Raw genomic sequence first — 55919 nt, forward strand, 5'->3', positions numbered from 1 at the left:
TCCGCGCAGATGCTGGCCGCGGCCGGGGAGCTGAAGTTCGAGCTCGCCGCGCGCCTGCGCGACGAGGTGCAGGACCTGAAGAAGGAGCTGCGTGCCATGGAGCGGGCCGGACACGCCTGACTCGATCGTGCAGAGCGCCCATGGCGGAGGAGGCCACATGGTGGACGCGTCGGTGGCTGAATTGGCCGACCGGATCCGCGCGCTGCTCGGCGGTGCGGATGACGTCGAGGAGCGCGCGATGTTCGGCAGTCGCGCCTTCCTCAGCGAAGGGCGGATCCTGGTGGGCGCGCGCAAGGGTGGGGTGCTGCTGGTGCGCGTCGGCGCGGAGCGCGGCGCGGTGCTGCTGACCGGGCAAGGAGTCGCTCGCGCGGTCATGGGCGCCCGCACCATGAGCGAGAACTGGCTCGACGTGGCGCCCGAGGCGATCGCCGACGACAGGGCGCTCATGGAATGGATAGATCTCGCGCGGGAGGACGCCGGTGCCGCGTGAGGCGGTTTCGGGCGGCGCCGGTGCGGGGTGATGCGCTTGTGGGAGGATGCCGGCGCGGCATGATGCGCTCGCTCGGGACGCGGGGGCGCGGGATCGCGACGCGATTCCGAGGTGACCTCGCCGGGCGGGCTCAGGGACAGTGCACGAGCGGCTTCGGGCCGCTGCGGTCGATCTCGTGCGCCGTCATCGGGGCGCCGCACAGCGGGCAGCCGCGCTGCGCGCGTTCCGCGGCTGACGGCGGCGGTGTCGCCTCGTAGGGGCCGACCGAGGCCGGGCCGGCGAAGCGGATCAGGTTGGTGTTGATCCATGCATAGAGGCCGCCCGCCTCACGGATGCGCTGCCGGAGCGGCGGTCGTTCCACGGGATTGTTCGTCATGATTATTAGTGTACTAATGATTAGGGCGGTTGGTAACATGTCGGGGTGATCGATCCCACCCCCGACGACCTGCTCCGCTTGGACAACCAGTTGTGCTTCGCCCTCGTGACGGCCGCGCGCAACGTGGTCGGTGTCTACCGGCCGATCCTCGAGCCCCTCGGTCTCACGCATCCCCAGTACCTGGCGATGCTGGCGCTGTGGGAGCAGTCTCCGCGGTCGCTGGGGGAACTGGCGACGGCCCTCGCCATGGATCCGGCGACGGCCTCGCCCCTCGTGAAGCGGCTCGAGTCCGACGGGCTGATAGAGCGTCAGCGCAGTGCCGCCGACGAACGCCGACTCGACATCGCTCTCACGTCGCGCGGCGCGGCACTGCGAACGCAAGCGTTGGACGTTCCCCGGCAGGTGATGGCGCGGCTCGGCATGACGGTGCCCGAAGTGGAAGCCGTGCGCGACGCGCTGAACCGGTTCGCCGGCGCTGTCGATCTCTGACGCTGTCTCTGCGCGGCCGGGCCCGCGACGGACGGTTCTCGGTGATCGCGGTGGCGGGTGTCAGCACGTAGGGTGAGGGAATGGTCCGCGACGACCGGCGCCTTCGCACCCTTCCGCTTTCGGGAATGTTCGCCGGTGTGGTGTTTCTGGCCGCGCTGCTCATGGCCATCTCGTCCCTGCAGGGAGTTCCGCAGTTCGGCGACATCGCCTTCGAGCATCGGATCCCGGCGCCGACCCCCGGGCCCGGCACTCAGACGCCCGGCGCCGGGGGAGCGGAGCTTCCCGACAGCCCGATCCTGGGCGTCGTCCTCGTCGTGATCGAACTCGTGGTCGCTCTCGGCTTCCTGCTGCTGCTCGCCTGGCTGTTCTGGCGCATGGCTCGTGCCCTCTGGGCCGGGCGCCCACTGAGCCGCGAGACCGGCAGCGCGGTCGAGGTCGGTGAGATCTCGGGGGGCGGAGAAGAGCCGGTGGATGCGGGGGCGATCCGCACGGCGGCGGCGGACGCGCAGGAGGAGATCGACGGGCACCGTGACCCCGGTGATGCGATCGTCGCTGCCTGGGTGCGCCTCGAGGAGGCATCGGCTCGCGCCGGGCGGGCCCGAGTGCCGTCCGAGACGCCGGGGGAGTTCACGCTGCGGATCCTGCGCCGGCGGCCGGGACTGGACGGCGAGCTGGAGACCCTGCTCGGACTCTACGAATCCGTGCGCTTCGGCGGCGCGCGGGCCGATGAGACCGGGCGCGCCACCGCGCGTCGGTGCCTCGCGACCATCGAGGAGGCCTGGCGGTGAAGCGGTGGATCGTGCTGGTCGTGCTGTGGATCGTCATCGGCGTTCCCGTCGCGTTGCTGCTCAGCTTCCTCGGCGTCCCGCTCCCGTTCGGGATCGCATGGATCCTCGCCTTCGCCGCCGCGCTCCTGATCGCGCAGCAGAGCTTCCTCGATGAGTCCGGTCCGTGGCCTCCGCCACCACCCGAACAGTTCCAGCGCGGGTCCGATGTCTCTCGCCTCGCCTGGGCCGTGGACGCCCGCACCGGCGTCGTGGGGATCTCGCTGCGCCGTCGCGTCACCGCGCTTGCCGACCGGCGTCTGCGCGAGCACGGGCTGACCGCGCAGGACGCGGACGCCGACGCGGTCGACACGATCCTCGGACCGGGCTCGCACGCCGTGCTCGTGGCCGCCGAGATGCGCCGTCCCGATCTCGAACGGCTCCTGCGCGCACTGGAGCAACCGACCGTCCCCTCGACCCGACCCCTGTCCGCCACGACGACCACGGAGTGAGCATGAGCATCGATCCGACCAGAGACGGCGATGCCGCCGCCATCACCGATGCGGCGGCGCGAGTACTCGCGGGCGTGCGCACCGCGGTCGTCGGCATGGACGAGCCGCTGACGCTGGCTCTGGCCACGATCCTCGCCGGTGGTCATGTGCTGTTCGAGGACGTCCCAGGTCTGGGCAAGACGCTCGCCGCCCGCAGCCTCGCGGCGGCGCTCGGGTTGGAGTTCCGACGGCTGCAATGCACGCCGGACATGCTCCCGGGCGACGTCACCGGATCCTTCGTGTACGCCCCGGACTCGGGGGAGTTCCGATTCCGCCCCGGTCCGATCTTCACCGGCCTGCTGCTCGCGGACGAGATCAACCGCACCACGCCGAAGACCCAGTCCGCGATGCTCGAGGCGATGGCGGAGCGTCAGGTGACGGTCGAGGGACGGCGGTACCCCCTGCCCGACCCGTTCCATGTGATCGCGACATCGAACCCGATCGAATACGAGGGCACGTACGCGTTGCCCGAAGCGCAGCTGGACCGGTTCATGGTGCGGCTCGCGGTGGGGTACCCGGAGCCCGAGAACGAGGCGGGCATCGTCGAACAGCGCATCCGTCGGCAGCGGGAGCACACGGAGGTGGACGCCGTGATCGACGCCGTGGAGCTGCTCGCGCTCCAGGCGGCAGTCGAACGGATCCACGTCGAGGACGACCTGATCCGCTATGCCGTGCACCTTGCCCGTGCCACCCGTACTGCGCAGAACGTCGCGGTCGGGGCCTCGCCGCGTGGATCGCAGGCGCTGATCCTGCTCGCACGGGCCGTCGCGGCCATCGAAGGACGGGGCTACGTGCGCCCCGACGACGTCAAGCGCATCGCGGTCCCGGTGCTCGCGCACCGGCTGACCCTCACACCTCAGGCGTGGGCGCAGGGCGTGGATCCGGCGGGCGTCGTCGCCGCGGTCGTCAACGCGACCCCCGTGCCGCCGACGGTGGCGGAAGCGGGTGCGATCCGCACATGACTGAGAGCCACTCGACGCTGCGCGCGTGGTTGGACTGGCAGCGCACGCCCATCCTGGCTGCGGCGTTCGCCGGGGCGGTTCTCCTCGCGGGCGCGGGCCTGGTGTTCGGCCGTCCCGACGTGATCGCCGCAGGGCTCCCGCTCGCGCTCGCCGGGGTGTGGGCGCTGGCGCGACCGCCTCGATCGACGTCGATGGAGATCGAGTTGAGCGTGGACGCGGCGGCGGACCGGGAATCCGTGCAGGGCCGGATCGAGGTCGTGACGGACGCGGAGTGGATCCAACTCGCCGTCGATCAGGGCGGCGAGCGCACGGGCGAGGTCGAGACGTGCCAGGGGGAGGCGGCGCGCACCCGCACCCGGACGCTGCATTCCGGTCCGTCCGAGGCGCTCGCCGTCTCAGCCCGGGCGCTGCAGCACGACGGCGCCTGGGCGAGCGCGCCGACGGCGCGTCTCTCTGCCATGTGGGCGGCAGCGCCGCGGACGCGGCGGGTCGCCGAGCTCCCGCTCTCATCGCGTCTGATCGGTCTGCACGGCGCCCACGACGGGCAGCGCGGAGGCACCGGTGGCGACTTCCGCGATATTCATCCGTACGCGCCGGGCGATGAGCTGCGCCGCGTGGACTGGCGTGCGACGGCGCGAATGGCCCGGCGTCCCGGCGAACTGCTGGTGCGGCGCACGAACGCGTTGAGCGACAGTGCCGTGGTCATCGCGCTGGACACCGCGGACGACCTGGGTGCGGTGGTGGCGACCTGGGGCAGCGGCGCGACCGCGCACAGCGGCCCCACATCGATGGACTTCGGGCGGGAAGCCGCGCTGTCAGTCGCGACAGCGGCGATCGGGGCCGGTGACCGCGTCGCATTCCATGCGCTCTCACCGGGCGGCCGTTCGCTGCGCAGCGGATCCGGCGCCCGGCATCTGGAACGGCTGCGCGGCGTGATCGCCGGCACCGGCGTGGACGGCGACGGCACTCGGTACCGGCGCACACCGCCGGTGCCGCCGGGGTCCATCGTGTTCGTGCTCTCGACGTTCTTCGACGGGGTCGCGGCGGATCTCGCGCTGCGCTGGAGCGCGGGAGGACAGGCTGTCGTGGCGATCGACGTACTGCCGGCGCCGCGGACGCAGCGGCTGACCCCGGCGCAGAACCTCGCGATGCGCACCCTGCTGCTCGAACGTGCCGGCGTGCTCGAGGATCTCCGCGGCGCCGGAGTCGAGGTGATCTCCTGGGATGCGGGCGATCCGATGGCGGCCCTCCGGATCGCGGCCCGCACCGCGCGACGCGATCGCGGACGCGGAGCGCGGAGATGAGGGGTCCGCATGAGCTGATCGCGCCGGGTTCGCTACCGGCACCGGTGCTGCGCATCGGCACAGCGGCGATCATCACCGGCGGCGTTCTGCTGCTGAACCCGTATCCGCTGTGGTGGTGGGTGGCGGGAGGCGCATCGCTGCTCTCGGTGATCGTCCCACGATCGATGGGGTCCTGGATCGGCATCGCGTGCATGGCTGTGGGCATGATCCTGACCGAGCCGTCGGCCGGCCGCACGGCCCTGGCGGTCCTGCTGATCCATGCCGCGCACGTCCTCGCCGCCTGGGCGTGGGCCGTGCCGTGGCGCTCCCGCATCCGTCCCGCCGTGCTGCTGCCCGGCGTGCGCCGTCTGCTTCTGATCCAGGCGATCGCGCAATCGGCCGCGACGCTCATGCTGCTCGCCGTGCCGCCGTTGCACGGACCCGGATTCGCCTGGCTGGCGCCGCTCGGCGCCGCCGTTCTCACCGGGGTGAGCGCCGCTGTTCTGCGGGTCTCGTGGGGGCCCGATCCCGCGCCGAAGACGCCTTCCAGCTCCCCGCCCGACGCTGATCGGATGCGCTGAGGGGCCTTCCGGATCCAATGTCGGCGGCCGCTCCTAGACTTGACGGGTGCCGATCGTACCCGTAACCAGCCCCGGAAGACTCAGCGTCCGAGGCGCTCGTGTCCACAACCTCCGCAACGTCGACCTCGAGATCCCGCGCGACTCGCTGGTGGTCTTCACCGGTCTTTCCGGATCCGGGAAGTCGAGCCTGGCGTTCGACACGATCTTCGCCGAAGGGCAGCGCCGTTACGTCGAGTCCCTCAGCGCGTACGCCCGCCAGTTCCTCGGACAGGTCGACCGGCCCGACGTCGACTTCATCGAGGGGCTGAGCCCGGCGGTGTCGATCGACCAGAAGTCGACGAACCGCAACCCGCGCTCCACGGTCGGCACGATCACCGAGATCTACGACTACATGCGCCTGCTCTGGGCGCGCATCGGCGTCCCGCACTGCCCCCAATGCGGTGAGCGGATCCAGCGGCAGACGGTGCAGCAGATCGCGGATCAGCTGATGGAGTTGCCCGAGCGCACCCGGTATCAGATCGTCGCACCCGTGGTGAGCCAGAAGAAGGGCGAGTTCGTCGACCTGTTCCGCGAGCTCGGGGCCAAGGGCTATGCGCGCGCGATCGTCGATGGCGAGCTCGTGCAGCTGGCCGAGCCCCCCGTGCTGAAGAAGAGCTACAAGCACGACATCGGCGTGGTCGTGGACCGCCTCGTGGCGGCTCCCGACATCCTCGGCCGGGTCACCGACTCGGTGGAGACCGCGCTGGGTCTCGCGGGCGGTGTCGTCCAGGTGAACTTCGTGGACGAGGAGGGCGACGACGCCTGGCAGTCGTTCTCGGAGAAGCTGGCGTGCCCCAACGGGCACCCGATCACGCTCACCGAGATCGAGCCGCGCACCTTCTCCTTCAACGCGCCGTTCGGCGCATGCCCCGCCTGCTCCGGTCTCGGCACCCGGATGTCGGTGGATCCCGAGCTCATGCTCGGCGACGAGACCCTGTCGATCCGCGAGGGCGCGATCATCCCCTGGACGACGCAGGGCAAGGGCCTGTTCCAGTACTACGAGCGCTTGCTCGAAGGCCTCGCGGTCGACCTCGACTTCTCTCTCGACACGCCCTGGCACAAGCTGCACTCCGATGTGAAGGAGGCGGTGCTGCACGGTGAGAACTACAAGGTCACCGTGAAGTGGAAGAACCGGTACGGCCGTGAGATGCGCTACTCCTCCGGCTTCGAGGGCGTGGTGCCCTACATCGAGCGGCAGTACCAGCAGGCGGAGAGCGACACCCAGCGCAGCCGCTGGGGCGAGTACCTGCGCGAGGTGCCCTGCCCCGTCTGCAACGGCGACCGGCTCAAGCCGGAGGTCCTGGCCGTGCGGGTGCACGGGCACTCGATCGCCGAGGTGTCGCACAAGAGCCTCGCCGAGGCGCAGCAGTTCATGCAGCGCCTCGAGCTGAGCCCGCGCGAGGCGAAGATCGCCGCGCAGGTGCTGCGCGAGATCCGGCTTCGACTCGACTTCCTGCTGCAGGTCGGCCTGTCCTACCTGAACCTGAGCCGTTCGGCCGGGTCCCTCTCCGGCGGCGAGGCTCAGCGCATCCGCCTCGCGACCCAGATCGGATCCGGGCTGACCGGCGTGCTCTACGTGCTCGACGAGCCGTCGATCGGTCTGCACCAGCGCGACAACCGGCGGCTCATCGAGACGCTGCTGACGCTCCGCGACCTCGGCAACACCCTCATCGTGGTCGAGCACGACGAGGAGACGATCGAGGCGGCGGACTGGGTGGTGGACATCGGCCCGGGCGCCGGTGTGAACGGCGGCCTGGTCGTGCATTCCGGTCCCTACGAGGCGCTGCTGCGTGAGAAGGCCTCGATGACGAGCGACTACCTGGCGGGACGTCGTGAGATCGTCACGCCGAAGAAGCGCCGTCGGATCGATCGCAAGCGCATGCTCAGCGTGGTCGGGGCGAAGGAGAACAACCTCCGCAACGTGACGGCGGACTTCCCCCTCGGGGTGCTCACGGCTGTCACCGGCGTGAGCGGATCCGGCAAGTCCTCGCTTGTCAACGACATCCTGTATCGAGTGCTCGCATCGCGGCTCAACGGGGCGCGCACGGTGCCCGGCAAGCACGTCAGGGTCACCGGCCTCGACAACCTGGACAAGGTCGTGCACGTCGACCAGGCCCCGATCGGACGCACCCCGCGCTCGAACCCGGCCACCTACACGGGCGTGTTCGACCGGATCCGCACGCTGTTCAGCGAGACGCCCGAGGCGAAGGTGCGCGGCTACCAGCCGGGCCGGTTCAGCTTCAACGTCAAGGGCGGGCGCTGCGAGGCGTGCTCGGGCGACGGCACGATCAAGATCGAGATGAACTTCCTGCCCGACGTGTACGTGGACTGCGAGGTCTGTCACGGCAAGCGGTACAACCGCGACACTCTGGCCGTGCACTACAAGGGCAAGAACATCGCCGAGGTGCTCGAGATGCCGATCGAGGAGGCCGCCGAGTTCTTCGAGCCGATCCAGGCGATCCACCGCTACATGAAGACGCTCGTCGATGTCGGGCTCGGCTACGTGCGGCTGGGCCAGTCGGCCACGACCCTGTCCGGCGGCGAGGCGCAGCGCGTCAAGCTCGCCACCGAGCTCCAGCGTCGCAGCAACGGCCGCTCGATCTACGTGCTCGACGAGCCCACCACGGGCCTGCACTTCGAGGACGTGCGCAAGCTCCTCGAAGTGCTGAACGGACTCGTGGACAAGGGCAACACGGTCATCGTGATCGAGCACAACCTGGACGTCATCAAGTCGGCGGACTGGGTGATCGACCTCGGTCCCGAAGGCGGATCCGGCGGCGGTCAGATCATCGCGACCGGTACGCCGGAGCAGGTGGCGCGCAACGCCGACAGCCACACCGGCGTGTTCCTCGCCGAGGTCCTCGGCACGGCACCGGCCGGAGCGCGCCCCGGCGCGCAGCGCGTGCTCGAGCGCAAGGCGGGTTGATGGCCGAAGAACTCCCGTACAAGCCGAGGCAGGGGGAGATCCCGACCGATCCCGGGGTGTACCGCTTCCGCGACGCGCAGGGCAGGGTGCTCTACGTCGGCAAGGCGAAGAACCTGCGGCAGCGGCTGTCGAACTACTTCGCGCCGCTGCGCACCCTGCACGAGCGCACGCGGCGCATGGTCACCACGGCCGCGTCGGTGGAGTGGACCGTGGTGCCGACCGACGTCGACTCCCTGCAGCTCGAGTACATGTGGATCAAGGAGTTCGATCCGCCGTTCAACGTGCGCTACAAGGACGACAAGTCCTACCCGTTCATGGCGATCACGCTCGCCGACGAGGCGCCGCGCGTGATCGTCACCCGCAACCGGCGGATCCCCGGCGCGAAGTACTTCGGGCCGTATCCGAAGGTCTGGGCGGTGCACGACACCATCGATCTGATGATCAAGGTGTTCCCGATCCGCACCTGCAGCGACGCCAGTTATCGCAAGGCGATGCAGACCGGGCGACCATGCTTCCCGGGCCAGATCGGCAAGTGCGGCGGGCCGTGCTCCATGAAGGTCACGATCGCCGAGCACCGGGCGATGGTCGACGACTTCATCGCCTTCATGGAGGGCGGCGACGAGCGCTTCACCCGCGACCTGACGCGGCGGATGCACGAGGCGTCGGCGGCGATGGACTACGAGAGCGCCGCGAAGTATCGCGATCAGCTCTCCTCGATCGAGGCGGTGCTGGGTCGCAGCGCCTTGGTGCTGCCGCAGGACGAGGATGCCGACCTGTTCGGCATCGCCGAGGACGAGCTGTCCGCCGCGATCCAGCACTTCGTGATCCGCGGCGGGCGTGTGCGCGGTGTCCGTGCGTCCACGCTCGACAAGGAGATCGACATCTCGGGCGCGGAGCTCGTGGACCAGATCCTGCAGCGCGTGTATGGCGAGGCGAGCGGCGAGCAGGTGCCACGGCGTGTGCTCGTGCCGTCGCTGCCGGACGACACCGTCGAGCTCGAGGAGTGGCTCCGGGAGCGGCGCGGCAAGAAGGTGGAGATCGCCGTCGCGCAGCGCGGGCAGCGTGCGGAGCTGATGCGCAACGCCACTCTCAACGCGCAACAGGCGCTCATCCGCCACAAGACCCGGCGCTCCAGCGACTACACGACGCGCACCCAGGCGCTCACCGACCTGCAGGACGCGCTCGGCCTCGACGAGGCGCCTTTGCGGATCGAGTGCTACGACATCTCGCATCTGAGCGGCACGAACGTGGTGGCGTCGATGGTCGTGTTCGAGGACGGCCTTCCGCGCAAGGACCAGTACCGCTCGTTCAACATCGCCGAGACCACGGACGACACCGACTCGATGTACCAGGTTCTCACGCGCCGGCTCGCGCACATCGACGCACCCGAGGAGACCGCGGAGACCGCGGCTTTCGACGAGAACGGCGAAGAACTCGTCGTCACCGAACGCCGCAAGCCGCGGTTCGCCTACCCGCCGCAGTTGCTCATCGTCGACGGCGGCAAGCCCCAGGTCGAGGCGGCGGCGCGGGCGCTCCGCGATGCCGGCCGCAGCGACATCGGCCTGTGCGGCATCGCCAAGCGCCTCGAGGAGCTGTGGCTGCCGGGGGAGGACTATCCCGTGATCCTGCCGCGGACGAGCGAGGCCCTCTACCTCGTGCAGCGCCTGCGCGACGAAGCGCACCGCTTCGCGATCACCCATCAGCGCAAGCGTCGCCGGCGCGACATCGCCTCGATCCTCGCCGAGGTCCCGGGGCTCGGTGCGGCACGGATCAAGACGCTCCTTCGCCACTTCGGATCCGTCGCCGCATTGCGCCGCGCGGATGCCGCCGAGATCCAGGAGGTGCAGGGGATCGGGCCGACCCTCGCCGAGGCGATCCGCGTGCATCTTGCCGGGTCGGCCGCAGTGTCAGGATCCCGAGAGGGAGTCGAATCCGTCCTGGTCGGCGCTGGATCCGATTCCGATGCCGCTCAGACTCCGCCTTCTGGCTAGGCTGGACACGAGCGAGGAGGAGAGCAGATGAGCGCCGACCAGGGTGAGTTCCTGATCGTCACCGGAATGTCGGGCGCCGGGCGCTCGACGGTCGCGAACGCTCTCGAGGACCTCGGCTGGTACGTGGTCGACAACCTCCCGCCGCAGATGCTCCGTCCCCTGCTCGATCTCGCCAACCTCGGCGGTGCGGCTCTGCCGAAGGTTGCTGCGGTCGTGGACGTGCGCGGGCGCGATCTCTTCGACGGCTTCCCCGGAGTGGCTCGCGCGCTGCGCGAGCACGGATCCGTGCAGGTGGTGTTCCTCGACGCCTCCGATGACGTGCTGGTGCGCCGCTTCGAGTCGGTCCGGCGTCCGCACCCGCTGCAGGGCGACGGGACGCTGCTCGATGGCATCCGCACCGAGCGGACCAGGGTCGCCCCTCTGCGCGAAGCCGCCGACATCATCATCGACACCTCGAGCCTGAACGTGCATCAGCTGGCCACCAAGGTCAACGAGGTGTTCGCCGAGGAGGGCGCCGCGCGCCACAAGCTGACCGTCATGAGCTTCGGCTTCAAGTACGGGCTGCCTTCGGATGCGGACCTCGTGGCCGACATGCGCTTCCTGCCCAACCCGTTCTGGATCGACGAGCTGCGCGGCTCCACGGGTCTGGATTCCGAGGTGCGCGACTACGTGCTCACCCGTGACGGCGCGCAGGAGTTCCTCGACGCCTACACGGCCGCGCTGCGCCCGGTGCTGGAGGGGTATCAGCGCGAGAACAAGAGCCATTCGATGGTCGCCATCGGCTGCACGGGCGGCAAGCACCGTTCGGTCGCGATGGTCGAGGAGCTCGCCGCGCGTCTGGGGCAGATCCCAGGGGTCGCGGTGACCGTCCGGCACCGCGATCTCGGGCGAGAGTGAGGCGGACCCGGCCGGTGATGAGCGCCGCGGCCGGGTAAACTGATCCCTTGTGCCGAGATCCGGCGCCGCCCGTGAGAAGGAGACCCGTGGCACTCACCACCGACGTCAAGGCCGAGCTCGTCAGCATCCGGAACGCACCCCCTTCGGTGCGCGTCGCGGAGGTGACGGCGGTGCTGAGGTTCGCCGGGGGGCTGCACCAGATCGCCAACCGCATCGCGGTCGAGGCGGAGGTGGATGCGGAGCTGCTCGCACGGCGTGTCGCCCGTGACCTTGCCGAGCTTTTCGGCGTCCGTCCCGAGATCGCCCCGATCCAGGGCGCTTCCAGCCACGACGGCGCCAAATACGCCGTGCGGGTGATCGCCGCGGGCGAGACCCTCGCCCGGCAGACGGGGCTGCTCGACCAGCGCCGCCGTCCGGTGCGCGGCCTGCCCAACCGCCTCACCACCGGATCGCGCGAGGAACTCGCCGGCCTGTGGCGAGGGGCCTTCCTCGCAGCAGGGTCGCTCAGCGAGCCCGGGCGCTCGGCCGTGCTCGAGGTCGCGTGCCCGTCGTCCGAGGCGGCGATGGCCCTCGTCGGCGCCGCACACCGGATCGGCATCGCCGCGAAGGCGCGAGAGGTACGCGGCATGCCGCGCGTCGTCATCCGCGAACCTGAGGGCATCCGCGCCGTGCTCGCCTTGATGGGCGCGTCCAAGACCGCCGCCGCGTGGGAGGAGATGCGTCAGCGCCGCGAGGTGCGCGCCGGCGTCAACCGGCTGGTGAACTTCGACGACGCGAATCTGCGCCGTTCCGCCCAGGCCGCGGTCGCCGCCTGCGCCCGCGTCGAGCGCGCGCTCGAGATCCTCGGCGACGACGTGCCGGAGCACCTCCAGACGGCAGGTGCGCTGCGCCTCGCGCACCGCGACGCCAGCCTCGACGAGCTCGGCCACCACGCCGATCCGCCCCTCACGAAGGACGCCGTCGCGGGCCGCATCCGCCGCCTTCTCGCGATGGCCGACAAGCGCGCTCAGACCGAGGGGATCCCGGGCACCGAAGCCGCCGTGCCCGCCGGTTTCGACGTCTGACACGTCGTATCGAGGGCCTGCGTTCCGGTCTGTGGAAACACGCCCGGACGCAGGCCCTCGTCGTCGTCACATCCGGAAGGATCCGGACAATCCGCGCGTTGCCGTCATTAGGATGAAAGACGTCCGCCCCGTGCGCACCACCGCGTTTCGGGGGACCGGCAAGCGCCGCGAGCGCGGCGCGGATTGGATGACATCGACATGGCGATCTACACGCTGCCCGACCTTCCGTACGATTTCGCGGCCCTCGAGCCGCACATCAGCGGCAAGATCATGGAGCTGCACCATGACAAGCACCACGCTGCCTACGTCGCCGGAGCGAACGCGGCGCTCGAGTCCCTCGCCGAGGCCCGCGAGAGCGGCAACCTGGCGAACGTGAACAAGCTTGAGAAGGACCTCGCGTTCAACCTCGGCGGACACGTCAACCACTCGATCTTCTGGACCAACCTGTCGCCGAACGGCGGCGGTCAGCCTGAGGGCGAGCTCAAGGCCGCCATCGACGAGTTCTTCGGATCCTTCGAGAAGTTCCAGGCGCACTTCACCGCCGCGGCCATGGGCATCCAGGGCTCCGGCTGGGCCGTGCTGAGCTGGGACCCGATCGGCGCCCGCCTGATCATCCAGCAGCTGTTCGACCAGCAGGGCAACACCGCGCAGGGCACGGTGCCGCTGTTCCAGCTGGACATGTGGGAGCACGCGTTCTACCTGGACTACCTGAACGTCAAGGCCGACTACGTCAAGGCCGCGTGGAACATCGCGAACTGGGAGAACGTCGCCCAGCGCCTCGCTGCCGCGCGCGAGAAGACCAACGGACTGCTGGTACTGTCGTAAAAGATGGGCGTCCTGATGGGCGAAAAACCCATCAGGACGCCGTTGTCCGCGCAATCCGCAAGAATCACGCACTTCCTTGAGTAAGAACCAGGAGACTTTCGTGTCTGTCAAGATCGGTATCAACGGCTTCGGCCGAATCGGACGCAACTACTTCCGCGCAGCCCTCGAGCAGGGCGCCGACCTCGAGATCGTCGCGGTCAACGACCTCACCGACAACAAGACCCTCGCGCACCTGCTGAAGTACGACTCCGTGGGCGGCGTGCTCAAGGCGGACGTGAGCTACGACGACGAGAGCATCACCGTCGACGGGCACCACATCAAGGCGTTCGCGGAGCGCGACCCCGCGAACCTGCCGTGGGGTGAGCTGGGCGTCGACATCGTCATCGAGTCGACCGGGTTCTTCACCAAGGCCGAGCTCGCGAAGAAGCACATCGAGGCCGGCGCCAAGAAGGTGCTGATCTCCGCTCCCGCGACCGGCGACGACGCGACCATCGTGATGGGCGTCAACGAGGAGACCTACAACCCGGAGACGGACCACATCATCTCCAACGCCTCCTGCACCACCAACTGCCTCGCGCCGCTGGCCAAGGTGTTCAACGACGAGTTCGGCATCGTCCGCGGCTTCATGATGACCGCGCACGCCTACACCGCCGACCAGAACCTGCAGGACGGCCCGCATAGCGACCTGCGCCGCGCCCGCGCCGCCGCGATCAACATCGTCCCGGCCTCGACCGGTGCGGCCAAGGCCATCGGCCTCGTGCTGCCGGAGCTGAACGGCAAGCTCAGCGGTTCCTCGTACCGTGTGCCCGTCCCCACCGGCTCGATCGTCGACCTGACGCTCATCACGGACCGCGAGGACCTGACGGCTGACGAGGTCAACGCCGCGTACGCGAAGGCCGCCGCCGAGGGTCGCCTCAACGGCTACCTGCAGTACAACGAGGACCAGATCGTCTCGAGCGACATCCAGGGCAACCCCTTCTCGTCGATCTTCGACTCGACGCTCACCAACGTCTCCGGCAACCTGGTCAAGGTCTCCAGCTGGTACGACAACGAGTGGGGCTACTCGAACCGTCTGGTCGACCTCACCGAGTACGTGGCCGAGCGGCTCTAAGCTCATATCCATGACTCTGCGCACCCTCGAATCCCTGAAGGAATCGGTCGGTTCGCTCGACGGAACGCGCGTCATCGTCCGTTGTGACCTCAACGTCCCTCTGCGGGACGGGGTCATCACGGACGATGGCCGTGTTCGAGCGTCGGTGCCGACTCTCAAAGCCCTCATCGACCAGGGGGCGCGCGTGATCGTATGCTCCCACCTCGGTCGTCCCGAGGGCGCCCCGGACCCCCAGTACAGCCTGGCGCCCGTCGCGGCGCGCCTGGGCGAGCTGCTCGGGCAGCCGGTCGCATTCGCGGCCGACACGGTCGGCGCCGCCGCGCAGGACGCCGTCGCGGCGCTCCAGCCCGGTGGCGTGGTCGTGCTCGAGAACCTCCGCTTCAACCCGGGCGAGACCTCGAAGGACGACGCCGAGCGCCGCGCCTTCGCGGAGCAGCTCGCGGCCCTCGGCGATGCGCTCGTCTCCGACGGGTTCGGAGTCGTACACCGCAAGCAGGCGAGCGTCTACGACCTCGCGCAGATTCTGCCGTCCGCGGCCGGTCTGCTCATCGAAGCCGAGCTGACGGTCCTCGACCGCCTCACCGAGAACCCCGAGCGCCCTTACACGGTCGTGCTCGGCGGGTCCAAGGTCTCCGACAAGCTCGGCGTGATCTCGCACCTGCTGCCGCGGGTCGACCGCCTCCTGGTCGGCGGCGGAATGCTGTTCACCTTCCTCGCGGCACAGGGCCACGCGGTCGCCTCCAGCCTTCTGGAGAAGGACCAGCTCGAAACGGTGCGCGGCTACATCTCCGAAGCAGCCGAGCGCGGCGTGGAGCTCGTGCTCCCCACCGACGTGGTCGTCGCGGCATCGTTCTCCGCGGATGCCGCTCACGAGGTCGCCGCCGCCGATGCCATCGAGGCGACGTCCTTCGGGGCCTCGGGCATCGGACTCGACATCGGGCCGGACAGTGCCGCCCGCTTCGCGGATGCGATCCGCGGATCCAAGACCGTCTTCTGGAACGGGCCCATGGGCGTGTTCGAGTTCCCGGCCTTCGCCGCCGGCACCAGAGCCGTCGCGGAGGCGCTGACCGAGACCGACGGCCTGAGCGTGGTCGGTGGCGGCGATTCCGCCGCAGCCGTGCGTCAGCTCGGTTTCGCGGATGATCAGTTCGGTCACATCTCGACGGGCGGCGGCGCGAGCCTCGAGTTCCTCGAGGGCAAGAAGCTTCCCGGACTGGAGGTCCTCGGATGGGCATGAACAGCAGAACCCCGCTGATCGCGGGCAACTGGAAGATGAACCTCGATCACCTGCAGGCGGTCGCATTCGTGCAGAAGCTGCACTGGACGCTCAAGGACGCCAAGCACGAAGACGGCACGGTCGAGGTGGCGGTCTTCCCGCCGTTCACCGACCTGCGCAGCGTGCAGACGCTGATCGACGCTGACAAGATCCCCTTCGCCTTCGGCGCGCAGGATCTGTCGCAGCACGATTCGGGGGCGTACACCGGCGAGATCTCCGGTGCGTTCCTGGCCAAGCTCGATGCGAGCTACGTCATCATCGGCCACTCGGAGCGACGCGAGTACCACGCGGAGAGCGATGAGATCGTGGCGGCCAAGACCAAGGCCGCACTCAAGCACGGTCTGGTTCCAGTGATCTGCGTCGGTGAGACGGCGGAGGACCTGGAGAAATTCGGCGCGAGCGCCGTGCCCGCAGGTCAGCTCGAGGCGGCGTTGCGGGGACTCGACGCGAAGGCGGACATCGTCGTCGCGTACGAGCCCGTCTGGGCCATCGGCTCGGGTCAGGCCGCGACTCCGCAGCAGGCGCAGGATGTCTGCGCGGTCCTGCGTGGAGTCATCGCGAAGGTCCTCGGCGACGAGGCGGCCGCGCGGACTCGCATCCTCTACGGCGGCTCGGTGAAGTCGGCGAACATCGCCGGGTTCATGCGCGAGCCCGACGTGGACGGCGCACTGGTCGGTGGAGCGAGCCTGGTCGTCGACGAGTTCGCTGCGATCGTCCGCTATCAGAAGCACGTCGGGGTGTGACACGCGTCTCCGCCCCGAGCGGCGGAGACGTCTCGACGTATAATTGACCGTTACCCGGGATCCCGCGCGCCCGTGCGGGCCCGAGCGAAAGGCCGATCCGTGGATATTCTCCAGTTCATCCTGCAGGTACTGCTGGGCATCACCAGCGTCCTGCTGACCCTTCTGATCCTGCTCCACAAGGGGCGCGGCGGAGGCCTCTCCGACATGTTCGGCGGCGGCATGTCGTCCGCGGTCGGATCCAGCGGTCTCGCCGAGCGGAACCTCAACCGCTTCACGGTCGTTCTCGCTCTGGTCTGGTTCGTGGCGGTCGTCGGACTCGGCCTCATCACGAAGTTCGAGGCCATCTGATGGCGACCGGCGGCAACGCGATCCGCGGGACGAGGGTCGGATCGGGCCCCATGGGGGAGCAGGACCACGGCTATCACGCCGACCGCATCGCGATCTCGTACTGGGACGGGCTCGGCAACGAGACCGTGCGGTACTTCGCGGCGGGCCTGCCCGAGGAGGAGATCCCGGACATCATCGATCACCCGCACTCCGGACTTCCCGCCGGGCGGGACAAGGAGAACCCGCCGGAGATCGCGAAGGCGGAGCCCTACAAGACGCACCTCGCGTACGTGAAGGAACGCCGAACCGACGAGGAGGCCGAGCAGCTTCTCGGCGACGCCCTCGCACAGCTGCGCGAGCGGCGCGGTCAGTCCTGACTTCGTCGCGCACCGTCGCACCCGAGAGCCCCTGCTTCGGCAGGGGCTCTCGTCGTGTCCGGGCGACTTCGGACGGTGCGGACGACGAGGCGCGCCGGGTTCACCGGCAGCCGGCTGCGGTCTGGATCAGTGAATCGGGGGGAGAGCCGTAGGCGGAGGTGCCGTTGGCGTCGGACGTGAAGCCCATGCTGATCGCCCACGCGGTGGCCCAGGCCTCCGCCGTCTGATCGTTCGTCGTGTCGTACATCGTGCGGCAGCGGATCGTGATGGCGTGCCCGACCTCGTGGGCGACGATCGCGTGGGCGGCGTCGCTCGGCCATTCCTGGGCGATCGAGTTCGACAGCCGGATGGTCGCGTATCCGCCTCTGTCGTACCACCAGGCGGTCTCCCCGGAGAGGTAACCGTTGGATTCCCCCAGGCCGTTGATGAGGTCGGCCCATTCGAAGTCCAAGAGGAGGCCCGGGGCGAGAGACCGGGCGAACGCCTCCAGGTCGAGGCGGGACTGCTCGAGCGGCCCGGATTCGCTGGCGAGCGTGGCGGCGTGCGACTCCTGCAGCTTCTGCACGGCTTGAGCGAGGGCTGTGTAGTCCGCGGACACCCGGGGCTGGAACGGCGACGCGCGCTGCCTGACCTGGTCGACGGCGTAGCGGAGGTCGAGCACGGCGTCGTTGTCGGCGGGCACGTTCGCGGCCTCCGCGGCTGCAGCGCGACCCGCCGCCGCCGTGAGCGCGGTCGATGCCGTGGTGCGGGTTGCTTCGGTGGCGGTCCGCAGCGGCCCCTCGGCGGCGCTGAGCTTCTTCGCCCGGTCGCGGGCGCTCGCATCGAGCCTCTCGAGTCGTGCGGTGTCGGTGTTGACCTCCCAGAACCAGAACTTCCGTGTGCCCGCACGAGGGCGACTGCCGGGGATCAGCGCTGAGGCGGCCCTGGACTGCTCGGTGGACTGATGGGTGACGTCGGTGAGTATTGTGCGGTCCTCGGCGGTGAGCAGCCCGCCGTCCGCAACGGCGAGGACGGCGGTCGCCGCGTCGGTCACGCTGCGCGAACCTGAGAGGGCGGACTGGACCTGGCGCGTGACCTCGTCCTGATCGTCGAGTGCCTTGCTCAGCGAGGTGCTCTCGTGGTCGAAGCTCTGCCATGCCGTGAGCTCGAGGGCGGCCAACGCGCCCAGCATCAGCACGGCGACCGCGGGAGGCAGCACCCAGGCCAGGACGCGGCGCCGCCGGCGACGACGGGCGTCGGGGTCGGTGGGAGCGGTCTGCGTCGCGTCGGTGTCGTCTGTGCCCGTCTCGGGGTCGGAGGCGCTCGTGCCCAGCGGCGAGGCGCCGTCGAGGTACGGCGGGACCGCGCCGATCAGGGATGGAGCATCATCGACGTGCGACGGGGCGTCGTCGCCGCGCGGAGGGCGGGGCTCTTCCATCACGGTCCTGTCGTTCGGGGCCGAGGGGCCAGGCGATGCGGCGTGCGGCGGCTCGATGTCGTCGCAGGTGCGGACATCCTCTCATGCAGATCGGCCAAGCCGGGCCCGCTCGGACGCATGCGGTCGAGGCTGCTCGGCGCCGCGACCTCAGAGGAAGGCGACGAAGCTCGCCGGCACCGACACATTGTCAGGCAGGCCGGCGAACGACGGCGCGACTTGATCGGGCCTGTAGCCCGCGATCCCGCATCCGACCGGGGTGAGCAGGAAACGCAGGGCAGGGTGAGCGGTCGCGTATGCGACGAACCCCTGTGCTTCTGCGGCGAGGACCTCGAGCCCGCTCATGGTGTCGATGGCATAGGTCTGGCCGTGATGACCGTGCCCTTCACCCCACGCCGCGCCGAACCGCTCGTACGCGATCAGGGCGGCGCCGCCGCCATGAAGGCCCTCGGCGTTCGAGCCGAAGACGAACACCTGGTCCGGCTGGAGTGCCGTGATGCGCGCGGGGGTGATCTCCATGCCCGCTCCCTTCGACGCAGCGAACTCTACGCCGCGAACGGGAGAAGATGAGCCTGCCGTCGCGGATCGAGCGCATCCCGGCGATCGTCGGATCGGGATCCGCCTGAGATCCCTTGCAGGAGTAGGGAGAAGTGGAGGGGCTGACGAGAATCGAACTCGCATCATCTGTTTGGAAGACAGAGGCTTTACCACTAAGCTACAGCCCCGGATCCCTCGACGAGCGAGGGAACCGGCCCGCGCAACAACACCGCGGACTCCCACGAGCATACCTGACCGGCGGGGGTGCTCTGGTCCGTTAGACTCGTGGAGGCCGTTCCCGCGCGCGCGGGTCCTAACCGGGGCGTAGCTCAGCTTGGTAGAGCGCCCGCTTTGGGAGCGGGAGGTCGCAGGTTCAAATCCTGTCGCCCCGACGTTCACACACGTCGCACTCGCGTGGATCTCCGCGCGGGACATTCACAAGGAGACACACCAGCATGGCGAACAGCACCGTCGAGAAGCTTGCCCCGACCCGGGTCAAGCTGCACATCACGGTCACCCCCGAGGACCTCAAGCCCAGCATCGCGCACGCGTACGAGCACATTGCTCAGGACGTGCAGATCCCCGGCTTCCGCAAGGGCAAGGTGCCCGCGCCGATCATCGACCAGCGCGTCGGTCGTGGCGCGGTCATCGAGCACGCCGTCAACGAGGGCCTGGACACCTTCTTCCGCGAGGCGTCGCTCGAGCACAACCTCCGTATCGTCGGCCGCCCCTCGGCCGAGGTCATCGAGTGGCCGAACGAGAAGGACTTCTCCGGCGACCTCAAGGTCGAGGTCGAGGTCGATGTCCGTCCCGAGATCGAGGTCCCCTCGCTCGACGGCATCACCGTGACCGTCGACGCCGTCGAGGCCGATGACGCCGCCCTGGATGCAGAGCTCGACCGCCTGCGCGCCCGCTTCGGCACCCTGGTGCCGGTCGACCGTCCCGCGAAGGCCGGCGACTTCGTCGAGCTCGACCTCGTCGCCGCGATCGACGGCGCCGAGATCGACCGCGCGGAGGGCGTCTCCTACGAGGTCGGTTCCGGCGAGCTGCTCGAGGGCATCGACGACGCGATCGACTCCCTCACCGCCGGTGAGGACACCACGTTCCGCTCGAAGCTCGTCGGCGGCGACCACGCCGGCGAGGAGGCCGAGGTCTCCGTCGCGGTCAAGGCCGTCAAGGAGCGTGAGCTGCCCGAGGCTGACGACGACTTCGCGCAGATCGCGAGCGAGTTCGACACGATCGCCGAGCTGCGCGACAGCCTGCGCGAGTCGGTCGAGCAGCAGGGCGTGTTCACGCAGGCCTCCGCCGCACGCGACAAGCTCGTCGAGACGCTGCTCGAGCAGATCGACATCCCCGTCCCGCCGCAGCTCATCGAGGACGAGGTGCACAACCACCTCGAGGGCGAAGGCCGCCTGGAGGACGACGAGCACCGCGCCGAGGTCACCGAGGCGAGCACCAAGCAGTTCCGCACCCAGGTGCTGCTCGACTCCATCGCCGAGAGCGCCAATGTGCAGGTCTCGCAGGACGAGCTCAGCCAGTACCTGATCCAGTCCGCCGCGCAGTACGGCATGGCTCCGCAGGAGTTCGTCGAGGCGCTGCAGTCCCAGAACCAGCTGCCTGTGCTGGTCGGCGAGGTCGCCCGCAACAAGGCCCTCGCAGTCGCGCTCGGCAAGGTCACCGTGGTCGACTCCAACGGCAAGGCCGTGGATCTGACCGGTTTCGTGGCCACCGAGGACGAGGCCGAGGACGCCGCCGAGGCTCCGGTCGAGGAGAAGCCGGCCAAGAAGGCACCGGCCAAGAAAGCACCCGCGAAGAAGGCTCCCGCCAAGGTCGCGGACGCCGATGAGGCTCCCGCCGCCGAGGAGAAGCCCGCCGCGAAGAAGCCGGCCGCCCGCAAGGCTCCGGCCAAGAAGGCCGCCGAGAAGGCCGCTGACGCCGAGTAATCATCGGATCCATGATCCGGAAGAGGGCGGGTGCACCACGCACCCGCCCTCTTCGCATCCCGAGAAGACGCGAGGACAGAGATGAAGGACTGGCAGGAGCGGATCGACGCTGTCTGGGACGCCGCCGCAGGCGGCCTCGTCGACGAAGAGGTGATCGCGAGGATCGACGCGATCGCCGCCGAGCGCGGGCCGGACGACGCTGAGGCCGCGTTCGAGCGCGCCGGAGCGCGCGATTCCGCGGGGCTGCCTGACGAAGCCGTGCCGCTGTACCGGCGTGCCCTCGAGCTCGGTCTCGACGACGATCGACGCGCCCAGGCGACGATCCAGCTCGCCAGCTCGCTGCGCAACCTCGGCGACGTGCGGGGCGCCCTCGAGCTCATCGAGTCCGAGCACGCGGCGCACCCGGACTCGATCTACCGCGACGCGATCGCCGCCATGCATGCGCTCGCTCTCGCCAGCGCCGGACAGCCGGAACGCGGGCTCGGGGTCGCGGTCCTGGCGCTCGTGCCGCACATGCCTCGCTACCACCGGTCGATGACCGCCTATGCCCACGAGATCGCAGGCGACGACGCCTGATATGCCGACGGCGAACACGGCCGGGCGCGTGCGTTGTCGCCGGTAGATTCGAAACACCGAACACGGAAACAGGAGCTGAAATGGCTGAACCCCTGGTCGCGACGAGCGTCTTTGACAGGCTGCTCAAGGATCGCATCATCTGGCTGGGATCCGAGGTGCGGGACGAGAACGCCAACGAGATCTGCGCCAAGATCCTCCTTCTCGCCGCAGAGGACCCCGAGAAGGACATCTACCTCTACATCAACTCGCCCGGCGGCTCCATCACCGCCGGCATGGCGATCTACGACACGATGCAGTTCGTGCCGAACGACATCGTCACGGTCGGCATCGGCATGGCGGCCTCGATGGGGCAACTGCTGCTCACCAGCGGCACCAAGGGCAAGCGCTACATCACGCCGAACGCGCGGGTGCTGCTGCACCAGCCGCATGGCGGCTTCGGCGGCACGTCCAGCGACATCCAGACGCAGGCGCAGCTCATCCTGTCGATGAAGCAGCGCCTCGCCGAGATCACTGCGTCGCAGACCGGCAAGACGGTGGAGCAGATCAACGAGGATGGCGACCGCGACCGCTGGTTCACCGCCTCCGAGGCTCTCGAATACGGATTCGTCGACCACATGCGCGAGCACGCCAGTGACGTGCACGGCGGCGGCGGCACGGGCGCGGACAAGTAAGGCTGGAGAGGACACTCATGTACACACCCACGTTCCGGTCCGCCGGCACTCTGCCCTCGAGCCGCTACGTCCTCCCTCAGTTCGAGGAGCGCACCGCCTACGGCTTCAAGCGTCAGGACCCGTACAACAAGCTGTTCGAGGATCGCGTGATCTTCCTCGGCGTGCAGGTCGACGACGCATCCGCCGATGACGTGATGGCGCAGCTGCTGGTCCTGGAGAGCCAGGACTCCGAGCGCGACATCACGATGTACATCAACTCGCCCGGCGGATCCTTCACGGCGATGACCGCGATCTACGACACGATGCAGTACGTCGCGCCGCAGATCCAGACCGTGGTGCTCGGTCAGGCCGCTTCGGCCGCCTCGGTCCTGCTCGCCGCAGGCGCGCCGGGCAAGCGTCTCGCGCTGCCGAACGCCCGCGTGCTGATGCACCAGCCCGCCATGGGCGAGGCCGGTCAGGGACAGGCGTCGGACATCGAGATCCAGGCCGCGGAGATCCTGCGCATGCGCACGTGGCTCGAGGAGACCATGGCCAAGCACACCGGTCAGCCGGTCGAGAAGGTGAACCGCGACATCGATCGCGACAACATCCTCTCCGCCGAGCAGGCCAAGGAGTACGGCATCGTCGACCAGGTGCTCACGAGCCGCAAGCGCCAGGCGCTGAGCTGACCTGCTGACACCCCCGTGAAAGGGCGGTCCGGATTCTTTCCGGGCCGCCCTTTCGCGTTCCCGCTCCCGTTGCGCGAGTGAGTGGTGAGCCTTGCTCATATGAGCAGGGCGGTGCGCGTGCGCGTGGCGGAGGGTACTCTCGAAGCATGCCCCGATCCGCCATCGACGACGACGAACTGCTCGCCGTCCGCGTCGCGGAGCTGTACTACGACGAGGACAAGACGCAGGACGAGATCGGTGGCCTGCTGGGCATCTCGCGCTGGAAGGTCGGGCGGCTCCTGCAGCAGGCCAGGATCGATGGGATCGTGCGGATCGAGATCGTGCACCCGCGCGCCCGCAAGCTCGGCATCGAGCGAGAGTTGCGCGAGCGCTTCGGGCTTGCCGACGCCGTCGTGGTCCCGAACGGCCCGAGCGACGCCGAGACGCTCGCACGCGTCGCGCAGGGCGCCGCAGATCACCTCGCGGCGCTCCGGCCCGTGCCGAAGACGCTCGCCGTGAGCTGGGGGCGGACGCTGACTGCGATCGCCGACCGCATGGCCGAGGGGTGGGCCCGTGGCGTGACCGTGGTGCAGATGAACGGCGGCGTGAGCGTGAACCGCCGCCCGGGAGGCGCCGCCTCGCTCGCGGCCACGATCGCGCAGCGCGCCTCGGGGCATGTCGCACTGCTGCCCAGCCCCGCGATCCTGGAGCGGCTGGAGACCAAGCAGGCCATCGAGCGCGATCGCACCGTCGCCGGCGTGCTCGAGCAGGCCGCCCAGGCCGACGCCTACCTCTTCACCGCGGGAGTCTGCGATGCCGGATCCGCACACGTCGACAACGGCTATCTCAGCGTCAGGGACATCGACGAACTGGGCCGGCGCGGTGCGGTCGGCGATGTGCTGGGCCGGTACATCGACGCGGACGGCAACATCGTCGATCCCGAGCTCGACGCCCGCACGGTCGGGCTCAGCCTGGAACGGCTGCGTGAGGCGCGCACCTCTGTCTTCGTCACGGCCGGAGAGGCGAAGCATGACATCGCCCGCACGGTCGTGACCGCGAACCTGTGCACGATGGTGGTCACCGACGAGGCGACCGCCCGGACCCTCTTGGAGGACCAGTGACGACGACCGAACTCGCACGGCGCACCGCGCTGGAGGTGCTCGGCGGCGACCCCGACGACCTCACGCTGCGCCGATTCCTGCACGGCCTGCCCGGAGTGGATGCAGTGGGCCTGGAGCAGCGCTCCGCCGCGCTCGGGACGCGCTCCATCAAGACGACGTCGAAGGCGTGGGCTCTCGACACGATCGTGCGGCTCATCGACCTCACGACTCTGGAGGGCGCGGACACCCCGGGCAAGGTGCGCTCGCTGGTCTCCAAAGCCAAGCTGCCCGATGCCTCGGATCCGACTTGCCCGTCGGTCGCGGCGGTGTGCGTCTACGGCGACATGGTGCCGTACGCGGTCGAGGCGCTCGGTGCCCGGCATGGCGACCCCGACGACGGCGGCATCTCGGTCGCGGCCGTCGCGACCGCGTTCCCGAGCGGCCGTGCATCGCTCGGGGTGAAGCTCGCTGACACCCGTGACGCGGTCGAGGCCGGCGCGGACGAGATCGACATGGTCATCGACCGAGGCGCTTTCCTCGCCGGCCGCTACGGCCAGGTGTTCGATCAGATCGTGGCCGTCAAGGACGCCTGCCGCCGGGAGGACGGCACTTCCGCTTCGCTGAAGATCATCCTCGAGACCGGCGAGCTGAACACCTACGACAACATCAGGCGCGCGTCCTGGCTGGGCATGCTAGCCGGCGGCGATTTCATCAAGACCTCCACCGGCAAGGTCGCCCCGGCGGCTACGCTGCCCGTCACGCTGCTCATGCTCGAAGCCGTGCGCGACTGGCACGGGCTCACCGGCGAGAAGATCGGCGTCAAGCCCGCCGGCGGGATCCGCTCCTCGAAGGACGCGGTGAAGTATCTCGTGCACGTCGCCGAGACCGTGGGTGAGGAGTGGCTGCAGCCGCACCTGTTCCGCTTCGGCGCGTCGAGCCTGCTCAACGACGTGCTGCTGCAGCGGCAGAAGCTGACCACCGGCCACTACTCCGGCCCCGACTACGTCACGATCGACTGACGAAGGACTGTTCATGGGATTCCTGGAATACGCACCCGCGCCCGAGTCGCGGAGCATCCTCAACCTGAAGGACGAATACGGGCTCTTCATCGACGGCGAGTTCGTCGAGGGGCGCGGCGCCTCGTTCGGCACGATCTCGCCCGCCGACGAGTCGCGCATCGCGACGATCGCGCACGCGTCGGATGAGGACGTGGACCTCGCTGTCGCCGCTGCACGTCGCGCCTACACCAAGGTGTGGTCGAAGATGAGCGGCCGCGACCGGGGCAAGTACCTGTTCCGCATCGCGCGGCTCGTGCAGGAGCGCGCCCGCGAGCTCGCTGTCGCCGAGAGCCTCGACAACGGCAAGCCGATCAAGGAGTCCCGCGACGTCGACGTGCCGCTCGTCGCTTCGTGGTTCTTCTACTACGCGGGCTGGGCGGACAAGCTGGACTACGCCGGCGCAGGACCTGACCCGGCGGCGCACGGTGTCGCGGGGCAGGTCATCCCGTGGAACTTCCCGCTGCTCATGCTCGCCTGGAAGGTCGCCCCGGCCCTGGCTGCCGGCAACACGGTTGTGCTGAAGCCCGCTGAGACGACGTCGCTCACGGCGCTGATCTTCGCCGAGATCCTGCAGCAGGCCGACCTTCCGGCCGGGGTGGTGAACATCATCACGGGTGCCGGCGCCACTGGCGCCGCGCTGGTGCGCCATCCCGACGTCGACAAGGTCGCCTTCACGGGGTCGACCGCGGTGGGTCGCGAGATCGCCCGCACGGTGGCGGGCACGGGCAAGGCGCTCACCCTCGAGCTCGGCGGCAAGGCGGCGAACATCGTGTTCGACGATGCCCCGATCGACCAGGCGGTCGAGGGGATCGTCAACGGCATCTTCTTCAACCAGGGCCACGTGTGCTGCGCCGGCAGCCGCCTGCTCGTGCAGGAATCGATCCACGACGAGGTCATCGACCGGCTGAAGTCCCGCCTGTCGACGCTGCGTCTCGGTGACCCGCTCGACAAGAACACCGACATCGGCGCCATCAACTCGGCCGAGCAGCTCGCCCGCATCAGGGAGCTCAGCCAGGTCGGCGAGGACGAGGGCGCCGAGCGCTGGACCGCCGACTGCGTGATCCCCGAGAAGGGCTTCTGGTTCGCTCCGACGATCTTCACCGGCGTCGAGGCGTCGCATCGCATCGCCCGCGAGGAGGTGTTCGGCCCCGTGCTGTCGGTGCTCACCTTCCGCACACCGGCCGAGGCGATCGCGAAGGCGAACAACACTCCTTACGGTCTCTCCGCAGGGATCTGGAGCGACAAGGGATCCCGGATCCTCGCCGTCGCCGACCGCCTCCGCGCCGGCGTGGTGTGGGCGAACACGTTCAACCGATTCGACCCGTCCAGCCCGTTCGGCGGTTACAAGGAGTCCGGCTACGGCCGCGAGGGCGGCAAGCAGGGCCTGACCGCGTACCTGCGTCCGGCAGGGGTCGCCCGCCAGATCGAGGCCAAGGCGCAGAAGAAGGGATCCGCGGCATGAGCGCGCGACTGACGGTGCCCAAGACCTACAAGCTCGCGATCGGCGGCGCGTTCCCGCGCAGCGAATCGGGACGCACCTATGAGGTCACCACTTCGAAGGGGGCGTTCCTGGCGAATGCCGCCCAGGCTTCGCGCAAGGATGCGCGTGACGCGGTGAAGGCCGCGCGCACCGCGCAGGCGGGCTGGGCGAAGGCCACCGCGTACAACCGGGGACAGGTGCTGTACCGCGTGGCCGAGGTGCTCGAGGGGCGCAAGGCGCAGTTCGTCGACGAGATCGTGGCACAGCAGGGCGTGTCGGCAGCCTCCGCAGGAGCACAGGTCGACGAGGCCATCGACCTCTGGGTCTGGTACGCGGGCTGGTGCGACAAGTACGCCCAGGTCGCCGGCAACCTGAACCCGGTCGCGGGCGCCTACTTCAACATCTCCGCCCCGGAGCCGACCGGCATCGTCGCGATCGTCGCGCCGCAGGAGAACGCGCTGCTGGGTCTCGTCTCCGTCGTCGCGCCGGCGCTCGTCGCCGGCAACGCCGTGGTCGTCGTGGCGAGCGAGCGGTACCCGCTCTCGGCGATCAGCCTCGCCGAGGTGCTGGCGACGAGCGACCTTCCCGGCGGCGTGGTGAACGTGCTCACCGGATCCCCGGCCGAACTCGCGCCGTGGCTCGCGTCGCATGCCGACGTCAACGCCCTCGATCTCGCCGGCGCCGGCGCAATCGACTGGGTCGACCTGCAGATCACCGCCGCCGACACGCTCAAGCGCGTGCTCGCTCCGGGTGAGGCGGTCGCCTCCCCGCAGCGGATCGCGGCCTTCACCGAGGTGAAGACGGTCTGGCACCCGAAGAGTCTTGTTTGATCTGAGTCGACAAGTCCTGACTATGACCAACCTCATCGACGGTGAAATCAGCCATGCCATCGTGCTCTGGAGCGGCAAGGGCCTGTCTTCATATCCAGTCCGAGACGAGGAAGCGATCTTCCGTGAGTTTGGGCACGAGCTGGGGCAGACACTGTTGCCGCGGATCCTGAGCTTGGAGGCCGAGTTCTACGACAGCAAGGCGCATGTCGAAGCGGTCGACCTGGTGCAAATGGGGATGAGGGCGGCTTCTGAATTCTCGGCGCGACATCCCGAAATTGGCAAGGCGGCGATTGATGCGCTTGCGTGGTGCTACACCTACGACTACAAGTAGGGCAGGCCGCGCGGGCGTCACCCAGAGGGACAGGGCTCTGGCACCCGAAGAGCATGGTCTGAGCCGAGTCGCTGAAGGGCCGAGCGCGCCGCGCTCGGCCCTTCAGGCGTCTGGCGGCGGTGCCCAGCCGGGAACGGATCAAGCGCTCGTGGTCAAACGGGTGCGAGCACCGCGTCGTCCGACCAGCGCTTCCGCGATGAGGCCCGCGACAAGCAAGCCGGCCGCGGTGCCGAGCGCCGGCACGGCGGTCAGCGTCGCGAGCAGAGGTGCGGTCGCGGCAACGCCCGCGCCGAGGAACGCACGGAACGGCCTTGCCCGGCTCGCCACCATCCGGGAGAACCACGCCGTCGAGCCGAGGTAGCCGGCGAGGCCGACCGCGAGCGCCGAAGCGGCGAGCCAGCCGAGCGGCTCGTGCGAGGCGATGCGTGCGAGCGACTCCTCGACCCCGAGCGCCGTCACCACGATGCTCGCCACGATCGCGAGGTGCAGGTAGGTGTAGCCGTCGCGGGCGGTGTGCGCCCGCTCCGGTGCGGCACGAGCAATGAGTGCCTGCTCAGCCTCCTCCGCGAGCTGCCGGAAATAGGCCCACCAGAGAGCAGCGGCGATCGTGAGCGCGAGCGCGATCCCGGCCAGGATCCCGCCGCTCATCGGCACGGATGCGACGCCCGTGCCGATCGCGATGATCGACTCGCCGTTCGCCAGGATCACGATCAGCCCGTGCCGCTCGGTGAAGTGCGCGGTCGAACCGACCCGCCAGTCCGCGCTTGCGCTCATCCGCTGCGTGACCACCGGCTCGACTGCCGCCGCAGCCACCCAGAGGCCAACCTGCCAGCCGCCGCCGAGGAATGCGCCCACGACGAGCAGCGCCCCCGACGGGATGATGGCGAGGGCCGAGGTCGTGAACGCCTGCCGACGCAGCTCGGGCGTCGACACGGCCGCGAACGAGACCGCATGGATGATCCGGGCCGCGAGATAGGCGCTGAGGAACACGAGCGGTGCGAACAGGTCGTCCTCGAGGGCGCGATAGGCGTGCATGGCGGTCACGCCCACGACGACGACCGAGGCCGCCAGCATGACGGCGCCCACCCAGCCGCGGTCGGCGTGTGCGAGGTTGGCGAGCCAGCCGTAGGAGTTCCAGGCCCACCACAGCAGTGCGAGGATCGTCATCGCCTGTACCACGCCGACGAGGTCATGATGCTCGGCCATGAGTCGGTTGAGCTGCGTGAACGCGAACACGAACGCGAGGTCGAAGAACAGCTCCAGCGTCGTGACGCGATCCCCTTCGTGCGTGGGCACGGCGGTGAGCCTTGCCGCGGACCCGATCACCGGATCATCTCCGGCTCCGGCCTGCTCGCCGAGCGGCCCCGTTCATGACCACGGCTGTCTCGCCCGTCTGATCGCGGACGTCGGCGCCGGGGTGGCGACCGCGGGAGAGGACCTGCGCTTTGCTCGTCATACTCACACTCAACCGGGACCCGGGTCGACGGTGTTAGAGCGAAGCTCCCGCGGTCTTGCCCGATCCTCTCCAGCGCGGCAGGATTCGGTGCATCGCCCCGAGGCGCGTGCTTCAATCGGGGCATGGATCTCGAGGAGTTGCGGACTCTGATCGGACGGCACGCGGCACTCGGGGTGCACCGGACGGCCATCCCTTCAGTGCTCGTGTCGCGCAAGGACGGGACCGGGTCGCCGGATGAATCCTCGACGGGGACCGTCCTGGCCGTGGTCGCCCAGGGCTCCAAGCGGATGACGGTCGGCGATGCCGTGCACGACTATGGTCCCGGCCAGTTCCTGGTCGCCTCGGTCGACCTGCCCGTCTCGGGGCAGTTCACCGACGCCACCCCCGAGCAGCCCGCGCTCGGATTCGGACTGGAGCTGCGTCCCGAGGCCATCGCCGAACTGCTGCTCACACCCGCGGCGGCGGAGTCGCTCCGCCCCGTGGGTGCCGCGCGCGCCGCCCCGGCCATCGCGGTGGGCACGGTGTCGCCGCGGCTCCTCGACGCTGCCGTTCGCATGCTGCGGCTGCTCGACACGCCGGATGACCTGCCCGTGCTCGCACCGCTGATCGAGCGCGAGATCCTGTGGTTGCTGATCTCCGGGGAGCACGGCGCGACGGTGCGCCAGCTCGGCCTCGCGGACAGCGGGCTCAACCGGGTGCGCCGAGTGGTCGGCTGGATCCGCGAGCACTATGCGGAGCCGATGCGCGTCGAGGAGCTCGCCCGGCTCGCGAGCATGAGCCCCTCGGCCTTCCATCGAGCATTCCAGGCCGTCACCGCGCTGAGCCCGATCCAGTACCAGAAGCAGATCCGGCTGCAGGAAGCGCGGCTGCGGCTGCTCGCCCACCCCGGCGACGTCGGCGGCGCCGCCTTCGCCGTCGGCTACGAGAGCGCATCGCAGTTCAGCCGCGAGTACCGCCGGCAGTTCGGTGCCTCGCCCCGGCAGGACGTCGACCGCTTGCGGTGACGCTCTGCGAGGGCGTGTCGTCATATTCGGGCCGTTCGCCGAGCGCGGACCGGTCGGAGCGCCGGAATCCGTGGCGATGCGACCCGTTGTCGGATGTTGAGGTTAGGCTCGAACAGCGGCATCGCCGCACGGTGTTCCCACGCCGTGATCGCCGTCGTGACAGCACGGAGGCGATCGCGGACCACGTCTCGAAGGAGGACGCACATGGCACGCATCGGTGAGAGCGCCGACCTGTTCAAGTGCTCGTTCTGCGGCAAGAGTCAGAAGCAGGTTCAGCAGCTCATTGCCGGTCCCGGCGTGTACATCTGCGACGAGTGCGTCGAGCTCTGCAACGAGATCATCGAAGAGCGCATGGCCGAATCCGCGAACGGGGAGGTCGCCGAGTTCGATCTGCCCAAGCCTCGAGAGATCTTCTCCTTCCTCGAGGAGTACGTGGTAGGTCAGGAGCCGGCCAAGAAGGCGCTCGCGGTGGCGGTCTACAACCACTACAAGCGGGTTCGAGCCCGTGGCACACTGCAGCCGGCGGAGCAGAAGGCCGAAGACATCGAGATCGCCAAGAGCAACATCTTGATGATCGGCCCGACCGGCTGCGGCAAGACCTACCTCGCGCAGACCCTCGCGAAGCGACTGAACGTGCCGTTCGCGGTCGCCGACGCCACCGCGCTCACAGAAGCGGGCTACGTCGGCGAGGATGTGGAGAACATCCTGCTCAAACTGATCCAGGCCGCGGACTACGACGTCAAGCGCGCTGAGCAGGGCATCATCTACATCGACGAGATCGACAAGATCGCGCGCAAGGCCGAGAACCCGTCGATCACTCGCGACGTCTCGGGTGAGGGCGTGCAGCAGGCGCTGCTGAAGATCCTCGAGGGCACGGTCGCCTCGGTACCCCCGCAGGGCGGTCGCAAGCACCCGCACCAGGAGTTCCTCCAGATCGACACCACGAACGTGTTGTTCATCGTCGCCGGGGCCTTCGCGGGCCTCGAGGACATCGTCTCCTCCCGCGTCGGCAAGCATGGCGTCGGATTCGGCGCCCCGCTGCATGACAAGGGAAAGGATCTCGATCTGTTCAGCGAGGTGCTCCCGGAGGATCTGCACAAGTTCGGTCTCATCCCCGAGTTCATCGGCCGGCTGCCGGTCGTCGCCTCGGTCTCGCCGCTCGACCAGGCTGCCCTCATTGACATCCTCACCGGGCCGCGCAACGCACTGGTCAAGCAGTACCAGCGCATGTTCCAGCTCGACGGGGTGGAGCTGGAGTTCGAGGACGATGCTCTGCAGTCGATCGCTGACCTCGCCGTGCTGCGCAAGACCGGCGCGCGCGGGCTCCGGGCGATCCTGGAGGATGTGCTCGGACCGATCATGTTCGAGATCCCGTCCGAGGAGGACGTGCAGAAGGTCGTCGTGACCCGCGCCGCGGTCGACGAAGGCGCGCCGCCCACGCTGGTGCTGGCACGCAAGCGCAAGAGCGCCTGAGCCGCGCTGTCGGCAGAGCGCCGGAGCGTTCCGCCGACAGCGCTGCCGTCAGCGATCCAGCCCGCGGCGCTTGAGCAGCGGCGCGATCTCCGCATCGCGGCCGCGGAAGTCGCGGTAGGCCTCGAGCGGATCCTTCGACCCGCCAACACCCAGCAGGCGCCGTCGGAAGCGCTCCCCGTTCTCCCTGGTCAGCCCTCCATTGTCGCGGAACCACTCCACGGTGTCGGCATCGAGCACTTCGCTCCAGATGTACGAGTAGTAGCCGGCGCTGTAGCCGCCGGAGAACACGTGTGCGAAGTACGCCGAGGAGTATCTGGTGGGCACGGCCGGATCGTTCAGCCCGATGTCTGCGAGAGCCGCGGCCTCGAACGCTGCGACGTCATCGATCGAGTCGCCCACGGCCAGCGCATGCAGCGCCTGGTCGAGCCAGGCCGCGGCGAGGTATTCGCTGGTCTCGAAGCCCTGGTTGAAGGTCTCCGTGGCCTGCAGGCGCTCGACGAGACCGACAGGGAGCGGCTCGCCGGTCTCGTGATGCCGTGCGTATTCGCCGACGATCTCCGGCCAGAGCATCCACATCTCGTTGACCTGACTGGGGAACTCGACGAAGTCGCGGAACACGTTGGTGCCGGAGAAGTGCGGGTACGTGACGTCGGAGAAGAGCCCGTGCAGTGCGTGGCCGAACTCGTGGAACAGGGTGTTGACCTCGTCCAGCGTGAGCAGCGTCGGCTCCCCGTCGGCGGGCTTCGCCACGTTGAGGTTGTTCGCGACGACAGGCAACGCGCCGCGCAGCGCGGATTGGCTGACGATCGGATTCATCCACGCGCCGCCGCGCTTGCTGTCGCGCGTGTACAGATCCAGCACGAAGAGCCCGAGCGCCGACCCGTCCTCCTGGAACACCTCGAACGTGCGCGCGCCCGGGTGGTAGCCGGGCAGCTCGGGGCGCTCGGCGAACGAGAGCCCGTACAGCCGGCCGGCGGCGGCGAACACGCCGTCGCGCAGAACGCTCTCCGACTCGAACCATGGGCGCAGCGCCGCGGTGTCGATCTCGTACTGCGCGGTGCGCAGCTTCTCGGTGTAGAAGGCCCAGTCGTGCGCCTCCAGGGGGAACGGCTCGGCCTCGGTGTCGTCGATGAGGCGTTGCAGAGCCGCCCGCTCCGCCGTCGCGTTGCGTGCGGCCGGTGCGGCGAGGTCGCGCAGCATGCGCTCTACGGCCTCAGGAGTACCCGCGGTCTCGTCAGCGGTCACGGCGGCCGCGTGGGAGGGATAGCCGAGCAGGTCCGCGCGTTCGGCGCGGAGACGCACGATCTCGGCGAGGACACCGCGGTTGTCGTGCTCGCCGCCGCGCGCCCCGCGGGAGCGCGACGCTTCCATGATGCGACGGCGGCTCTCGCGGTTCGTGAGCGCTGCGAGGGCCGGGTGGCCGGTGAAGAGCGGGAGAGTGAGCAGATGCTTGCCCTCGAGGCCGCGCTCGACGGCTGCTCGAGCGGCGGCTGACAGCTCTCCCGCGCTCAGTCCGTCGAGCTCAGCGGCGTCGTCGAAGAGCACGGCCAGCTCGTTCGTATCGGCGAGCAGGTTTCTCTCGAACGCGGTGCTGAGCGCGGAGATCCGCTGGTTCAGCTCGGTGAGCCGGGCTTTCGCATCGTCGTCGAGCGCCGCACCGGCCAAGGTCATCTCGCGATGCCAGCGCTCGACGAGGCGGTGCGGCTCCGGATCCAGAGAGAGTGTGTCGAGCTGGGCATGCAGTTGCGTGATGCGCCAGTACAGCGCGGAGTCGAGCAGGATCGCATCCTGGTGAGCCGCCATCAGCGGGGCGAGCTCTTCATCGATCGCCTGGATCTCGGCCGTCGCATCGGCGGAGCTCACGGTGTAGAACGCGTGCGAGGCCCGGTCCAGCAGCTCTCCGCTGCGCTCCAGCGCGACCATCGTGTTCTCGAAGCTCGGCATCGACCGCACCATCGTGATCCGGCGGACCTCGGCGAGCTGCTCCTCGAAACCGCGCCGGAATGCGGGGAGATAGTGCTCCGCACGGATCCGTCCGTAGTCGGGCAGCGCGTAGGGGAGCGCGGAGGGGGTGAGCAGCGGGTTGGTCTCGACCGTCATGCTCTGAGCCTAGGAGTCGGATCCCGAGTCAGGGTGGATTGCCTTGACACGACGCGGACTCGTCGGATATCAATGACGAAAGCACTTTCATAATGCTTATCAAGTTGGTTCCGAAAGGCCGATGATGTCCACGACTGATCCACGCCTCGTCGCCCAGTGCCTGACCGCGCTGCGTGAGCACGACGGCGCCACCATCTCGGACCTCGCGGAATTCACCGGCCTGTCTCGGCCGACGGTCACCGCGGCGCTCGCCGAGCTCAAGGACGCAGGGCTCGTGGTCGAGCACGAGGCCCGCGCGTCCGCCGGACGCCCGGCCCGCTCGTATTCCCTGATCCTCGGAGCTCAGGTCGTCGTCGGTGTCGATCTGACCCGCAGCGGAGTGCGGATGCTGGTCGCCGACCGGTCCGGTCGGATCCTCGGCATGCAGAGCTCGGAGATCACCCCGCCCACGACCGCTCAGCCCGGTCTCGCCCCATTGCGCGCCCTTCTCGTCCAGACCCTGGAGCGTGCCGGCCGCCGGCTGTCGGACGTCGCTGCGATCGGCGTGGCCGCTGCCGGCCTTCTCGACGAAGACGGCATCGTGATCTCCTCGCCTCAGGTCGTGTCGTGGCACGGGGCCCACCTCGGGACGCTGCTCACCGAGGCGTTCGGGATCCCGGTCGTCGTGGACAACGACCTCTCCCTCGCGGCAGAGGCGGAGTCCCGCTCCGGCGCGCTCCGCGACGCCGACACGGGCGTCTACGCGCTCACCTGGCACCACGTCTCCGCCCGGGTCACGGCCGCCGGACACGTCGTGCGCGGCCGCCGCGGGCGCGCCGGAGAGGTCGGCATGCTCCGCGCGTTCAGCGATGTGGAGATCCCGAAGGGGACTCTGCTCGAGGCCGTTCCCGTCGTCGGCGCTGAGCTGCGACGCCTGCGCGATGACCCGGCCGACGCCCGTGGGCTCGAGGCGCTGCGCAGCTTGAGCGCGGCGATGTCGCCGGCGATGGCAGCGCTGATCCTGACCGTCGACCCCGAGGTGATCGTGCTCGGCGGGGAACTCGCCGAGTTCGCGGACCTCATCGCGGCTCCGCTCGAGGAGAACGTGCGCACCGCCGTCATGGGGATCGACACCGGCACGCGTCTCATCCGCGGAGGTGAACTCGGCGTCGACGCCGCGGCGATCGGCGCCCTCGGGCTCGCGTTCCAGCGACACGCCGCACGTATCTACGGCTTCGAGGGCGTGACCGCCCCGGCCATCACGACCAGCAACGAGAGGGACGACATGGCGCAGCAGGACGCGACAGGGCGGACCACCGCCTTCCGGGCGGCGGTGATCGGCGTTGGTGCGCGTGCGGGCGTGGCCCTCCACGTCGAGGCAGCGGGCGGCACGGTGGTCGCGGCGGTGGATCCTGCTCCGCAGACGCACGCGAGGGCGGCCAGGCTGTTCGGCGACATCCCGGTGTTCGCCTCGGTCGCCGACATGCTCGCCTCGGGGATCGCGATCGACGGCGCGTTCATCACCTCGCCCGATTTCACGCACGCCGAGGTGTCGATCGAACTGCTCGAGGGCGGCGTGCCGGTCTACGTGGAGAAGCCGCTCGCGATCTCTATCGAGGACGCGGACCGGATCCTGGAGACCGCGTATCGCACGGGATCGAAGCTCTATGTGGGCCACAACATGCGGCACATGCAGGTGGTCCGGATGATGAAGGACGTCATCGACCGTGGCGAGATCGGCGAGGTCAAGGCGATCTGGTGCCGTCACTTCGTCGGCCACGGCGGCGACTACTACTTCAAGGACTGGCATGCCGAGCGCGACAAGGCGATGAGCCTGCTGCTGCAGAAGGGAGCCCACGACATCGATGTCATGCACTGGCTGGCCGGCACATCGTCGCGCACGGTGGTCGGCGTGGGGGACCTCGCCGTGTACGGGCAGGTGGATTCGCGTCGGGACAACTCGGACCGGCGGATGGGCGACTGGTTCTCGATGGCGAACTGGCCGCCGCTCGCCCAGCAGGATCTCAACCCGGTGATCGATGTCGAGGACATCTCGATGATCATGATGCGCACCGACTCGGGGGTGCTGATGAGCTATCAGCAGTGCCATTTCACCCCGGACTACTGGCGCAACTACACGGTGATCGGCACCGAGGGGCGGATCGAGAACTTCGACGACGGCACCGGCGGCGAGATCCGGGTGTGGAACGCGCGCAGCGACTACCTCGAGAAGGGGCATGTCCGCTATCCGATCCAGGACGGCGGCGACGGCGGGCACGGGGGAGCGGATCCGCTCACCGTGGCCGAGTTCGTCGAGTTCGTGCGCTCCGGCACCCCGACCGACACGAACCCGCTCGCGGCCCGCGACGCCGTCGCCGCCGGGGTCGCCGGCGCCCTCTCCATCCGATCCGGGTCCCAGCCGCAGCAGATCCCCGCTGTGCCCGACGAGATGATCGCCTACTTCACAGCCCACCAGCCGGCACGCGAGTCCGCGAGGCACTGATGCTCCGGTACAGCCTGCGGCGGATCCTGCTGATGATCCCCACCCTCATCGGCTCGACCTTCCTGGTGTACTTCCTCGTCTTCCTCGTCCCAGGGGATCCGGTGCTGGCGCTCGCGGGGGAGAAGCGACTGTCGCCCTCGACGATCGCGTCGATCCGCGCCCAGTACAACCTGGACGATCCGTTCCTCGTGCAGTACGGCAAGTACCTGATGAATGTGCTGCACGGCGACTTCGGCCGTGACTTCAACGGCAACGCGGTGTCCACTCTCATCGCGACGGCACTGCCCTACACTCTCGTGCTGGCACTGTCCGCGTTCCTGCTGAAGATCGCCATCGGCGTGTGCCTGGGTGTCTGGGCGGGGCTGCGCCAGGGCAGGCTGCCGGACAAGTTCAACCTCTTCTTCACGATCTTCTTCCTGGCCGTGCCCGGCTTCATCATCGCCTACTTCTCGCAGTACGTCTTCGGCATAAAGCTGCATTGGCTGCCGATATCCGGGGTGCGGCTCGGGTTCCCGATCGCCTTCATCCTGCCGGCGGTCGTGCTGGCGCTGGAGACCGCTTCGCCGCTCGCGCGGCTGACGCGCACGAGCCTCGTCGACGTGCTGCGGTCTGACTTCATCGTGACCGCGACCGCGAAGGGACTCCCGCCACGGCGGATCATGTGGGTGCACGCCCTGCGCAACGCGTTCATGCCCGTCGTCACCTATCTCGGGCTGAGCCTGGCGAGCCTGCTCGGCGGATCCGTGCTCATCGAGACCATCTTCAACCTGCCTGGCCTCGGCGGCACACTGTCCCGTGCCATCGAGACGCAGAACGGGCCGGTGGTGGTCGGGGTCTCGGTGTTCCTGCTGCTCTTCTACCTGGTCTGCGCGCTCGTCGTCGACCTGCTGTATCCGATCATCGACCCGAGGGTGCGTCATGTCTGATCCCGCAGCGCGCGAATCCACGATGGCGCTGCTCACCGCGCGCATGCGTCGCGCCCGCCCGCGCAGCGGTCTGCACGCGCTCTGGCGGAAGCCGTTCTTCCTCGTCGCGGTCGCGATCATCCTCGTGGTGACCTCGATGGCGCTCTTCCCCGCGCTGTTCACGCCCCTGGATCCGCGCTCCTGCAGCCTCGCGATGTCGCGGGTGGGTCCGCAGCCGGGCCACATCATGGGCTTCGACATCCAGGGCTGCGACTACTGGACGAACATCGTCTACGGCGCGCGCACGTCCTTGGAGGTCGGGGTGCTCACCGCCGTGATCAGCTTCACGATCGCACTCGTGGCGGGCTCGCTCGCCGGCTACTTCGGCGGCGTGGTCGACTCCGTGCTGTCCTGGATCTCGAACGTCATCCTGGGCATCCCCGTCGGGATCGCGAGCCTCGTCATCCTGTATCAGTTCCGCTCCCGCACGGTCTGGACGATCGTCTTCGTACTCGTGCTGTTCAGCTGGGCAGGGACGATGCGGTACATGCGCGGCTCGGTGCTGCAGGTCAAGAGCCTCGAATACATCCAGGCGGCGCGGGGTCTGGGTGTCGGTCCGTGGCGGATCCTGCGCGCCCACGTCGTGCCGAACGCGGTGACCCCGCTCATCGTGATGAGCACGCTCTCGATCGGCGCGGGCATGACCGCCGAGGCGGGCTTCTCCATCCTCGGCGTCGGGCTCAAGCTGCCCGCGTTCTCGTGGGGACTGCAGATCGCGACCGCCAGCCAGGACGGCAACTGGCAGATCGCCCCGCTCCTGATGCTGTTCCCCGCGACCATGCTGGGGCTCACGACGCTGGCCTTCGTCGTTCTCGGCGAGAACCTGCGCGATGCCCTCGACCCGAAGGGCCGCCGATGACCGTGCTGCTCGAGGTGCAGAGCCTCTCTCTGGAATTCCGCGGATCCCGCGGCACCGCACCGATCACGGCGCTGCAAGACGTGAGCTTCACACTCGACCGCGGTGAGACGCTCGCGGTTCTGGGTGAGTCCGGCTCCGGCAAGAGCATCACGGCCAAGGCGGTGATGGGGATCCTGCCGAAGCCCGCCGCAGTGGTGACCGAGGGTCGGATCCTCTTCGACGGCACGGACCTGCTCTCCCTGTCCGCCGCCCGTCTGCGCGCGGTGCAGGGCGCGCGCGTCGCGATGGTGTTCCAGGACGCGCTGAGCGCGCTCAACCCGGTGCAGACCGTGTCGACGCAGATCGCCGAGCTGTACCGGGTGCATCGCGGGCTCGGACGCCGTGAGGCGAAGGAGCGCGCGATCGAGATGATGCGGGCCGTGCGCATCCCCGACGCCGCGAACCGTGCGGATGACTACCCGTTCCAGTTCTCCGGAGGCATGCGCCAGCGCATCATGATCGCGATGGCTCTTGCGCTCGATCCGGACGTCCTCATCGCCGATGAGCCGACCACCGCCCTGGACGCCACCGTGCAGGCCCAGATCCTCGAGCTTCTCGCCGAGGTCACCGCGGAGCGGCACATGGCACTGATGATGATCACCCACGATCTGGGGGTGGCGGGTCAGCTCGCCGACCGCGCGCTCGTGATGTACGCGGGGCGGGTGGCCGAGTACGGACCGATCGACGAGGTCTTCGATCGGCCGGCCCACCCGTACACCCGGGGCCTGCTCGGTTCCATCCCGGGTGCGGCGCACCGTGGTCGGGATCTGCCGACGATCCCCGGCCTTCCGCCCGACATCGCCCGCCGTCCGCCGGGGTGCAGCTTCAACCCGCGTTGCGCCTACGCGACCGCGGAGTGCGCGTCGATCGATCCGCCGCTCGTGGCCTTCGCATCGGGTCGCGCCGCCGCGTGCCACCATCTCGAGGAGGTGCTCTCCGATGTCCCTGTTGGAGCTTGAGGGCGTCCGCCGGCACTACCGGCAGAAGAAGACGATGTTCGCCGCGGCAGGGCACTCGCCGGTCCGCGCGGTGGACGGTGTCGACTTCCGGGTGGAACAGGGGGAGACGGTCGGCCTGGTCGGCGAGTCCGGCTGCGGCAAGTCCACCCTGGCCCGGATCATCTGCGGGCTGGAGGCGCCGAGCGAAGGGGCTGTGCGCTGGAACGGCACCGACGTCGTCGCGATGCGTCCGTCCGAACGGGCGCGGATCCTGCATCGCGAGGTGCAGATGGTCTTCCAGGATCCGCATGCCTCGCTCGATCCGCGACGCTCGATCGGACAGTCGATCGCAGAGGGCATCGAGACGCACCGGCTGCTTCCCGCGTCGCGCATCGACGGGCGGGTACGAGAGCTGCTCGCGCAGGTGGGACTGAATCCGGACCATGCGCAGCGCTATCCGCACGAGTTCTCGGGCGGTCAGCTGCAGCGGGTCGGCATCGCGCGCGCGCTCGCCGTGGAGCCTCGGCTCCTGGTCTGCGACGAACCGGTCTCGGCCCTGGACATCTCCGTGCGCGCGCAAGTGCTCAACCTGCTGAACCGGCTGAAGCGCGAGCTGGGACTGTCGATGGTGTTCATCGCGCACGACCTCGACGTCGTGCAGCACATGTCGGACCGGATCGTGACGATGTACCTCGGCAAGGTCGTGGAATCCGGCGATGGCGACGACGTATACGACCGCACCGCGCATCCGTACACGAGGGCGTTGCTCTCCGCGATCCCGCGCAAGCTCGCACCCGATGAGCGGCTCGACCGGGTCGTGCTCGAGGGCGACCCGCCGTCTCCGATCGATCCGCCGCCCGGCTGCCCGTTCCACACCCGCTGCTACACCGCCATCGAGCGGTGCGCGACAGAGGTCCCTGCGCTCGCCCCGGTTCCCGGCGAGCCCGCGCGGCATCGCGCCGCCTGTCATCTCGCGGCCGAGGTGAGCCGCTCCCGTGTGGGCGCCGTCTACACCATCTCCACCCCCTCCGAAAGGAAAGAACCATGACCAGACTGACGACGCGCATCGCGGTGGGCATCGTCGCCGCCGCGGCCTGCGCGACGATGCTGACCGGGTGTCTCGGCCAGCCCTCCGGCGGCGCAGACGGCAAGACCTCGCTGGTGGCGGTGAACAACGGCGAGATCCAGCGCGTCACCGGCGCGCAGAACGCCGGGAGCCAGATCGCCATGGCGATCTGCGAGCCGCTCACCGGCATCGAGGACGACGGGTCGATCTTCATGCGCGGCGCGGCATCCGTCGAGAGCAAGGACCAGACCACCTGGACCGTGAAAGTCGCGAAGGGGCACACTTTCTCGGATGGCACGAAGATCGACGCGAAGACCTACGTCGACACCTTCGACTTCGTCGCGAACGGCGCCAACGCGATGCCGTCCAACTTCGCATACGAGCAGATCCAGGGGTATGACGAACTGAACCCCGCCGAGGGCGAGCCGACGGTCACCGAGCTGTCCGGGCTCAAGCTCGTGGACGACGATACGTTCACGCTGACGATGAAGTCGCCGAACAACGACGTGCCCTATCTCCTGTCGATGCTCTCGTTCTGCCCGATGCCCGAGAGCGCGTTCAAGGATCCGGTCGCCTACGACAAGAAGCCGATCGGCAACGGCGTGTACACGCTGAAGTCGCTCGACCCTCAGGTCGAGGCAGTGCTGACGAAGGACCCGGGGTACAAGGGATGGGTGCCGAAGGGCGCGGCCGACACGCTCACCTTCCGCGTCTACACCGACACGAACACGGCATATCAGGACGTGGTCGCAGGCAATGCGGATGTGCTGCGCAGTCTGCCGCCCGGCCTGATCGCGCAGGGCCGCAATGCCCTCGGCAAAGAGGGGCTGACGGCGATCGACCGCAACACGCTGCAGACCTACATCGCATGGCCGACGTACCTGGATGCGACGTATCCGGTCGAGGTGCGGCAGGCGTTCTCGATGATCGTGAACCGGGAGAGCATCTCGAAGGACCTCTTCAAGGGCGCGACCCTGCCGGCCACTTCGCTCATGCCGAACTCGGTCTCGGCCTATCGTGAGGGCGCTTGCGGGGAGTACTGCACGTACGACCCCGACGCGGCGAAGGCGCTGCTGGCCAAGGCCGGGTTCACCGGCTCCATCCCGCTGAACTACGCCTCCAGCAGCACGACCGATGCGGCGACGGCCCTGGCGATCTCCAACTCCGCGAAGGAGATCGGCCTCGACGTCGAACCCAAGCCCGTGCCCGCGGCCACGCTCTCCGACACGATCAACAAGTACGGGCTGGACGGCCCGAGCATCCAGCTCTGGGGCTCGTCCTTCCCGCGCGCCTCGGAGTGGATCGCGTCGATCTTCGTGGACGCCAACTACCGGCTGAAGTACGACAACCCCGGGGCAGCCGACCAGGTCAAGCAAGCGCTCGCCTCCGGCGACGAGAAGCAGGCAGATGCGCTGTGGCAGAAGGCGGAGGACGCGGTCCTCGCGGACCAGGTGCTGCAGCCGCTGTACCAGCAGGTCATGTACATCGCCCACACGAAGTGCGTGACCCCGCACGCAGCGGGCGGCGACATGCAGATCTACCGCACCGAGGTGACCTGCTCGCAATGACCTGGTCGCAGTGACCTGGTTCTGCGGACTCGGATGATTCCCGGCGCGGCCGGGGTGACCGTGAGGGACACCCCGGCCGCGCCGGCTCCATGCGCCGACATTCCAGCACGGCGCTCAGCCCGCGAGTTCCGCCATGACTCGGCTGAGCGCGTCCGCGACCAGCCGCACCGAACGCCGGCGCAGGTTCTCCGGCCGCGCGAGCACGTCGATCATCCGGTTGGTGCTCACATACTGCAGCGGACGGCGCACCACGGCGTCCGTCCCCTGGGTCGTGTAGCGCGGGAGCACGCCGATCACATCGCCCGTCGCGATGACGGAGGCGGCGACGCCGTAGTCGTTGATGCGGTGCACGATCTCCGCCGGGCGATTCGTGATGGCGGAGATCGTGCGCAGCACGTCGTCGGGGGAGTAGCCCGCTCGACTGGTCACCCAGCGCTCGCCGACGACGTCGGCCGGGCGCAGCGAGGCTCGCTGCGCGAGCGGGTGATCGGGGGAGAGCGCCACATCCAGAGGCTCCGTCGCGAGCGTGAGCACGCGGATCCCGGTCTTCGGCCATGGCGCGCTGTGCTCCATGCGGTGTGCCAGCACCAGGTCGTAGCGTGCGGTGAGCGCAGGGAAGTCGCTCTGCGCGACGTCCTCGTCGGTGAACCGGATCGCGGGGACCCCGGGGCCGGATCCGAGGTCGCGCAGGAGGGGTCCGAACAGCGCCTGTGCCGCACTGAGGAAGCCGCTGATCGTGACGATGCCGCCTTCCGCGGCCTCGAACTCGTCGACCGCCGAGCGCGCCGCGGCCATGGCGTCGAGCGCTGCGGCGCCGGCTTCGGCGAGAGCCTCGCCGGCCGGCGTCAGAACGAGGGTGCGGCCCTGCTTGCGGGTCAGAGGTGCTCGCACGCCGCGTTGCAGTGCGGCCAGCTGCTGGGAGACGGCGGACGGCGTCACCCGCAGAGCGTCGGCGACCGCGGTGACACTTCCGAGCGCACCGAGCTCGCGCAGGATCTGGAGCTGCTGCAACTGCATATGTCTATTCAAGCATGTAGCAATGCTTAATGATCAGTCCAGACAGTCAGACTTGTTCTTCACAGTCGTTCGCGGTGGGATCGAAGCATGAAGGCTCTCTACAAGGACGGCCCGCACGCGGGCCTCGCGCTCGTCGACCGGCCTGACCCCGTCGCCGGTCCCGACGAGGTGGTGATCCGCGTGCTGCGCACCGGCATCTGCGGCACCGACCTGCACATCCAGCGCTGGGACGACTGGGCCGCCTCCGCGGTGAAGGCACCGCTCATTCCCGGCCACGAGTTCTACGGCGAGGTCGTCGAGGTCGGCCCGCTCGTCCACGACATCTCCGTCGGTGATCGGGTGTCCGGCGAGGGGCACATCGTGTGCGGCATGTGCCGCAACTGCCGTGCCGGCCGTCGGCAGATGTGCATCCGCACGATCGGACTCGGCGTGCAACGCGACGGCGCCTATGCCGAGTACCTCACCCTGCCCGCCACGAACGTCTGGGTGCACCACTCCGACGTGACTCCCGAACTCGGCGCGATCTTCGACCCGCTCGGCAACGCCGTGCACACCGCACTCGCGTTCCCGCTCGTCGGCGAGGACGTGCTGGTCACGGGCTGCGGGCCGATCGGGCTGATGGCGATCGCGATCGCCCGCCACGTGGGCGCGCGCTTCATCACCGCGACCGATGTGAGCGCTCCTCGGCTGCAGCTCGCCCGCGAGATGGGGGCCGACGCCGTCGTCGACGTCTCCCGTGAGGACATCGCGGACGCCCAGCGCGCACTCGGCATGCGCGAAGGCTTCGACATCGGCTTCGAGATGAGCGGGGCGCCGAGCGCGCTGCCCGCGATGATCGACAACATGAACCACGGCGGGCGGATCGCGATGCTCGGCCTGCCGACCGGCCCGTTCAGCGTGGATTGGGGCAAGATCGTCACGCACATGCTCACCGTGAAGGGCATCTACGGCCGCGAGATGTTCGAGACGTGGAACGCGATGGGTGCGATGCTGCAGACCAGCCCGGTGCTGCGCGACTCGATCACCCGCATCATCGCCGAGGTCCTCCCGGCTCGTGAGTGGGAGAAGGGCTTCGCGTCCGCCGCATCCGCGGGCACGGGCAAGATCATCCTCGACTGGACCGAACTGTAGGAGACGACGATGTACGGAGCATTCCAGCAGCACCTCGCGAGCGAGCTCACCGGGATCGAGGAAGCGGGCCTCACCAAGCACGAGCGCGGGATCCGCGGTCCGCAGCGCACGGAGATCGTCGCAGACGGCGCCGAGGTGCTCAACTTCTGCGCCAACAACTACCTCGGCCTCGCGGACGACCTTCGTCTGGTCGAGGCCGCGAAGGGCGCGCTCGATGAGTGGGGCTACGGGCTGGCGAGCGTGCGCTTCATCTGCGGCACCCAGGAGCAGCACCTCGAGCTGGAGCGACGGCTGTCCGCGTTCCTCGGCACCGACGACGCGATCCTGTTCTCCTCGTGCTTCGATGCGAACGGCGGCGTCTTCGAGACCCTGTTCTCCGCCGAGGACGCGATCATCTCGGACGAGCTCAACCACGCCTCGATCATCGACGGGATCCGCCTCTCCAAGGCCCGCCGGCTGCGCTATCGCAACCGCGACATGACCGACCTCGAAGAGCAGCTCAAGGCCGCGGCCGATGCGCGCTTCCGGGTGATCGTGACCGACGGGGTGTTCTCCATGGACGGCTACATCGCCCCGCTCGCGGACATCTGCGACCTCGCGGAGCGCTACGACGCGCTGGTCTTCGTGGACGACTCGCATGCCGTCGGCTTCATCGGCGAGCACGGTCGCGGCACGCCGGAGCTGTGCGGCGTCGAGGGCCGGGTGGATATCTACACCGGCACCTTCGGCAAGGCGCTCGGCGGCGCGAGCGGCGGCTACGTCGCCGGGCATCGCGACATCGTGGCCCTGCTGCGCCAGCGCGCCCGTCCGTACCTGTTCTCCAACACGCTCGCCCCGTCGATCGTGGCGGGCACCCTGCGCGCGCTCGATCTCGTCGAGGGATCCGGATCCCTTCGCCTGCAGCTGCAGGAGAACGCCGCCCTGTTCCGCCGCCGGATGACGGAGGAGGGGTTCGACCTGCTCCCGGGCGAGCACGCGATCGTGCCCGTCATGTTCGGTGATGCCGCGTTGACCGCACGGGTCGCCGTGGAGATGCAGAAGCAGGGCGTCTACGTGACCGCCTTCAGCTTCCCCGTGGTGCCGCGCGGGCGCGCGCGCATCCGTGTGCAGCTCTCCGCGGCGCACACCCCGGAGCAGGTCGAGCGCTGCGTCGCAGCGTTCGTCGCTGCGCGCGCCGCGGCCTGACCCGCTCCTCGACGCCCCCTCGCAGCGCCGGCGCCCCCTCTGAGCAGCGCTCCTGCGAGGGGGCGTCGGCGTACAGAGGGGGCGTCGACGTGAGATGTTGCAAAGAAGTGCTTGCAAAGAACTTCTTGCAAAGGTATCTTTGCATGCATGACGGAGAACGAAAGACCCCGACGGGACGCTCAGCCCGAGGAGCGCACGCTCGACGCGAGCGCGCTGAAGGCGCTCGCGCACCCGCTGCGGGTGCGGATCCTGGATCTGCTCGCGGAGCGCGGTCCGCAGACGGCGAGTTCGCTCGCCGCGCTGATCGGGGAGAGCTCCGGCGTCACCAGCTATCACCTTCGAGCGCTCGCCGCGCGCGACCTCATCCACGAGGTCGCTGACCGCGGCACTGCGCGCGAGCGGTGGTGGGAGCGCCCCCGTGGACGGATGTCGTTCTCCGGGCCGAACGACGAGATGACGCCGTCCGGCCGGGCCGCCGCGCAGATCGTGGAGGACGAGTTCTTCCGCAACAGGCACCAGCGACTGATGGATCACCTGCACCGGCCGCAGTCGGAGGTGCCGCAGGAGTGGCGCGAGGCCGCGCACCACATGACCACGATGCTCGACATGACCGCGCCGCAGCTGCAGGAGCTCGCGCAGCAGATCGATGCGCTCGTCGAGGCCGCCGTGCAGCGCTATCGGGACCAGACCGGCCCCGGTGTGCGCCGCGTCACGGTCCGCGCAGACCTGTTCGACCTTCCCGACGCACGCCCGCGGGGCGCCGCGGAACACCGCACCACAGAGACCGAGGAGTTGTCATGACCGCCGCGACCCTGCACATCGCCGCCCCCACGTACCTCGAGCGCACGGGCCTCCGCGTCGCCGACGCGATCATCGCGCACGTCCGCCGACGCATGGAGCGCCGGGCCGAGCGACGCGCGCTCGCCATCGACATGCTCCGTGAGCAGCAGGCGCGCAAGGCCGTGGATCCGTTCATCCTCGAGCAGTCGCTGCAGATGATCGGATCGCGTTCGCGCTGAGGTCGTCGCACTGGCACTCGCACTCGCGAGCCCGTCGACAGGCTCAGGGATCGGACCGGGTCAGTCGTCGAACGGACGGACCACGACCTCGCCCGAGGCGGTGCGCGAGACCTCCCAGCCGGTGTCGAGCTCGGCGATCGGCCGGCCCTCCAGCCAGGTCAGGGTCCACGTGCCGCGCAGCAGGTTCAAGGCCCCGGTGTGCAGGCTCAGCGTGCCGCCCGCCACGCTGCGGGCCTCCGCGTCGGCGATGCCCGGGCGCAGGGCCGCGGGAACCGATGCCGGCGGCTCGGATCCGGCGGCCCAACGCGTCCCGAGCTGCATCATGCCTCCTCGACCGGTGCCAGCTCGATGGCCGTGATCTCGAGCGCATCGGCCTCACGGAAGGTGATCTCCGCGATGCGGCCCACGGCCCGGAGGTCGTCCGCAGCGGCCTCGAGCGCCGCGATCTCGGCAGCCGGGGCGGCGATCGTCGCCGACGACACGGGGGTCTTCTGCGAGGCCTTCGCCTCGGTCTTCGCCCGCCGGATGCCGATCAGCGCCTTGCTCGCCGTCGCGAGCACAGCGGGGTCGCCGGCACCGCTCGATCCCGGCACGGGGCCGAGCGGCTCCGGCCAGGCCGCGGTGTGCACCGAGCCATCCTCGAACCAGCTCCACGCCTCCTCGGTCGCGAACGACACGATCGGGGCGAGCAGGCGCAGCAGCGTGGAGAGGGCGAGGCGCAGGGCGAGTGCCGCGGAGGCCTGGCCCACGTTCGTGCGGTCGTAAGCGCGCTCCTTGACGAGCTCGAGGTAGTCGTCGCAGAACGTCCAGAAGAACGCCTCGGTGATCTCGAGCGCGCGCGCCTGGTCGTAGTTCTCGAACGCCGTCGTCGCGTCGCGCACCACCCCGTCCAGGGTGGCGAGCATCGAGGCATCCAGAGCATGCGTGATCTCGGCGCCCTCGGGCACGGGGAAGGACAGCACGAACTTCGCGGCGTTGAGGATCTTGATCGCCAGGCGGCGGCCGATCTTCACCTGCGTCGGGTTCTGCGGGTCGAAGGCGGCGTCGGCCCCCAGCCGGCTGGAGGCCGACCAGTACCGCACCGCGTCGGATCCGTGCGCGTCGAGGATGTCGGCGGGGGTGACCACGTTGCCCTTGGATTTGGACATCTTCTTGCGGTCGGGGTCGACGATGAAGCCGCTGATCGCGGCGTTGCGCCACGGGGTGCGTCCGTCTTCGAGCGTCGAGCGCAGCATGGTGGAGAACAGCCAGGTGCGGATGATGTCCTGCCCCTGCGGGCGCAGATCCATCGGCGAGACCAGATCCCAGAGCTCGCCGTCGCGCTCCCATCCGCCCGCGAGCTGCGGGGTGAGGGAGGAGGTCGCCCAGGTGTCGAGGATGTCCGCCTCCGCGTCGAACCCGCCCGGCACACCGCGCTGTTCGGCGGTGTAGCCGGCGGGCACGTCGGTCGTGGGGTCGATCGGCAGGCTCTCGTGACCAGGCGTCAGCACGCGGTCGTAGTCGCGCTCGCCGTTCTCGTCCAGCGCGTACCAGAGGGGGATCGGCACGCCGAAGAAGCGCTGACGCGAGACCAGCCAGTCGCCGGTCAGGCCGCCCACCCAGTTCTCGTAGCGCACGCGCATGAACTCCGGGTGCCAGTTCAGCTCGGCGCCGTGCGCGAGCAGCTGATCGCGCAGCTCGGCGTCGCGGGCGCCGTTGCGGATGTACCACTGGCGCGTGGAGACGATCTCGAGCGGGCGGTCGCCCTTCTCGAAGAACTTCACGGCGTGGTTGAACGGCTTGCCGACCGCGGTCATGGCGCCGGTCTCCTGGAGCTTCTCCACCAGTGCCTTGCGTGCCGAGAACACGGTCTTGCCGGCCATGTTCTCCACATACCAGGCGGCCGCGTCCGCGTCGCCCACCGACGCGGGGGCGTCTGGCAGGAAGCGTCCGTCGAGTCCGATCGTGGTCATGTTCGGCAGGTCGCGACCGTCCGTGGTGCGCAGCTCGCGCCACCACACGATGTCGGTCACGTCGCCGAAGGTGCAGACCATGGCCGCTCCCGTGCCCTTGTCGGGCTGGGCGAGGTGATGACCGTGGATCTCGATGTCGGTGCCGAAGAAGGGCGTGCGCACCTTCGTGCCGATGAGGTGCTTGTGCGGGCCCTCGGGGTGGGTCACGATCGCGACGCAGGCGGGCAGGAGCTCGGGACGCGTCGTCTCGATCGTGATGTGCCCGGATCCGTCCGCGAACGGGAAGTCGATGGTGTGATACGCGGCCTGCTGGTCGCGGTCCTCGAGCTCGGCCTGCGCGATCGCGGAGCGGAAGTCCACATCCCAGAGGGTCGGCGCGAGGGACTGATAGGCCTCGCCGCGCTCGAGATTGCGCAGGAACGCGAGCTGGCTCTGCCGGATCGACTCGTTCGAGATCGTGCGGTAGGTCTGCGTCCAGTCCACGCTGAGGCCGAGCTGGCGGAACAGCGCCTCGAAGTGCTTCTCGTCCTCCTCGGTCAGCTTCTCGCAGAGTTCGATGAAGTTGCGGCGGCTGATCGGCAGCTGGTCCGCGGCGCGGGATGACTTGTTGTCGCCGCCTTCGAAGGGCGGTGTGAAGTCGGCGTCGTAGGGGAGCGACGGGTCGCAGCGCACGCCGTAGTAGTTCTGCACACGGCGTTCGGTGGGCAGGCCGTTGTCGTCCCAGCCCATCGGGTAGAACACGTTCTTGCCCCGCATGCGCTCGAAACGCGCCTTGATGTCGGTGTGCGTGTAGCTGAACACGTGCCCGATGTGGAGGCTGCCGCTCGCGGTGGGCGGCGGGGTGTCGATCGAGTAGACGCCGTCACGACCGCTCTGCGCGGCACGGAGGCGGTCGAAGAGGAAGGTGCCGTCTGTGGACCAGCGCTCACCCCATTTCGCTTCGAGGCCTTCCAGTGCGGGCTTGTCCGGGATGGCGTTCAACGACGACATGGATCTCCTCGTGCGATGTGTGCGGCACTGTGTGAGCGTGCCTGAGTGTGGGGTGTGGCGACAGTCTATCGGCCCGGTCCCGGACCGCGGGTCCGGGGGGGGGGGGGGCGACGGCGACGCACAGCGCAAGGAGGCGCCGGAGAGCGAACTCCGGCGCCTCCTTGTGGTTCTCACAGGATGGCGAGCAGCTCCGCAGCCGCGGCGGCGCGCACCGCGTCGCGGGCCTCGACAGCGGTCGCCGCACCTCGCGCCGCGGCGGCGAGCCGCTGGCAGTCGAGCTGGGAGTGCGCGGCGAGCGCCACCCGGACGGCCGGGACCTTGCCGGGTGCCATCGACAGGCTGGTGACGCCGAGGCCCACGAGCACGAGCGCCAGCAGCGGATCGCCGGCGGACTCGCCGCACACGCCGATCGGCTTCCCCGCAGCCCTCGCGCCGTCGGCGGCGGCCGCGATCACGTCGAGCACAGCGGGCTGCCACGGGTCGAGGAGATCCGCGAGCTCGCCTTGCATCCGGTCGGCTGCCATCGTGTACTGCGCGAGGTCGTTCGTTCCGAGGCTCCCGAAGTCGACCGCGCCGAGCACGTGGGACGCGCGCAGAGCGGCGGCGGGGATCTCGATCATCACTCCGGCCTTGGGCAGGCCGTTCTCGTAGACGCGCCGGGCGAACCAGGCGGCCTCCTCGACGGTCGCGACCATCGGCGCCATCACGCGGACGTCGGCGCCGGTCTGCTTCGCGGCGGCGGCCAGCGCCTCCAGCTGTGCGTCGAGCAGGTCCGGCCGCTCGGCAGAGAGGCGAAGTCCCCGCCGCCCCAGCGCCGGGTTCTCCTCCGGGCCGAGATCGGCGAACTTCAGCGGCTTGTCCGCTCCCGCATCGAGAGTGCGCACGACCACGCGGCGCCCGCCGAACGGTTCGAGGACGCGCCGGTAGATCTCGGTCTGCTCCGCGACGGTGGGCGCGGTCTCGGACGACAGGAACACGAACTCGGTGCGGAACAGACCCACGCCCTCGAGATCCAGCGCACCGGCGAGCACGGCGTCCTCGACGCCGCCGATGTTGGCCAGCAGCGCGATCGCGAGACCGTCCTTGGTGCGGCCAGGGCCGGACGACCCCGCCAGGGCCGCGGCACGCCGTTCCCGGCGGACGCGCTGCTCGGCGACCAGGGCCGGATCCGGGGCGACGACGACTTCGCCGGTGTCGCCGTCCACGGCGATGAAAGTGCCCGGGGCGATCTGCGTCGCATCGGCCACCTGCACCACGGCGGGGATGCCCATCTGCGCCGCGAGGATCGCGGTGTGGCTCGTGCGTCCGCCGGCCCGGGTGACGATCCCGGCGACGAGCGCGCGATCCAGCGTGGCCGTCTCCGCCGGTGCCAGGTCCTCGGCCACGACGATGCTCGGCTCCGTGAAGTCCGGCACCCCGGGAGCCGGCACGCCCAGCACCGCGGCGACGGCTCGGGAGCCGACGTCGCGCAGATCCGCGACCCGCTCGGCGAAGTAGCCGCCGAGCGCCTCGAACTTGACCACGAACTCGTCGACCGCGGCCGAGATCGCCGTCGCCGGCCCCACGCCCGCTCGGACACCCGCCACCGCGGCCTTGAGCAGCGACTTGTCGCGCGCCATCATCGCGGTCGCCTGCAGGATCGCCTGCGCGGTGTCCACGACGTGCTCCGCCTTGGCGTCGAGTGCCGCGGCGACGTCGGCGAACGCCCGCGCGACGTCGGCCGCCGCCTGATCCGCGTCGGCGGGGCCCGGTTCGTTCTGCGGCGGGCGGACCGGCGGTGCGACCTGCACCACCGGCCCGTACGCCGTGCCCGGACTGACGCCGATGCCCTGTCGGACCTCGCCGGGGATCACGGCCGTCATCTCACTGAGCGTCCAGGTCGGTGGACAGCAGCGCCACGAGCTTGTCGAGCACGGCATCCGCGTCGGCGCCTTCGGCCGTCAGCACGACCTCTTCGCCGTGCTTCGCGCCGAGCGCCATGACGCCCAGGATGCTGGTGGCGTCGACGGCGTCCTCACCGGGACGGCCGATCTCGACGTCGAGCCCGGAGTCCGCCGCGGCTTCGACGAAGAGCGACGCGGGACGGGCGTGCAGGCCGACGGACGAGGCGATGGTGACGGTACGAGTGGCCATGGTTGTTCTCCTTCGAATGGATGGTTGTTCAGACGGCGACGGACTCTGAGGCCGCGGTCTCGATCTGCTCGACGCGCTTGCTCTGCGCGACAGTCTTCAGCACGGTGATGATGAGCGCCATCACCACGACGCCGATGACCAGCGCGAGCAGGAAGAGCAGCGGGGCGCCGATCAGCGGGAGGACCCAGATCCCCCCGTGCGGGGCGCGCAGCGTGACACCGAAGACCATGCAGAGACCGCCGGTCACGGCGGATCCGATGACCGACGAGGCGATCACCCGGATCGGGTCGGCGGCGGCGAACGGGATCGCGCCCTCCGAGATGAACGACAGGCCGAGCAGCCAGGCCGCCTTGCCGTTCTCGCGCTCCGGCTCCGTGAAGAGCTTGGGGCGCAGGGCGGTCGAGAGCGCCATTGCGAGCGGAGCCACCATTCCGGCGGCCATGACCGCGGCCATGATCTTCAGTTGGGGGGCGTCGGTCGCCGCGCCGGCCGCGGCGAGCCCGGTCGTGGCGAACGCGTACGCGGTCTTGTTGACCGGTCCGCCCAGGTCGAAGCCCATCATGGCGCCGAGGACGATGCCGAGGACCAGAGCGCCCGCGCCGGTCATTCCGGTCAGCCACTGGTTGAGCTGCGTCGTCAGCCACACGATCGGACGGCCGAGGATGGTGATGAACAGCCCCGCCGTGATCAGGGTCGACAGCAGCGGGATCACGACGACCGGCATCACGCCGCGGACGCCCTTGTGCACCCGCCAGCGCGAGATCCACCGGGCCACGAATCCGCCCACGAATCCGGTCACCAGGCCGCCGAGGAATCCGGCGCCCATGGTGGCCGCGATCGAACCGCCGACGATGCCGGGGACGAGCCCGGGACGGTCGGCGATCGCGAACGCGATGAAGCCGGAGAGGATCGGGACCAGGAAGCCGAACGAGGCGGCTCCCATCACGAACATCAGCCCGCCCCAGGACATCAGGCTCGTCGGATCGAAGTGCTGAGCGATGTTCGTCGCGTCCGGCGCGATGAGGTTGTACTTGACGACCTTGAGCGCGCCGGTCTCGCCGACAGCGATCTGCGCGATCATGAACGAGAGCGCGATGAGGATCCCGCCTGCGGCGACGAACGGGATCATGTACGAGACCCCCGTCATCAGCCACTGGCGGATCTTCGTGCCGACCTTCGCATCGGCCTCCACCTTCGTGGTGAGGCCTCCGGCCGATGGCCCCGCAGCGGCTGCCGCAGCCTTGGTCGGGTCGGCCGCCCACTCTGCGGCGAGCGCCGATGCCCGCTCGATGAGTTCGGGGCCGTCGGAGATCGCCTTCTTCACCGGGACGTCGACGGTGGGCTTGCCGGCGAACCGGCCGACGTCCTTCACCGCGAGGTCGTGCGCGAACACGACCGCATCGGCCTCGGCGATCTCGGCGGGGGTGAGCGGAGTGGATCCGGCGGAGCCCTGGGTCTCGACCTTGATCGAGTGCCCGGCAGCCTTGGCAGCTCTTTCCAGCGCCTCCGCGGCCATGTACGTGTGCGCGATCCCGGTGGGGCAGGAGGTGACGCCGACGAGCTTGAGTGAGCGGCCCGCCGCGGGTTCGGCTGCGGCCTCGGCGACTTCGGCCTCGGCGACTTCGGCCTCCGCGGCCTTTGCTTCAGCGGCCGGCGCGGGTGTGCTCTCCGGCCCCGGCTTCGGCGCGTCCAGCTGCACGTGTTCGCCGACGATCGCGACGACCTCGGCCTCTGTCGTCGCGGCGAGCAGCGCGTCCCGGAACTCGGAGCGCATCAGCGCCCTGGCGAGCTTCGGGAGCATCTGCATGTGCGCATCGCCGCCGCCCTCGGGTGCGGCGATGAGGAAGACCAGCCGCGCCGGGCCGTCCTTCGCGCCCCAGTCGATGCCGTCGCGGGTGCGACCGAAGACGAGGGACGGCTCGGTGATCGCGGCGCTGCGCGCGTGCGGGATGCCGATGCCGCCGGGAAGGCCGGTGGCCATCTTCGACTCGCGCTCGCGGACGTCCGCGAGGAACTGGTCGAGGTCGGTGCAGCGGCCGGTGGCGACGAGCCGTGCGGCGAGGGTCGCCGTCGCCTCGTGCCGGTCGGCGCCGGTGAGGTCGAGCACGACCTGTTCTTCGTTGATCAGTGCCATGAGGAGTTCCTTTCCGTGGAGGAGTCAGTCCGCGAGGGGGAGCTCGCGGTCCGGGGTGGAGGTGACGGTGACGTGCACGTCACGAAGATCGGCGGGCGTGGGCACCTGGCTGCCGGGCAGAGCGACGGCCGCGGTGCCCCAGCGGACGCCCTCGGCGAGGGCCTCCGCCGCGGAATGGTGCGCGCTGAGCGCGAACAGGAATCCGGCGAGCATGCAGTCGCCGGCGGCGACCGTCGAGACGACGTCGGACGCCACTGCGGTCGCGTGCCAGGCGCCCCCGCTGGTGACGATCACGGCGCCGTCACGGCCGAGGCTCACCGCGACCATGTCGATGCCGCCGCGCTGCAGCGCCTGCGCGGCGTCCAGAACGGCCCCGAGCGTGGGCAGATCGCGGCCGATCAGCTCGCCGAGTTCGTCGCGGTTCGGCTTGATGAGGGTCGGCTTCGCCGCGACGGCGGCCGCGAGCGGGGCGCCGGAGGTGTCGACCGCGACGCGGATGCCGCGATCGTGAGCGCCGCGCACCAGGCGCCCGTAGAAGTCGGCCGGGGCGCCGAGGGGGAGGCTGCCGCCGCCCGCCAGCCAATCGCCGGCCGGGACGTCGGTCAGCGCGTTCGCGATCAGGGCGTCGGCCTCGGCGGCGTCCAGCAGCGGCCCCGGTTCGTTGATCTTCGTGGTGGTGCCGTCGGGCTCCAGCACGCTGATGTTCATGCGCACGCTGCCCCGGATCGGCACGACGACGACGGGCACGGATGCGGCGCGGCAGAGCGCTTCGAGCAGCCCGCCCTCGAGCCCGCCCGAGGGGAGTACCGCGCGGGTGTCGCCGCCCATCGCGGCGACGGCGCGGGAGACGTTGAGCCCCTTGCCGCCGGGATCGACGCGACTGGACGTCGCGCGCTGCACCTCGCCGCGGGAGAGCCCGTCGAGCGTCACGGCGCGATCGATGCTCGGGTTCGGGGTGAGAGTGACGATCATGCGATCACGACCTTCGGTCCAGCGGCGCGCAGCGCCTCCACGGCGTCGGGGTCCGCTGCGGTGTCGGTGATGATGGTGTGCAGTTCCTCGGCGCGTGCGAAGCGCTGGAGGTGGACGGCGCCGAGCTTGCTGGAGTCGGCGACGAGGATGCGGGTGCGCGCGGCCTCGAGCATGGCGCGTTTCACGGCGGCCTCGTCCTGGTCGGGGGTCGACAGGCCATGGTCGGCGTCGAAGCCGTTGGTGCCGAGGAAGGCGACGTCGACGGTGAGCTCGGCGAGCGCCTCGATCGCCCACGGACCGACGGCCGCGCCCGTGACGGTGCGCACACGTCCGCCGATGAGGAGCAGCGTGAGGTTGTCCCGGCCTGCGAGGGCGCCGGCGACGATGGTGTTGTTGGTCACGACGGTGAGCTGCGCGTCGGCCGGAAGCAGCTCGGCGATCGCGAGCGTGGTGGATCCGGAGTCGAGGAGGATCGTGCCGCCGTCGGGCAGCTCCTGCAGAGCACGCGTGGCGATGCGCAGTTTCGCCTCCGAGTGCTGGCCGATGCGTGCCGCGAGGGTGAGTTCCGGCAGGGGGCGCTCGGCGGGGAGTGCGCCACCGTGGACGCGGCGGACCAGGCCCTGCTGCTCCAGGACCGCGAGGTCTCGCCGGACGGTCTCGGTGGTCACGTCCAGCAGTTCCGCCAGACCGGTGACATCGACGCGGCCGTCCCGTTGTGCGCGCTCGTGGATGCGCTGCTGCCGCTCCGCTGCGTACATCGGGCTCCTTTGCCGCTCTCCGTGGCCCGGGTTCGGGCGTTGCGCTAGCTTCCCACAAGATCCAACATAAAACAACACAAAAGCAGATTCGGGCTCATCGATCGCAGGAATCGGGTGATAGATCCACTCCGTCCACAAACCGATAGCCTGGAGTGTCCCGCACACATCTCCCTCTCCGCACCCGAGGATTCCTCATGCCTTCTCCGCTTCGGCGTCGACTCCTGCCCTTCACCGCCCTCGCCGCCGCCGCTGCGCTCGCGCTCAGCGCCTGCTCCGCCTCGACCGGATCCGCATCGGGATCGGGAGACGCGAACGGCGAACTCGTGTGGGGCGTCGACGGCAGCCTGCTCTCGAGCGGCAAGATGGATCCGCAGACCAGCCAGCTCGACGTGACCGCCATGGTGCAGCGTGCCGTGCTGGACTCGCTGGTGTTCCAGAAGACGGACGGATCCTTCGTGCCGTGGCTCGCGAAGAAGTGGGAGATCTCCGAGGACGGGACCGCCTACACGTTCCACCTGCGCGACGACGTCACCTTCACCGATGGGGAGAAGTTCGACGCCGCCGCGGTGAAGGCCAACTTCGACCGGATCGCGGATCCTGCGACCAAGTCGGCGCAGGCCGCGAGCATGCTCGGCGGCGAGCTGTACAAGGGCACCGAGGTGATCGACCCGAGCACGGTGAAGGTCACGTTCTCGCAGCCGTACGCGCCGTTCCTGCAGGCGGCGAGCACCGCGCAACTGGGCTTCTACGCGCCGAAGGTGCTCGCCGAGCACTCCGCCGATCTCGCCGCCGGTGGCAAGGGCATCACGGTGGGCACTGGCCCGTTCCAGATCTCGTCGTACACGCCCGATCAGGAGATCGTGTACACCCGCAACGCGAAGTACGCCTGGGCGCCGGAGGGCCAGGAGGCCCCCGCGTTCAAGACCCTTCGGGTGCAGATCCTCCCCGAAGCGTCCGTGCGCAGCGGATCCGTGACGTCGGGCGAGATCGACCTCGCCTCTCAGCTGCCGCCGAACCTC

General features: G+C 69.4%; 53 protein-coding genes and 2 tRNA genes (2 of these 55 cut by a window edge). 41 read left to right on the forward strand and 14 right to left on the reverse strand.

Features of this window, described 5'->3' with window-relative positions; genetic code table 11:
- Together uvrB and ACTJI8_RS00545 are read left to right on the forward strand one after the other, a co-directional pair.
- Window positions 1-120, forward strand: partial view of an excinuclease ABC subunit UvrB gene (uvrB, locus tag ACTJI8_RS00540; RefSeq protein ID WP_440731479.1) — the end only. Its footprint begins 1950 nt before the window's first position; 120 of the gene's 2070 nt are visible here — the last part of the coding sequence; the start codon falls outside the window, past its left edge; its stop codon occupies window positions 118-120.
- Window positions 121-157: 37 nt separating this feature from the next.
- On the forward strand, window positions 158-490 hold the full coding sequence (locus tag ACTJI8_RS00545; protein ID WP_440731480.1) for a TfoX/Sxy family protein: 333 nt from the start codon (window positions 158-160) through the stop codon (window positions 488-490).
- Between the two features lie 130 nt (window positions 491-620).
- Here ACTJI8_RS00545 and ACTJI8_RS00550 read toward each other — a convergent pair whose 3' ends face one another.
- Window positions 621-866 (reverse strand): hypothetical protein, encoded by a 246-nt coding sequence (locus tag ACTJI8_RS00550; protein WP_440731481.1) that lies wholly within the window; start codon window positions 864-866, stop codon window positions 621-623.
- 48 nt (window positions 867-914) lie between these two features.
- Here ACTJI8_RS00550 and ACTJI8_RS00555 point away from each other — a divergent pair, with 48 nt between their 5' ends.
- From ACTJI8_RS00555 to ACTJI8_RS00630, 16 genes are all read left to right on the forward strand, one after another.
- Window positions 915-1355, forward strand: a complete 441-nt coding sequence (locus tag ACTJI8_RS00555; protein ID WP_440732414.1) for a MarR family winged helix-turn-helix transcriptional regulator — start codon at window positions 915-917, stop codon at window positions 1353-1355.
- A gap of 80 nt (window positions 1356-1435) precedes the next feature.
- Complete coding sequence (locus tag ACTJI8_RS00560) at window positions 1436-2143, forward strand: DUF4129 domain-containing protein (RefSeq protein ID WP_440731482.1); 708 nt, start codon at window positions 1436-1438, stop codon at window positions 2141-2143.
- Window positions 2140-2631, forward strand: coding sequence for a hypothetical protein (locus tag ACTJI8_RS00565; protein WP_440731483.1), 492 nt, complete (start codon window positions 2140-2142; stop codon window positions 2629-2631). The genes ACTJI8_RS00560 and ACTJI8_RS00565 overlap by 4 nt, the downstream gene beginning before the upstream one ends.
- A gap of 2 nt (window positions 2632-2633) precedes the next feature.
- Window positions 2634-3632, forward strand: a complete 999-nt coding sequence (locus ACTJI8_RS00570) for an AAA family ATPase (RefSeq protein WP_440731484.1) — start codon at window positions 2634-2636, stop codon at window positions 3630-3632.
- Window positions 3629-4936, forward strand: a complete 1308-nt coding sequence (locus ACTJI8_RS00575) for a DUF58 domain-containing protein (protein WP_440731485.1) — start codon at window positions 3629-3631, stop codon at window positions 4934-4936. Before ACTJI8_RS00570 ends, ACTJI8_RS00575 begins: the two co-directional genes overlap by 4 nt.
- A complete protein-coding gene (locus tag ACTJI8_RS00580) occupies window positions 4933-5496 on the forward strand; it encodes a hypothetical protein (RefSeq protein WP_440731486.1) in 564 nt (187 codons plus the stop codon). The genes ACTJI8_RS00575 and ACTJI8_RS00580 overlap by 4 nt, the downstream gene beginning before the upstream one ends.
- A gap of 46 nt (window positions 5497-5542) precedes the next feature.
- Window positions 5543-8461: an excinuclease ABC subunit UvrA gene (gene uvrA / locus ACTJI8_RS00585; protein ID WP_440731487.1), complete on the forward strand. Its 2919-nt coding sequence runs from the start codon at window positions 5543-5545 to the stop codon at window positions 8459-8461.
- Window positions 8461-10452: an excinuclease ABC subunit UvrC gene (uvrC, locus tag ACTJI8_RS00590; RefSeq protein ID WP_440731488.1), complete on the forward strand. Its 1992-nt coding sequence runs from the start codon at window positions 8461-8463 to the stop codon at window positions 10450-10452. Before uvrA ends, uvrC begins: the two co-directional genes overlap by 1 nt.
- A 27-nt stretch (window positions 10453-10479) precedes the next feature.
- Window positions 10480-11349 (forward strand): RNase adapter RapZ, encoded by an 870-nt coding sequence (gene rapZ, locus ACTJI8_RS00595; protein WP_440731489.1) that lies wholly within the window; start codon window positions 10480-10482, stop codon window positions 11347-11349.
- Window positions 11350-11435: 86 nt separating this feature from the next.
- Window positions 11436-12413: a DNA-binding protein WhiA gene (gene whiA, locus ACTJI8_RS00600; protein WP_440731490.1), complete on the forward strand. Its 978-nt coding sequence runs from the start codon at window positions 11436-11438 to the stop codon at window positions 12411-12413.
- 198 nt (window positions 12414-12611) lie between these two features.
- Window positions 12612-13238, forward strand: coding sequence for a superoxide dismutase (locus tag ACTJI8_RS00605; RefSeq protein ID WP_440731491.1), 627 nt, complete (start codon window positions 12612-12614; stop codon window positions 13236-13238).
- Window positions 13239-13338: 100 nt separating this feature from the next.
- Window positions 13339-14349 carry a type I glyceraldehyde-3-phosphate dehydrogenase gene (gene gap / locus ACTJI8_RS00610; protein ID WP_440731492.1) on the forward strand — a complete coding sequence of 337 codons (1011 nt, stop codon included), beginning with the start codon at window positions 13339-13341 and terminating at the stop codon, window positions 14347-14349.
- Between the two features lie 10 nt (window positions 14350-14359).
- Window positions 14360-15586: a phosphoglycerate kinase gene (locus tag ACTJI8_RS00615; protein ID WP_440731493.1), complete on the forward strand. Its 1227-nt coding sequence runs from the start codon at window positions 14360-14362 to the stop codon at window positions 15584-15586.
- Complete coding sequence (gene tpiA, locus ACTJI8_RS00620; RefSeq protein WP_440731494.1) at window positions 15577-16368, forward strand: triose-phosphate isomerase; 792 nt, start codon at window positions 15577-15579, stop codon at window positions 16366-16368. Before ACTJI8_RS00615 ends, tpiA begins: the two co-directional genes overlap by 10 nt.
- A gap of 99 nt (window positions 16369-16467) precedes the next feature.
- Window positions 16468-16716 carry a preprotein translocase subunit SecG gene (secG, locus tag ACTJI8_RS00625; RefSeq protein WP_251441808.1) on the forward strand — a complete coding sequence of 83 codons (249 nt, stop codon included), beginning with the start codon at window positions 16468-16470 and terminating at the stop codon, window positions 16714-16716.
- The gene (locus ACTJI8_RS00630) at window positions 16716-17072 is read left to right on the forward strand and encodes an RNA polymerase-binding protein RbpA (protein WP_045272527.1); all 357 of its coding nucleotides are present in this window, start codon (window positions 16716-16718) and stop codon (window positions 17070-17072) included. Before secG ends, ACTJI8_RS00630 begins: the two co-directional genes overlap by 1 nt.
- A 100-nt stretch (window positions 17073-17172) precedes the next feature.
- Here the strand turns inward: ACTJI8_RS00630 and ACTJI8_RS00635 are convergent, their stop codons facing one another.
- The 3 genes from ACTJI8_RS00635 to ACTJI8_RS00645 all read right to left on the reverse strand — a co-directional run bounded on the left by ACTJI8_RS00635 (window position 17173) and on the right by ACTJI8_RS00645 (window position 19211).
- Window positions 17173-18492 (reverse strand): hypothetical protein, encoded by a 1320-nt coding sequence (locus ACTJI8_RS00635; RefSeq protein WP_440731495.1) that lies wholly within the window; start codon window positions 18490-18492, stop codon window positions 17173-17175.
- A 144-nt stretch (window positions 18493-18636) separates the two neighbouring features.
- On the reverse strand, window positions 18637-19005 hold the full coding sequence (locus tag ACTJI8_RS00640) for an A1S_2505 family phage non-structural protein (protein ID WP_440731496.1): 369 nt from the start codon (window positions 19003-19005) through the stop codon (window positions 18637-18639).
- A 132-nt stretch (window positions 19006-19137) separates the two neighbouring features.
- Window positions 19138-19211, reverse strand: a tRNA-Gly gene (locus ACTJI8_RS00645).
- 130 nt (window positions 19212-19341) lie between these two features.
- Here ACTJI8_RS00645 and ACTJI8_RS00650 point away from each other — a divergent pair.
- The 10 genes from ACTJI8_RS00650 to ACTJI8_RS00695 all read left to right on the forward strand — a co-directional run bounded on the left by ACTJI8_RS00650 (window position 19342) and on the right by ACTJI8_RS00695 (window position 27659).
- A tRNA-Pro gene (locus tag ACTJI8_RS00650) sits at window positions 19342-19415 on the forward strand.
- Window positions 19416-19478: 63 nt separating this feature from the next.
- On the forward strand, window positions 19479-20966 hold the full coding sequence (gene tig, locus ACTJI8_RS00655) for a trigger factor (RefSeq protein WP_440731497.1): 1488 nt from the start codon (window positions 19479-19481) through the stop codon (window positions 20964-20966).
- An 81-nt stretch (window positions 20967-21047) separates the two neighbouring features.
- Entirely contained in the window at window positions 21048-21542 is a 495-nt protein-coding gene (locus ACTJI8_RS00660) for a tetratricopeptide repeat protein (protein WP_440731498.1), read from the forward strand.
- Window positions 21543-21622: 80 nt separating this feature from the next.
- The gene (locus ACTJI8_RS00665; protein ID WP_440731499.1) at window positions 21623-22213 is read left to right on the forward strand and encodes an ATP-dependent Clp protease proteolytic subunit; all 591 of its coding nucleotides are present in this window, start codon (window positions 21623-21625) and stop codon (window positions 22211-22213) included.
- 17 nt (window positions 22214-22230) lie between these two features.
- Window positions 22231-22881 carry an ATP-dependent Clp protease proteolytic subunit gene (locus ACTJI8_RS00670; RefSeq protein WP_440731500.1) on the forward strand — a complete coding sequence of 217 codons (651 nt, stop codon included), beginning with the start codon at window positions 22231-22233 and terminating at the stop codon, window positions 22879-22881.
- A gap of 146 nt (window positions 22882-23027) precedes the next feature.
- Window positions 23028-23981 (forward strand): sugar-binding transcriptional regulator, encoded by a 954-nt coding sequence (locus ACTJI8_RS00675; RefSeq protein ID WP_440731501.1) that lies wholly within the window; start codon window positions 23028-23030, stop codon window positions 23979-23981.
- A 29-nt stretch (window positions 23982-24010) separates the two neighbouring features.
- The gene (deoC, locus tag ACTJI8_RS00680) at window positions 24011-24979 is read left to right on the forward strand and encodes a deoxyribose-phosphate aldolase (protein ID WP_440732415.1); all 969 of its coding nucleotides are present in this window, start codon (window positions 24011-24013) and stop codon (window positions 24977-24979) included.
- A 13-nt stretch (window positions 24980-24992) separates the two neighbouring features.
- Window positions 24993-26480, forward strand: coding sequence for an aldehyde dehydrogenase family protein (locus ACTJI8_RS00685; RefSeq protein ID WP_440731502.1), 1488 nt, complete (start codon window positions 24993-24995; stop codon window positions 26478-26480).
- Complete coding sequence (locus ACTJI8_RS00690; protein ID WP_440731503.1) at window positions 26477-27328, forward strand: aldehyde dehydrogenase family protein; 852 nt, start codon at window positions 26477-26479, stop codon at window positions 27326-27328. Before ACTJI8_RS00685 ends, ACTJI8_RS00690 begins: the two co-directional genes overlap by 4 nt.
- 22 nt (window positions 27329-27350) lie before the next feature.
- Window positions 27351-27659, forward strand: a complete 309-nt coding sequence (locus ACTJI8_RS00695) for a hypothetical protein (protein WP_440731504.1) — start codon at window positions 27351-27353, stop codon at window positions 27657-27659.
- Between the two features lie 138 nt (window positions 27660-27797).
- Here ACTJI8_RS00695 and ACTJI8_RS00700 read toward each other — a convergent pair whose 3' ends face one another.
- Window positions 27798-28955: a low temperature requirement protein A gene (locus tag ACTJI8_RS00700; RefSeq protein ID WP_440731505.1), complete on the reverse strand. Its 1158-nt coding sequence runs from the start codon at window positions 28953-28955 to the stop codon at window positions 27798-27800.
- Between the two features lie 282 nt (window positions 28956-29237).
- On the opposite strand from ACTJI8_RS00700, the gene ACTJI8_RS00705 reads away from it, so the two are divergent.
- Both ACTJI8_RS00705 and clpX read left to right on the forward strand, forming a co-directional pair.
- Window positions 29238-30119: an AraC family transcriptional regulator gene (locus ACTJI8_RS00705; protein ID WP_440731506.1), complete on the forward strand. Its 882-nt coding sequence runs from the start codon at window positions 29238-29240 to the stop codon at window positions 30117-30119.
- Between the two features lie 204 nt (window positions 30120-30323).
- Window positions 30324-31592, forward strand: coding sequence for an ATP-dependent Clp protease ATP-binding subunit ClpX (gene clpX / locus ACTJI8_RS00710; protein ID WP_440731507.1), 1269 nt, complete (start codon window positions 30324-30326; stop codon window positions 31590-31592).
- A gap of 48 nt (window positions 31593-31640) precedes the next feature.
- Here the strand turns inward: clpX and ACTJI8_RS00715 are convergent, their stop codons facing one another.
- Window positions 31641-33692 carry a M3 family metallopeptidase gene (locus ACTJI8_RS00715; protein WP_440731508.1) on the reverse strand — a complete coding sequence of 684 codons (2052 nt, stop codon included), beginning with the start codon at window positions 33690-33692 and terminating at the stop codon, window positions 31641-31643.
- 124 nt (window positions 33693-33816) lie between these two features.
- Between ACTJI8_RS00715 and ACTJI8_RS00720 the strand changes: the two genes are divergently transcribed.
- The 6 genes from ACTJI8_RS00720 to ACTJI8_RS00745 are packed head-to-tail and all read left to right on the forward strand — an operon-like array spanning window position 33817 to window position 41609.
- Window positions 33817-36174 (forward strand): ROK family protein, encoded by a 2358-nt coding sequence (locus ACTJI8_RS00720; protein WP_440731509.1) that lies wholly within the window; start codon window positions 33817-33819, stop codon window positions 36172-36174.
- Entirely contained in the window at window positions 36174-37100 is a 927-nt protein-coding gene (locus ACTJI8_RS00725; RefSeq protein ID WP_440731510.1) for an ABC transporter permease, read from the forward strand. Before ACTJI8_RS00720 ends, ACTJI8_RS00725 begins: the two co-directional genes overlap by 1 nt.
- On the forward strand, window positions 37093-37998 hold the full coding sequence (locus ACTJI8_RS00730; RefSeq protein ID WP_440731511.1) for an ABC transporter permease: 906 nt from the start codon (window positions 37093-37095) through the stop codon (window positions 37996-37998). The genes ACTJI8_RS00725 and ACTJI8_RS00730 overlap by 8 nt, the downstream gene beginning before the upstream one ends.
- Entirely contained in the window at window positions 37995-38996 is a 1002-nt protein-coding gene (locus tag ACTJI8_RS00735; protein ID WP_440731512.1) for an ABC transporter ATP-binding protein, read from the forward strand. The genes ACTJI8_RS00730 and ACTJI8_RS00735 overlap by 4 nt, the downstream gene beginning before the upstream one ends.
- A complete protein-coding gene (locus ACTJI8_RS00740; protein WP_440731513.1) occupies window positions 38977-40023 on the forward strand; it encodes an ABC transporter ATP-binding protein in 1047 nt (348 codons plus the stop codon). The genes ACTJI8_RS00735 and ACTJI8_RS00740 overlap by 20 nt, the downstream gene beginning before the upstream one ends.
- Complete coding sequence (locus tag ACTJI8_RS00745; RefSeq protein WP_440731514.1) at window positions 40020-41609, forward strand: ABC transporter substrate-binding protein; 1590 nt, start codon at window positions 40020-40022, stop codon at window positions 41607-41609. The genes ACTJI8_RS00740 and ACTJI8_RS00745 overlap by 4 nt, the downstream gene beginning before the upstream one ends.
- A 114-nt stretch (window positions 41610-41723) precedes the next feature.
- Here the strand turns inward: ACTJI8_RS00745 and ACTJI8_RS00750 are convergent, their stop codons facing one another.
- The gene (locus ACTJI8_RS00750; RefSeq protein ID WP_440731515.1) at window positions 41724-42626 is read right to left on the reverse strand and encodes a LysR family transcriptional regulator; all 903 of its coding nucleotides are present in this window, start codon (window positions 42624-42626) and stop codon (window positions 41724-41726) included.
- A gap of 87 nt (window positions 42627-42713) precedes the next feature.
- Between ACTJI8_RS00750 and tdh the strand changes: the two genes are divergently transcribed.
- The 4 genes from tdh (at window position 42714) to ACTJI8_RS00770 (ending at window position 45961) form a co-directional block, all read left to right on the forward strand.
- The gene (tdh, locus tag ACTJI8_RS00755) at window positions 42714-43757 is read left to right on the forward strand and encodes an L-threonine 3-dehydrogenase (RefSeq protein WP_440731516.1); all 1044 of its coding nucleotides are present in this window, start codon (window positions 42714-42716) and stop codon (window positions 43755-43757) included.
- Window positions 43758-43766: 9 nt separating this feature from the next.
- Window positions 43767-44942, forward strand: coding sequence for a glycine C-acetyltransferase (locus ACTJI8_RS00760; protein ID WP_440731517.1), 1176 nt, complete (start codon window positions 43767-43769; stop codon window positions 44940-44942).
- A 147-nt stretch (window positions 44943-45089) separates the two neighbouring features.
- On the forward strand, window positions 45090-45743 hold the full coding sequence (locus ACTJI8_RS00765; protein ID WP_440731518.1) for a helix-turn-helix domain-containing protein: 654 nt from the start codon (window positions 45090-45092) through the stop codon (window positions 45741-45743).
- The gene (locus ACTJI8_RS00770; protein ID WP_440731519.1) at window positions 45740-45961 is read left to right on the forward strand and encodes a hypothetical protein; all 222 of its coding nucleotides are present in this window, start codon (window positions 45740-45742) and stop codon (window positions 45959-45961) included. Before ACTJI8_RS00765 ends, ACTJI8_RS00770 begins: the two co-directional genes overlap by 4 nt.
- A gap of 60 nt (window positions 45962-46021) precedes the next feature.
- Here ACTJI8_RS00770 and ACTJI8_RS00775 read toward each other — a convergent pair whose 3' ends face one another.
- The 7 genes from ACTJI8_RS00775 to ACTJI8_RS00805 all read right to left on the reverse strand — a co-directional run bounded on the left by ACTJI8_RS00775 (window position 46022) and on the right by ACTJI8_RS00805 (window position 54900).
- A complete protein-coding gene (locus tag ACTJI8_RS00775; protein ID WP_440731520.1) occupies window positions 46022-46285 on the reverse strand; it encodes a hypothetical protein in 264 nt (87 codons plus the stop codon).
- Window positions 46282-48903, reverse strand: coding sequence for a valine--tRNA ligase (gene valS, locus ACTJI8_RS00780; RefSeq protein ID WP_440731521.1), 2622 nt, complete (start codon window positions 48901-48903; stop codon window positions 46282-46284). Before valS ends, ACTJI8_RS00775 begins: the two co-directional genes overlap by 4 nt.
- 170 nt (window positions 48904-49073) lie before the next feature.
- Window positions 49074-50765, reverse strand: coding sequence for a phosphoenolpyruvate--protein phosphotransferase (gene ptsP, locus ACTJI8_RS00785; RefSeq protein ID WP_440731522.1), 1692 nt, complete (start codon window positions 50763-50765; stop codon window positions 49074-49076).
- Between the two features lies 1 nt (window position 50766).
- Window positions 50767-51036: an HPr family phosphocarrier protein gene (locus ACTJI8_RS00790; protein WP_440731523.1), complete on the reverse strand. Its 270-nt coding sequence runs from the start codon at window positions 51034-51036 to the stop codon at window positions 50767-50769.
- Between the two features lie 28 nt (window positions 51037-51064).
- Window positions 51065-53170 (reverse strand): PTS fructose transporter subunit IIABC, encoded by a 2106-nt coding sequence (locus ACTJI8_RS00795; RefSeq protein WP_440731524.1) that lies wholly within the window; start codon window positions 53168-53170, stop codon window positions 51065-51067.
- Between the two features lie 24 nt (window positions 53171-53194).
- Entirely contained in the window at window positions 53195-54142 is a 948-nt protein-coding gene (gene pfkB, locus ACTJI8_RS00800; RefSeq protein WP_440731525.1) for a 1-phosphofructokinase, read from the reverse strand.
- Window positions 54139-54900: a DeoR/GlpR family DNA-binding transcription regulator gene (locus ACTJI8_RS00805; RefSeq protein WP_440731526.1), complete on the reverse strand. Its 762-nt coding sequence runs from the start codon at window positions 54898-54900 to the stop codon at window positions 54139-54141. Before ACTJI8_RS00805 ends, pfkB begins: the two co-directional genes overlap by 4 nt.
- A gap of 194 nt (window positions 54901-55094) precedes the next feature.
- On the opposite strand from ACTJI8_RS00805, the gene ACTJI8_RS00810 reads away from it, so the two are divergent.
- On the forward strand, window positions 55095-55919 hold the 5' portion of the coding sequence (locus ACTJI8_RS00810; RefSeq protein WP_440731527.1) for an ABC transporter substrate-binding protein. Its footprint extends 801 nt past the window's final position; 825 of the gene's 1626 nt are visible here — the first part of the coding sequence; its start codon is at window positions 55095-55097; the stop codon falls past the right edge of the window.

The sequence above is a fragment of the Microbacterium sp. 22303 genome (genome assembly GCF_052045265.1).
Classification (GTDB): domain Bacteria; phylum Actinomycetota; class Actinomycetes; order Actinomycetales; family Microbacteriaceae; genus Microbacterium.

What these genes read in the sequence shown, in the direction of transcription:
- tpiA (WP_440731494.1), top strand. Translation starts at nt 15,577, where the DNA reads ATGGGCATGAACAGCAGAACCCCGCTGATCGCGGGCAACTGGAAGATG.
- ACTJI8_RS00570 (WP_440731484.1), top strand. Translation starts at nt 2,634, where the DNA reads ATGAGCATCGATCCGACCAGAGACGGCGATGCCGCCGCCATCACCGAT.
- ACTJI8_RS00765 (WP_440731518.1), top strand. Translation starts at nt 45,090, where the DNA reads ATGACGGAGAACGAAAGACCCCGACGGGACGCTCAGCCCGAGGAGCGC.
- ACTJI8_RS00580 (WP_440731486.1), top strand. Translation starts at nt 4,933, where the DNA reads ATGAGGGGTCCGCATGAGCTGATCGCGCCGGGTTCGCTACCGGCACCG.
- ACTJI8_RS00545 (WP_440731480.1), top strand. Translation starts at nt 158, where the DNA reads ATGGTGGACGCGTCGGTGGCTGAATTGGCCGACCGGATCCGCGCGCTG.
- tdh (WP_440731516.1), top strand. Translation starts at nt 42,714, where the DNA reads ATGAAGGCTCTCTACAAGGACGGCCCGCACGCGGGCCTCGCGCTCGTC.
- ACTJI8_RS00665 (WP_440731499.1), top strand. Translation starts at nt 21,623, where the DNA reads ATGGCTGAACCCCTGGTCGCGACGAGCGTCTTTGACAGGCTGCTCAAG.
- ACTJI8_RS00630 (WP_045272527.1), top strand. Translation starts at nt 16,716, where the DNA reads ATGGCGACCGGCGGCAACGCGATCCGCGGGACGAGGGTCGGATCGGGC.
- ACTJI8_RS00720 (WP_440731509.1), top strand. Translation starts at nt 33,817, where the DNA reads ATGTCCACGACTGATCCACGCCTCGTCGCCCAGTGCCTGACCGCGCTG.
- ACTJI8_RS00805 (WP_440731526.1), bottom strand. Translation starts at nt 54,900, where the DNA reads ATGTACGCAGCGGAGCGGCAGCAGCGCATCCACGAGCGCGCACAACGG.
- ACTJI8_RS00735 (WP_440731512.1), top strand. Translation starts at nt 37,995, where the DNA reads ATGACCGTGCTGCTCGAGGTGCAGAGCCTCTCTCTGGAATTCCGCGGA.
- ACTJI8_RS00560 (WP_440731482.1), top strand. Translation starts at nt 1,436, where the DNA reads ATGGTCCGCGACGACCGGCGCCTTCGCACCCTTCCGCTTTCGGGAATG.
- ACTJI8_RS00715 (WP_440731508.1), bottom strand. Translation starts at nt 33,692, where the DNA reads ATGACGGTCGAGACCAACCCGCTGCTCACCCCCTCCGCGCTCCCCTAC.
- ACTJI8_RS00770 (WP_440731519.1), top strand. Translation starts at nt 45,740, where the DNA reads ATGACCGCCGCGACCCTGCACATCGCCGCCCCCACGTACCTCGAGCGC.
- ACTJI8_RS00730 (WP_440731511.1), top strand. Translation starts at nt 37,093, where the DNA reads ATGTCTGATCCCGCAGCGCGCGAATCCACGATGGCGCTGCTCACCGCG.
- rapZ (WP_440731489.1), top strand. Translation starts at nt 10,480, where the DNA reads ATGAGCGCCGACCAGGGTGAGTTCCTGATCGTCACCGGAATGTCGGGC.
- ACTJI8_RS00605 (WP_440731491.1), top strand. Translation starts at nt 12,612, where the DNA reads ATGGCGATCTACACGCTGCCCGACCTTCCGTACGATTTCGCGGCCCTC.
- ACTJI8_RS00745 (WP_440731514.1), top strand. Translation starts at nt 40,020, where the DNA reads ATGACCAGACTGACGACGCGCATCGCGGTGGGCATCGTCGCCGCCGCG.
- ACTJI8_RS00615 (WP_440731493.1), top strand. Translation starts at nt 14,360, where the DNA reads ATGACTCTGCGCACCCTCGAATCCCTGAAGGAATCGGTCGGTTCGCTC.
- ptsP (WP_440731522.1), bottom strand. Translation starts at nt 50,765, where the DNA reads ATGACGGCCGTGATCCCCGGCGAGGTCCGACAGGGCATCGGCGTCAGT.
- ACTJI8_RS00575 (WP_440731485.1), top strand. Translation starts at nt 3,629, where the DNA reads ATGACTGAGAGCCACTCGACGCTGCGCGCGTGGTTGGACTGGCAGCGC.
- uvrC (WP_440731488.1), top strand. Translation starts at nt 8,461, where the DNA reads ATGGCCGAAGAACTCCCGTACAAGCCGAGGCAGGGGGAGATCCCGACC.
- pfkB (WP_440731525.1), bottom strand. Translation starts at nt 54,142, where the DNA reads ATGATCGTCACTCTCACCCCGAACCCGAGCATCGATCGCGCCGTGACG.
- ACTJI8_RS00775 (WP_440731520.1), bottom strand. Translation starts at nt 46,285, where the DNA reads ATGATGCAGCTCGGGACGCGTTGGGCCGCCGGATCCGAGCCGCCGGCA.
- clpX (WP_440731507.1), top strand. Translation starts at nt 30,324, where the DNA reads ATGGCACGCATCGGTGAGAGCGCCGACCTGTTCAAGTGCTCGTTCTGC.
- tig (WP_440731497.1), top strand. Translation starts at nt 19,479, where the DNA reads ATGGCGAACAGCACCGTCGAGAAGCTTGCCCCGACCCGGGTCAAGCTG.
- ACTJI8_RS00725 (WP_440731510.1), top strand. Translation starts at nt 36,174, where the DNA reads ATGCTCCGGTACAGCCTGCGGCGGATCCTGCTGATGATCCCCACCCTC.
- ACTJI8_RS00550 (WP_440731481.1), bottom strand. Translation starts at nt 866, where the DNA reads ATGACGAACAATCCCGTGGAACGACCGCCGCTCCGGCAGCGCATCCGT.
- ACTJI8_RS00660 (WP_440731498.1), top strand. Translation starts at nt 21,048, where the DNA reads ATGAAGGACTGGCAGGAGCGGATCGACGCTGTCTGGGACGCCGCCGCA.
- ACTJI8_RS00670 (WP_440731500.1), top strand. Translation starts at nt 22,231, where the DNA reads ATGTACACACCCACGTTCCGGTCCGCCGGCACTCTGCCCTCGAGCCGC.
- ACTJI8_RS00790 (WP_440731523.1), bottom strand. Translation starts at nt 51,036, where the DNA reads ATGGCCACTCGTACCGTCACCATCGCCTCGTCCGTCGGCCTGCACGCC.
- valS (WP_440731521.1), bottom strand. Translation starts at nt 48,903, where the DNA reads ATGTCGTCGTTGAACGCCATCCCGGACAAGCCCGCACTGGAAGGCCTC.
- ACTJI8_RS00740 (WP_440731513.1), top strand. Translation starts at nt 38,977, where the DNA reads ATGTCCCTGTTGGAGCTTGAGGGCGTCCGCCGGCACTACCGGCAGAAG.
- ACTJI8_RS00750 (WP_440731515.1), bottom strand. Translation starts at nt 42,626, where the DNA reads ATGCAGTTGCAGCAGCTCCAGATCCTGCGCGAGCTCGGTGCGCTCGGA.
- ACTJI8_RS00685 (WP_440731502.1), top strand. Translation starts at nt 24,993, where the DNA reads ATGGGATTCCTGGAATACGCACCCGCGCCCGAGTCGCGGAGCATCCTC.
- ACTJI8_RS00675 (WP_440731501.1), top strand. Translation starts at nt 23,028, where the DNA reads ATGCCCCGATCCGCCATCGACGACGACGAACTGCTCGCCGTCCGCGTC.
- ACTJI8_RS00760 (WP_440731517.1), top strand. Translation starts at nt 43,767, where the DNA reads ATGTACGGAGCATTCCAGCAGCACCTCGCGAGCGAGCTCACCGGGATC.
- ACTJI8_RS00640 (WP_440731496.1), bottom strand. Translation starts at nt 19,005, where the DNA reads ATGGAGATCACCCCCGCGCGCATCACGGCACTCCAGCCGGACCAGGTG.
- ACTJI8_RS00690 (WP_440731503.1), top strand. Translation starts at nt 26,477, where the DNA reads ATGAGCGCGCGACTGACGGTGCCCAAGACCTACAAGCTCGCGATCGGC.
- ACTJI8_RS00795 (WP_440731524.1), bottom strand. Translation starts at nt 53,170, where the DNA reads ATGGCACTGATCAACGAAGAACAGGTCGTGCTCGACCTCACCGGCGCC.
- ACTJI8_RS00695 (WP_440731504.1), top strand. Translation starts at nt 27,351, where the DNA reads ATGACCAACCTCATCGACGGTGAAATCAGCCATGCCATCGTGCTCTGG.
- ACTJI8_RS00705 (WP_440731506.1), top strand. Translation starts at nt 29,238, where the DNA reads ATGGATCTCGAGGAGTTGCGGACTCTGATCGGACGGCACGCGGCACTC.